Origin of the sequence: Bacillus marinisedimentorum, from assembly GCF_001644195.2 — a bacterium.
Taxonomy (GTDB): Bacteria; Bacillota; Bacilli; order Bacillales; family Bacillaceae_O; genus Bacillus_BL; species Bacillus_BL marinisedimentorum.
The window spans coordinates 57,672-103,314 of record NZ_LWBL02000008.1 but is presented as its reverse complement, the minus strand read 5'-3'; the positions used below and the strand labels follow the sequence as shown (position 1 = coordinate 103,314).

Below are 45,643 nucleotides of genomic sequence, written 5' to 3'. Positions count from 1 at the left end.
GTTGTTATTGATTTGGTAGATGGTATTTACTCCTTGGGTCATTTAGCAGTAATTCAAAGTCATAACTTACTGATGTCCTTCCAATAGCATATTTGTACCTGGCTGGATTCCATTCTGAGTATGCATGAATGGCTTGTTGAATAAAAGGGTCATATTCATGTCCATAATAATCATATTGGCCATCTATTTGACTCATTTCTCGATTCTGAATATAAAATAAAACATTATTAATGAAACCATGATTATATAGGTTTAAAAGGGATAAGCCAGAGTTTTGATGATCCCTGTGATCGTCATGATAACTGAATGAGTTATGCCTTGCATTTGGATAAAGAGCGCTGTATCTTCTCATAATTTTATTAATTTGATCAGTTGTTGTTTTTCCATCACGAAGGTTTTCAAAATGAATATTTTTCCTTTTCACACCAAGTGCTGAGGCTGATCGAAGAAACTCTCTATTTCGCGCTTTTGAAAACTGTTCCACTGTAATGGAGTTATATGACTCTTCATTCAGTTTATCATTAACTGTTTTTATAGAGGTAGAAGCTGCTCCGTCGGTTAGTAATACTACGTGAACATCGAAACCGTTATGAAGGTGGTCTACTATAGCATTCCCCATTGTAAGAAGCTCATCATCTTGATGGGAAACATAAAAGAAGGCAATGTTATTGGAAGAAGAAACAGCATGCAAGTCTTCCTCAATAATTAGATATAAAGAAAATACAAAAATGACAGCCAGCGTTACTTTTTTAAACAAATGCACGTATTATTCCCCCGCTTGTAACTATGATTTTAATTATTTATGGACAGCAATGTATTTATGACTGAATCCTCAACAACTGCTTTTCCTCCCAGCACAGTGTGATGGTAAATTTGATAATCATTAAAAATCTTCACAGTTTCTTTGGGAACTTTATCTGACTCTACGAGTAATAAAGAACTTTGTCTCCTGGCTGCTAATACAGATCCAGCCAGTGCGTCTGCAAATCCCTTACCGTTCGCGATGAAAACACTGTCAGGAAATAACTTGAGTTTTGTTATAACTTTTGCAGCTGTTTCGTAACGATTCGTTCCATTAATTCTTAAAGGATTTTCAAGTTGCTCAAAGACACTGCTGTTGATTACAGTTTCTCCTCCTACCGCTATAGTACTTTCTACACCTTTTAGTGCTTCCTTTGTATGGTAGGGGAGTTTATCTTTATCTGTTAACAATATTGGATACCCATTTTGGGCAGCATAAGATGCTATGGCGAGAGCATCCGGGAAATTGTAGCCATAAACAATAACAGCTTTCTCAGGGTTTTGGTTGACACGTCCAGCTATTTTTCTTGCTGTTTCGAATCTGCCATTTCCTGCTATTCTTTCTATATTTTTTACGTTAATATTTTGAAGATCAATTTCAACTTGTTGAGTAATAGCATTCTTTCCTCCCAATATGATGGCCTTTGTGGCGCCGAGACGTACTATTTCGTTTTTAGTGGCGGTACTTAGTTTGGACTGTTCTGTCAATAATATTGGAGCGTGAAGCGAATGAGCCAGTGGAGTACCTGCAAGTGCATCAGGGAATGAGTCTCCTCTTGCAATTACAACTGTTTGGGAATTATCCCAGCCTTGCTGAGATATTTCTGCCGCTGTCTGATATCTTCCTGAGCCGAAGATTCTTTCAGAACTTGCTTCCGGGGCTGCTATCGGATCATGCAATATATTTACTCCCCAGCTTTTCAGCATCTCAATTATTTCTGTAGATTGCGACAATAGAGGGTTTCCGTTAAGTAATACGGTACCTTTTCGAAAATTTTTTAGGGAAGATATAGTTGTTATTTTATTGTTTCTTAAATCTATATATCCACTAGTGACATTTACTAGGTTACTAATATCGTTAATATTGTTATTGCTCAAATCCAGATAATAGTTTCGGCCTTTGTAAAAGTTCAAGCCTGTTATAGTTGTTAAGATATTATTACTTAAATTAATGTCTCTTAAATTGTTAAGTATACTTAAACTCGATAGATTATCAATCTGGTTATGGCTGAGGTTTAAATACTGTAAATCAGCAAGGTTCTCAAGTCCGTTTATATTGCTGATTTTATTGTTGGATGCCTCTAACACTTTAGTATTTGAAAGGTTTTGGAGACTACTGACTTCACTTATATTGTTAAAAGAAATATCCAAAAGGAATTCTGAGTTAATTTCACTGAATTTAATTGAAAGGAGAGGTGACAAGTCATTTATGTTATTATGATCAATTAGAAGTTCTGTATGTTCACCATAGAACTCTAAATCACTCAGCGGGCTGATATCTGCTATAGCATTTGAATCAAGCCTAAGAAAGGATATGTTTTGCAAAGCATCTAGTGGACTTAGATCGGAAATATTGTTATTTGACAAATCTAACGTTTCTAGATGTTCCAAACCAGTAAGAAGAGCAATATCATTAATCTGATTTCCCGTTAAGTATAAGTGATTTATCTGACTGGCATTTTCTATTCCTGATAGATCTGTGATATCATACCAGCTTCCATCAAACTGAGATATTGTATTTAGGGTCTCTTTTGTAAGGTTTTCAGAATTTGTTTCTCCAAAACTATCTTGAACAGCCAATTCAAGTCGAGGATCTTTTATAAAAAAACCATTAGCAAATGACTGATTTAACAACAGCAATGTCGATAAAAAAATGCTGCTCACTAGTGAAATAATTAATTTCATAACACTTTCCCTTTCCGTAACTAAGTCTCTTGATGTGTAATAAGCTATCACGAAAGCAATTATACTACTTTAGAGGTGATTTTTAAAACATTATTTTACTAAATTACAGAAAATAGGAAACTAAGGTTAAGGAGTTAGGGTATTTACTATATAAAAAACAAAAAAGTTTGCACTAAAAAGTGCAAACTTTAAAGGTTATTTGCTTTTTGAACGTGGAGAATTTGCGTAATATATTCTCTTCATTGTATTTATTAATGGTTTTCTTCTGTTTCCTATTAATCCCACTATTTCTGCTGTAACTTGTATAACAATTAAGAGCAGAAACACAATAAGAAATGATCCCCACATGGTTGCGGCTGAAAATAATATAGCTGACAGCCCGAAAAATAAACTTAGTGAATAGATTAGCAAAACTGTATTCCTGTGACTAAATCCGAGTCCTAAAAGACAGTGATGCAAGTGTGATTTATCTGGTGCCGATATTTTTTGCCTATTTAGGAAACGACGAATAATCGCGAAGAATGTATCTACAATGGGCACACCTAACACAATAATCGGAACTATCAAGCTGAACGCAGTAACACTTTTGAATAGGCCAAGCATAGATATTATAGATATTGTATAACCCAGGAATAATGCTCCCGTATCACCCATGAATATTTTTGCTGGGTGGAAATTGAAATACAGGAAGCCAAGTGTACTCCCGAGAAGTATGACAGACAAGGCTACTACCGCAAACTGATTGTCGATAAGTGCCATTACGAGTATACTTCCCGTAGCTATAGCAGCTACTCCGCCAGCCAATCCATCTAGTCCATCAATTAAATTTATCGAATTGGTGATACCTACAATCCATAAGACTGCCACTATATAGCCGAAAACCCCAAGTTCAATTTTTCCGTTAAAAGGTAATGTTACAAAATCAACCTTCAGGCCGGATGCAACTACAATTATTGCTGCAGCCAGCTGTGCCAAAAATTTTATACTGGCTGGCAATGTATATTTATCATCAAGTATACCAATGATGATTATTATGGTAGCCCCAATTGCGATAGGAGTAAAGTACGGCAAGACTGGTCTAAGGTAAAGATATCCAACCAGGACACCAAGAACAATACTTAAACCGCCTAATCGAGGCATGATTTTTGTGTGCACTTTTCTTCCGTTAGGAGTATCTGTAGCACCAATCTTGATTGCGATCCACTTTATCATTGGTGTAGAAAAAAATGCGACCAACATTGATACAATAAATGCGATGGTATAGTGCATAGTCATTATTATGACACCTCTTTATATACCGAAAATAAAATTACAAGTACCAATAGAAGCTTACATGCGTTTTTCTGAATGGTCAAGAAAAACTTTCAACCAAAAAGAGCTTTACTTATTAGACGATATATCTTGATAAATTGTTTCTAATTCATTGGTCTGTTTTATAATGTTGAAGCGTTTATTAACATGGACTACGGCATTGGTTGAAAATTGGTTATATAGATGTTCGTTTTCTAATAAGGCTGTTATACCTTCTGCAAGTTTGCTCCAATTTCTTTGCTCGTACAAGAAACCTGTCTGTTTATCCAGTACCGCCTCTGGAATACCGCCAGTTTTAAAACTGGCTACCGGAACTCCCATGGCCTGGGCCTCTAAAAAAACCATCCCAAGTCCCTCGGAGGCTCCGGATTCTACTTCTGTACTAGGTACACAGAACACTTTAGCTTTGTTAAGCCAGTTTATGACTTCCTCTTGTGGCTGGTGGCCGAGGAACTTGCATGAAATATTTAGCTCTTTTGCTGTTTTCATTAACTTTTCCTTTTCTGGACCATCTCCAATAATAATTAATTCAGCATTACTTATGTTGTTTTGAACCTTTTTCATTGCCTGCAAAAGATAATTACACCCTTTATTGGGTACCAACCTTCCAACAAAAAGGACAGTATTCTCCTTTTTTGTAGTGCTTGATTTTGCAAATTTCTCCGTATCGATTCCAATGTAGTGAGTCATGATTTTGTCCTGGGGAAATCCCCGATCCACTAACTTGCTTTTTATAAAATTCGATACAGCAATAAAGTTTGTGGCATTTTTCATCAATTTTTCTTTATTTCGTACATAATACCTTGCATTAAATGATCCTTTTAGTAATGATTGATCATCCATAGTGGCATCATAACCATGAAAGGAAACCAACAATGGAAGGTTTAGCCTTTTGGCGATTGGCAACACCAGGGATCCATCTGGCCCGAATTGGGCATGTATTAATCTTGGTTGAACTTGTTGTATTTCTTTAATTAATTTCCAGTTTAACCCGGATGTCTTGATTAATGCCTCTTTGATAGTGGTTCGTGCAGTATCAGTTTTCTGGTTGCAAATAACATTATTGCTGTCAAGTTGAATTCCGTAGTTGATATACTTATATCCGGCAAACACCGGTTTGAAACGTACCAGGTTATCTGCTTGTTCCTTAACAAAGGTTTCTGACTTTGGTAATAAAATATCCCTGTATACAATAACTTTTGCATCATTCGGCACGGAATCCCCCCCTTATTCTTCCAGTTCCAGATGTTGTTTTAACTCGGATTGAACTTTATCTATTGAGTCTTCATTCGCTACAAAGTAGTAAACATTATCTATATAATTGTCGTGGCCGTTTAGTTTAATTTCTTCAATTTGGCTTGTATCAAAATCAGGATAAGATTTTGCCAATGCAATACCTTCAGAAACTTTAAAATTTGTTTTTAGATTTTTGGCGATTACTTCCCTGATATTTTCAATTTTAAACAAAGAAGAAGGAACTGTTGCTTTTTGGATTACAGAGGTAATAATCTCCCTCTGCCTTTCACTGCGGCCAAAATCCCCTCTTGGATCCCGTTTTCTCATCCTCGCATAGGCAAGAGCCTCTTCTCCGTTTAGATGCATTGCACCTTCCGTAAAATAAATTTTCTCGGTTGTTCCATATCTTTTTTCCCAAAAGTCAAAAGGCACATTAACGTTTACACCCCCAAGGACATCAATTATACTGGTGAACCCTTTAAAATTAACAGAAGCATAATAATCAATTGGAATATCCAGAAAGTCCTCGATGGTACTAATGGTTAAATCTTGCCCTCCGAATGCATGAGCATGGTTTATCTTATCCTCTCCATAAGAAGAGATGTTAACAAGGGTATCACGCGGGATGCTCAATAACTTGATTGTCTTTTCAGAAGGATTAAAAGTTACTACGACAATGGTATCTGTCCTGCCGGGACCCATGTTTGATGAATAATTTTCAACACCAGTCAATAATACGGAAATGGGAGTGGTGCTTACTTTTACTTCATTTTGCCGAAGTTCTGACTTTTCGCCTCTATCCAGCTCGGCATAAGACGTATTAGCTGTTGTAAATGCTTGATAGGTGATATAGCTTAAATAAGTAACTACGCTTAAAAGAGGAATAGATATAATAATAAAAGCCCGTTTAAACTTTTTATTTCTTTGTAATTTTCTTCTTGTTCTTTTTGTTCCCATAAAATTCCCCTCACAAAAATTAAACGTCAAACTCAAGGTACTTCGTTTGGCGTTTCTTTACATCGGCTAGACCGTTTGTATGTTCATCTACCCAGAAGGTAAACAAATTTTCCTCACCCGATTGGATGTATACTTGAATTTTGACTTTTTCCAAATATTCCACTTTTTTTAAAATAAATTTTGAAGTCCTAAGATCGTTTTCTAATTTGCCAAGCAAGGTATAGTCAATAGTTAGTTCCATTACTTGCATTAGTTTCATTTCTATAATTCCTGCCTTGTTGATTACCTCAGAAGCAGATTTCCCGTACGCTCTGATTAGTCCGCCAGATCCTAATTTGATTCCCCCGAAATAACGTGTTACCACAACTGTGGTATCTTTGAGTTCTCTTTTTTTTAGGACCTCAAGCATTGGAACTCCAGCTGTTCCGCTTGGTTCCCCATCATCGTTTGCTTTTTGTAAAAGATCATGTTCACCAATCATGTATGCAGAACAGTTATGGTTCGCATTCCAGTTCTTTTTTTTGATCTCCTGGATGAACGCCTGTGCTTCTTCTTCAGTCTCGGTCCGTTTTACGTATCCGATAAACCGTGATTTTTGTATGTTTATTTCATGCTCACCGTACCCTTTTACGGTATAATAGGTTGATAACATAAGTATTATACCCCCTGCAATCGTAAGGTAAATAAGTATACCATAATTATTATAAGTCGGTATAAAACTCCCGGCAAATTATGTTTCTTTTTACCTTTAATGTACAGATATATCTTTTGCTTGGCGAACACTATACTGTGACCGGACCAGCCGTTACAAAGGCCTATGCCCGAAATAGGCCTTAAGGTTGTAGTCCGTTAGGTCCATGTTCGTTAAAGTTAAGTGGAGGAATCGAGATGTCATCCAATTCGCTTGATGCTAAATCCTTAGATTCGATTCTGGAAAGAATGATTAAGACCGTATCGGACAGCAAGAGTGAGATTTTCCAGATCGGGGAAGAATCGCGGAGAGAGTATGACAAACTGCTTCAAGAGCTGAAAGATATCCGTGCGAAAGTAACGGATACAATCGAAAAAACGGATCGGCTGGAAATTCACTATCGGTTTGCCAGGATCCGCCTTGCCGAGGTGAGCAAGCATTTCAAGGATTACAGCGAAGAGGAAATCCGAAATGCATACGAACGGGCCCATGAAGTGCAAATGGACCTGCAATTTATGCGCCAGGAGGAAAAGCAGCTCAGGGAACGGCGTGATGATCTGGAACGGCGGCTGCAGCAATTGCAGGAAACGGTTGAGCGGGCTGAAGGTCTTGTCAGCCAGATCACGGTGGTTCTCAACTATTTGAACAGTGATTTGCGGCAGGTCAGTGAGCTGTTGGAAAATGCCAAGCAAAAGCAGGCATTCGGCCTGCAGATCATTGAGGCGCAGGAAGAAGAACGCCGTAAGCTGTCCCGTGAAATCCATGACGGTCCCGCACAGATGCTTGCCAATGTCATGATGCGCTCCGAACTGATTGATCGGATGTCCCGGACAGGCGCTGTCGATGATGCGGTTGCCGAGATCCGCGATTTGCGGGAGATGGTGCGAAGCGCACTGTATGAGGTACGCCGGATCATTTACGATTTGAGACCGATGGCGCTTGATGATCTTGGACTTATCCCAACATTGAAGAAGTATTTAAGCAGCATGGAAGAATACAATAAAATCGCAATCCATTTTCGGAGTTTCGGTTTAGAAGCGCGCATTGCCTCCAAATATGAAGTTGCGCTTTTCCGCTTGATACAGGAAGCTGTCCAAAATGCCATAAAGCATGCCCGGCCAAAAGAAATCCAGGTGAAACTTGAAATCGGCAGAAAGAATGCTAATGTAGTCATCAGAGATGATGGTAAAGGATTCAACCTTGAAGAGGCAAAGGGCAAATCGTTTGGCTTGATGGGCATGGAAGAGCGGATTGATATGCTGGATGGACAGATGGCCATTGATTCAAAAGAAGGAGCAGGGACTGTCGTTACGATCCAGGTGCCGCTGAAGTCTGAAGTGGAAAGTGTCATTTAGATAAGCAGCGGCATTGCTGCTTGCTGAAAAAGGGAGAACGCTTCTTGCTTTTTCAGTTTTTACATATTATTGCGTCCATCTAAAAGGCGGTTTCTGTGCCGAAAGCATTATTTTTGGTACTTCCGGAAGGATTCTTGTTCGCAATCGCAAACTCTTTGATGACACCGTACACTTTGATTCACTTCAATTAATTGGTAATCGGGATTCGTGCCGTTGTTTGATGGCTCAATGGCCGTTTTCTATTTTTAGACTTTTTTGTAAAGACGGGGTTCCAGGGGAAACGATTTGGGGAATAAGACCTGTAATATGATTTGAAGGAAAGAACGCTCTGCTGGCTATTTCTCTGTGTTTTATAAGAGCCCATAGTATTTTCGACACACATTAAACGGACCAGGAGATGCAGTAAGTTAAGCCGGCCAAGATACAACAACTTATCGCAGAGGGGGAGTATTTAGGATGACAACACGAATTGTAATCATTGATGATCATCAATTATTCCGTGAAGGAGTAAAGCGGATTTTGGATTATGAAGAAACTTTTACTGTTGTTGCAGAGGGGGATGATGGTACTGAAGCAGTTGTTTTATTTGAAAACTATCAGCCTGATGTAGTCCTGATGGATATCAACATGCCGAATATAAACGGTGTTGAAGCTACGCGGCAATTGATGGATACGTACCCGGATACAAAGGTTATCATCCTTTCTATCCATGATGACGAAGCGTATGTGAACCACGCTCTCCAATCGGGGGCGCAAGGGTATTTATTGAAGGAAATGGATGCTGATGCACTTGTTGAAGCCGTCAAAGTGGTGGCTGCAGGCGGGTCTTACCTGCATCCGAAGATCACACATAATCTTGTCAAGGATTACCGCAGGCTGGCAGAGGAAAACCAGAAACGCGGCAGCAACCGTTTTGCGGAAGTCGAATACCGGAAGCCGCTGCATTTGCTGACCCGCAGGGAATGCGAAGTACTGCAGTTACTGGCTGATGGGAAAAGCAACCGTTCAATTGGCGAGATGCTTTATATCAGTGAAAAAACGGTTAAAAACCATGTGAGCAATATTTTACAGAAGCTGAATGTGAATGACCGGACCCAGGCAGTTGTTATGGCGATTAAGAATGGCTGGGTGCAAGTTTCATAGTTGAGCAAAAATGGTAATAAGAAGAGTCCGGAGACGGGCTCTTTTTTCGTTTTGCAAAGTGGTTTGCTGATGTTGGTGTAGTGCGGCAGAAGTAGAAATGTGATTGAGTCAAATGCAAATCGAAGGAAATTGCCTGGACACTGCAAAAAGGAAACCGTTTCTCAGCTAGCTTTTTATACTCCTGCTTACCATTATTATGTAGGACCATATGATTTGCGCGGTGGGAGAGTGGTTTTGGTACACCGTGCTGCAGTAAAGCCTACAGGAAAATCAAAAAACGATACAGAAGTTTGATACAAGTGCATCGACATTAACCGATATAAAAAATAGAATTACTATAAAGTGACAACAAGGGACTAAAGACTCTAATTTTCACAAAAATAAGAAAAAAGGTATAGACAGATTTTACCGGCTTGGATAAAGTTAGAAGTAAGAATGCCAGATTGGGAGGGGCGGAAATGAAGAAGAAGTTGTTGACGGCGAGCGGCGGAGCGCTGCTCGGTTTGGCGCTGTTCCATGGTTCGGCAGGACAAGCAGAAGCGGCATCACATGAGGTGAAATCCGGTGAAACGCTGTGGGAGATGTCGCAGCGGTACCGGGTAAGTGTTTATGAGATCAGGCTGGTCAACGGGTTGGTGTCTGATACGATTTACGCGGGACAAAAGCTGGAAATCCCCGATAAAACAGGGCAGTTGAAAACGACAGAAAATGATTCTTCTGTTCAGGCGGCTGTCATGCAGAATATGTCAAGTTATACAGTTGCAAGAGGGGACACCCTTTCGAAAATCGGGGTAAAATTCGGTGTTGCATATCAAGATATTATGAAATGGAATGGCTTGACGTCCACTGTGATTTATCCGGGCCAGACACTGAAAATTGAGGGAACTGCACCAGGCAAAGCTCCTGTTGATGGGTCACAACCTTCAGGTTCGAATGCATCTGAAAATGCCAAGCCTGCCGAGGAGCCAGCCGCAAGCAGTACATACATCGTAAAAAGCGGTGATAGCCTTTCGAAAATTGGAGCGAAATTCGGTGTTTCCTATCGGGATATCATGAAATGGAACAACTTGTCGTCGACAACGATTTATCCGGGCCAGAAGCTTACTATAAAGGGCGGTGCTGAAAGCGGGGGAACAGAGAAACCGGCTGTGAAACCTGATCCTGAGCCTGCTGCAAAACCAACTCCGTCACCGGTAAAACATGAACCGGCAGCACCTGTAAAGACGGGTACATATATCGTAGTAAGCGGAGACAGCTTATATCGAATCGGCGCCAGGTTTGGCATGTCCTATTATGAACTTATATCGCTGAATCATCTTACATCTGCTACCATTTATCCAGGGCAAAAACTGCTTGTTCATGGCGGACAGACAGAACCAGCACCTCAGCCCCAACCCTCAAAAGAAGAATCAAGTAGCGTTGAAGAAGGAGTTTATGTTGTGAAGCCAGGCGATACGATCTGGGAGATTGCGTCAGCGGCTGGCATTTCAGTGACAAAGCTGAAGGAGCTTAACGATTTGAAGAGCAATCACATATATGCCGGCCAGAAACTGAAATTAGGCACATCATTAAAGGATACAGAGAATAGGACTCCTGCTGCTGGCAGCACGGCAGCTATATTGAATCCTGTTTCGCTTGTCTCAGACGCCAAGAAACATATCGGCGTACCTTACCTGTGGGCCGGCAACACGCCAGAAGGCTTTGACTGCAGCGGTTTCATCGCATACGTCATCAACAAGCAATACAGCATGCCAAGGCTGAGCACTGCTTCTTATTGGGACCGGATGACACCTGTCCCGAAACCGCAAGTCGGTGACTTTGTCTATTTCGAAACATACAAAAAAGGCCCGTCACATATGGGCATCTACCTTGGCAACGGTAACTTCATCCACGCCGGCACATCAACCGGCGTCACGATATCAAACCTGTCGAATAGCTACTGGCAGCCCCGGTACCTTGGGGCGAAGCGGCTGGTGAAGTAATCGAATAATAAGGGAAGGCGCAGATGGATTCCGCTGCGTCTTTTTTGTGCGGCCGGGAAATAATGCGGGAAATAGTTGCCTGGCAATTGCCTCGCAATTGCCAGGCAACAGAATAACCTACTAGTACAATCATTGGAACTTCGGTACAATATTGGTATATAAATCTTTCTTTGCAATCATCTATATCATGAAGTGATAAATAACAGGACGAAGGCAGGTTATGGAATGAAAACAGCGGTTGTAACGGACAGTACGGCTTATTTGCCGGAAGAGGTCCGGAAAGAGCTTAATATTCATATGATTCCGCTGAATGTCATTTTCGGCAATGAATCGTACCAGGAAGAAGTGGAAATGAAGACCGGGGATTTTTACGATAAAATCAAGCATTCTGAAGAACTTCCGAAAACATCGCAGCCGGCGATCGGCCAGTTTGTCGATCTGTTTGAGAAGCTTGCAAAGGACTATGACGCCATCATTTCCATTCACTTATCGAGCGGCATCAGCGGCACATATCAGACGGCGCTGTCTGCCGGCACGATGGTTGAAGGAGCTGAAGTGTACGCTTATGATTCGGAAATCAGCTGCGAAGTGCAGGGGTTTTATGTCCGTGAGGCTGCCCGACTTACACTCAAAGGGGTGGACCCGCAGGAAATTATTGTGCGGTTGGACGAAATGAAAAAATCGGTCCGCGCTTATTTTATGGTGGATAATCTTCAGCATCTTCAGCGCGGCGGCCGGCTTTCCGGGACCCAGGCATTCGTCGGCAGCCTGCTGCAGGTGAAACCGGTCCTTGTGTTTGAAGATACGAAAATTGTGCCATATGAAAAAATCCGCACCGAGAAGAAGGCGGTTAAAAGGATTAAAGAGCTTTTCCACGAAGATGCTAAGGACGGCGCTGCGATAACAGCGACCGCAATCCACGCCAACCGCCCCGAGAAAGCAGAAGCTTTGAAAAAGGACCTTGAAAAGCAGTATCCGAATGTGGAAGTGAACGTCAGTTACTTCGGCCCCGTCATCGGGACGCATCTCGGCGAAGGCTCGCTCGGGCTGGGCTGGTATAAGAAATAGGAGTGGCGTTTTGAGAGAAAAGTGGCAGGGAGAGGCAGCTTCATGAAGTTTGCCTCTCTTTCTTTATCAGGAAAACAGCAGCTTGTCCCTGAAGTTTTGGCTCCGGAAAACGCGGATCTTAAACAGCTTTCAGCAATTGACGAACTTCCGCTGATCCCCCAGAATCATCATTTCATTTTCAGTAAAATACTACAGCTGGCTCTTGCCGGCAAAAAACTCCTTCTAGATGAACTTCCCTTTGACTTAAATACACTTCATGAGCATTACGAAAATGGATACCTTGCATATGACTACGGCGTCAAAAAGAGAAAAGGAGGACCGTTTTGCAATCGCTGCGGCAACAAGCATCCGGATCTGTTTGCTTCATTCAAATGTGCCAGGTGTATGGAAGTGTGCACGTATTGCCGTCACTGCATCATGAGCGGGAGGGTGAGTGAATGTACACCGCTCCTTAGCTGGACAGGCCCGCCGCTTACATATCAAATGCAGAAAAATCCGCTCATCTGGGATGGTGAACTTTCATCAGGACAGCAAACAGCTTCCGATCATGTCGTTGAAGCGGTGCGGAACCATTCAAGCCTGCTTGTTTGGGCGGTATGCGGAGCCGGGAAAACGGAGGTCCTTTTTAAAGGGATCGGGCAAGCACTCAAAACAGGCTTGAAGGTGTGCCTCGCCGCTCCAAGGACGGATGTGGTGCTTGAGCTTGCCCCGAGGCTCAAGGAAGTATTCCCCGATACAGAAATCATCACCCTTTACGGAGGGAGCGAAGACCGCACCAGGCAGGGCCGGCTCGTCATCACGACAACCCACCAGCTGCTGCGGTATGACCGGTCGTTTGATGTGATCATCATTGATGAAGTGGATGCGTTTCCTTACAGCCTCGATTCCTCCCTTCAATATGCCGCTGATCAGGCTGCAAAAGAAGAAGCGGCCCGGATTTACCTTACCGCAACGCCTTCAAAGCAATTGAAACGAAAAGTAAAAAAGAACCAGCTTCCGGCGGTACGCATCCCTGCCCGCTATCATGGCCAGCCTTTGCCCCTGCCGGAATTTAAATGGTGCGGTCAATGGAAGAAGCATATTTCAAAGGGGAAGCTGCCTGTGCGTGTGGAGAAATGGGTCAATACCCGTCTGGAAGAAAACATTCCTGCCTTTTTGTTCGTCCCCGACCTTGAAACCCTCCAGCAAACCGTCAATATCCTCAAAAACTTTTCTCATGATATTGAAGGGGTCCATGCAGCAGATCTGAATCGAAAAGAGAAAGTGGAAAAGTTCAGGCGCAGCGAAATCTCGCTGCTCGTCACGACGACTATTTTGGAACGCGGCGTAACGGTTGCCGGGCTTGACGCTGCTGTTCTCGGTAGTGAAGCGGCGATTTTCACGGAGAGCGCGCTCGTCCAGATTGCCGGCAGGGTCGGACGGAGTGCCGCACAGCCCCGTGGGAATGTAACGTTTTTTCATTTCGGCGCAACGGAAGCGATGCAGCTTGCTTACAATCATATCAACAAGATGAATAAAGAAGCGCGCGACAGTGGGCTGCTGAAATGAGTCATTGCCTGTGGTGCCATCAGCCGATCGATTCAGCGTTCACATGGGTGAGTTTTATAAAGAAAGGGGATGACCCGCTTTGTGAAATTTGCGCTGCATTGCTCAAACCGATCAGCCGGGATAACCCCTGCATGATATGCGGCCGTGATTTGAATCTTCTGGATGCCGCCTATTTTGAAAAGGACCGGTGCATTGACTGCATCCGCTGGGAAGAACAGCCGGAGTGGGCCGGCATCCTTACCCGTAATGTATCTCTTTTTCATTATAACGACGGATTGAAGGAAATCATGGCCCGCTTCAAGTACAGAGGTGATTATCAATTGAGGGGAATCTTCTCCTCTCCACTTAAAAGAAACGTTAAACAAACGTTTGATCAACACGTGTTGGTGCCAATTCCGCTTAGCGCCGAACGTCTCTATGAACGCGGATTCAACCAGGCTGAGGCCATTGCTGCACATATCGGCCACCCTGTTTTTCATCTGCTTGAACGGAAACATGGTGAGAAGCAGAGTAAAAAGGACCGGAAAGCAAGAATGGCTCAGCCCAATCCGTTTTACATGAAAGAAAGGGGAATGCCAGTTGAAAAGGCACTTCTCATCGATGATATTTATACGACCGGCTCGACTCTCCGTTTTGCCGCCAGGACCCTGAAAGAGCATGGGGTAAAAGAAGTTTCCTCAATTACGATCGCACGCGGATGAAGAAAATTAAACCTTGCCGAAAAGATGCCGATATAAAGAATAGAATAACGAACGTTGGAGGAGTAAAGATGGGAGAATTAGCAAACTGTGTCCAATGCGGCACCCTTTTTGTAAAAAGTTACCGCGACATTTGCCCTGCTTGTAAGAAGGAAGAGGATAAGAAGTTTGAAACGGTGTACCAGTTCATCCGCAAGCGGGAAAATCGCATGGCGACACTTGCAGAGGTAACAGAAAGCACCGGCGTGGAAGAAAAGCTTATTCTCAGGTTTATCAAAGAAGGAAGGCTGCAGCTGTCAAAGTTTCCGAATCTGGGGTATCCATGTGCGAAGTGCGGCAACACCATTCGCGAAGGAAAGTTGTGCGATGATTGTAAGACGTCGCTTCGAAACGATATAATGAACCACAGTGAGGAACAAAAACGGGAAGAGGCCCGCAAGCTGAAAGAAAAAACCGCTACTTATTACTCAGTCGATAAATAATCCTGCAGTCACTGAAAAAGTGAAAGGGATAGACCGATAATAAAAAGAGACCTTAACGAAATTCCGAAAGAGGTGAAGGGTCATGAAGGTGAACGGCAATCAATATGGCAATATGAATGTAAACCCATATAAAAAGCAGCTCGACAAAGTGGAGCAAGCCAAACAAATGAACAGCAAGCAGACCGATAAAATCGAAATTTCCAAAGAAGCGCAGCAGATGCAGCAAAAGTCACCAATTGAAGCGGAACGCCAGGAAAAAGTTGAGGCGATCAAGAAGCAGGTGGAATCAGGTACGTATAAAGTCGATCCGCAGTTAGTCGCTAAGAAAATGGTGGACTTCTGGTTTAAAAAATAGTTGTGAAAAGGAGGGTTTCCATTGGCGCATAGCATCATTGCACTCATCCAGTCACTTGCAAAGCTGCTGAAGCTGCACCGCAGCCTGGTTGAGCTTGCTGATCGGAAAACGGATATCATCAAGAAAGGCGATATGGAAGCCCTGAATCAGCTTGTAAAAGAAGAAGCGAAGGTGGTTCAGGCCATCAAGTCGGCGGATGCTGAACGCGAGCAGGCTGCTGCCGCTTTTTCAGCCGGGGAGAGCGTATCGCTGAATGAAATCATCAGCAGGACATCCGGCAGAGAGCGGGAACAGCTTGAAGGGCTGCAAACGGCACTTACGGAGACATTGCAAACGTTGAAGCTGAAAAATGACCTGAATCAGGAACTTGTCCAGAGCTCGCTTGATTATGTCCATTTATCGCTCGATTTAATGAGACCGGAGCCTGAACAGGTGGTATACGGCCGGCCGAACAGCAAACCGCAGCAGAAAAGCCAGTCAGGACGCTCGATTTTTGATTCCAAAGCATAACCGAGATCGGAGGCACCATTTATGAGTTCGACTTTTTCAGGATTGGAAACAGCCCGCCGCGGCATGTTCACCCAGCAATCCGCTTTACATACAACCGGACAGAATATTTCAAATGCCAATACGCCGGGCTATTCGCGTCACCGCATCAACTTTGAAGAGACGGAACCGTATCCGCCGGCAGGCCGGAACCGCCCGCAAATTCCGGGACAGGTTGGGACAGGTGTAAAAGCCGGTTCGGTGCAGCGTGTGCGGGAGAGTTTTATTGATGTCCAGTACCGCTCGGAGAATACGAAGCTTGGCTACTGGGAATCACGGAGTTCCGCACTGGCCAATATGGAAGAGATCATGAATGAGCCGTCCGAAAATGGTCTCGCCAAGACGATGGACCGCTTCTGGCAGTCCTTGCAGGACCTCGCTGTGAATCCGAATGATTCCGGTGCCAGGTCGGTCGTCCGCCAGCGCGGTGTTGCGGTTGCGGAGACGTTCCACTATATGAGTAATTCTCTTACGGCGATTCAAAACGACCTTGGTTCGCAGATTGATATCACAGTGAAAGAGGTTAATTCGATTGCAACGCAAATCAGCAATATCAATAAGCAGATTTCGGAGATTGAGCCGCATGGTTACCTGGCGAATGACTTATATGATAATCGTGATGTATTGCTGGACAGGCTCTCTGAACTGGTGCCTGTTGAGACTGAACGAGTGAAAACAGGCGGCAATGCGCTTGATATTGCTGATGGCATGCTTGATGTTTATGTGATGGACAAGGATGGAAAACGGGTTCAGCTTGTTGATGGGACAAGCAGTTCTGCACTTTCAGTCACGCCAGCGGATATTGGGGTGACATCAAACAGCCCGCAGCCGGTCACAGGGATTTCGCTTGGAGGAACGCCGCTTGCGCTTGCAAAACAGGGCAAGCTTCAGGGACTCGTTGATTCCTACGGTTACGATGACAACGGCACAACAAAGGGAAGCTATCCGGAAATGATGGACAACCTTGATAAGATGGCATTTGATTTCATGAAGCGATTTAACGAGGTTCATGAAAATGGCCATACGATTGAAAATCCGTCAGCAACCGGGGTGAAATTTTTCGATCAATTAACTGATGGGAAGGATGCTGCGAAGCTGATCTCCGTCAGTGAAGATATTATGAAAGACTTGAATAAAATTGCCGCTTCAACTGTCAGCGGCCAGGCTGGCAATGGTGAAAACGCCCTGGCGCTAGCCGGTGTACAGAATGAAAACTTCTCAACGATCGCCAGCTCCAATGTGAAAGGGACGCTGCGTTCGTTTTACCAGGGAGTGATCGGAAAGATGGCCGTAGATGCCCAGGAAGCAACCCGCCTGGAAAACAACTCGGATATCCTGCGGCAATCCGTTGAGGAACGGCGCCAATCAGTCAGCGGCGTTTCCCTTGATGAAGAAATGACGAACATGATCAAGTTCCAGCACGCCTATAATGCTTCATCACGGAACATAACAACGATTGACGAAATGCTTGATAAAATCATCAACGGCATGGGCCGTGTCGGAAGGTAGGTGTAACCAATGCGCGTAACGCAATCGATGCTGACGAATAATATGCTGAAAAACCTGAGCAACAGCTACAGCCGGATGGGCAAGTACCAGGACCAGCTGGCGACAGGCAAGAAAATCACGAAGCCGTCAGATGACCCGGTTGTTGCCATGAAAGGGATGAGCTACCGGACGAACCTTACGGAAGTGGAGCAGTATAAGCGGAATCTTTCCGAGGTGTATAACTGGATGGAAAATTCCGATGCGGCGATGGATAAGGCGACTCAGGTGATCCAGCGGGTAAGGGAGCTGACTGTCCAGGCGAGTAACGGTACGTATGAAGAAGGGCAGAAGGCTGCGATTGCGAAAGAGGTCGGGCAGCTGAAGGAGCACCTTACCGCCATCGCCAACACTCAGGTTGCGGGCAAGTATATTTTTAACGGAACCAATACAGCAGAGAAGCCGTTTAATGAGGACGGCACCCGGAATTCAGTGAAAGGCCCAGATGTGAATATTGAAGTTTCCAAAGGTGTGAGAATTCCAGTTAATATTGATGGTGACCAGGTTTTTCCGGCTGGACTTTTTACTGATTTGCAGAAGCTGGAGGGTACACTGAACGGAACCGCTGCTGGGGATGTGGGCAGCTTTTTAAGCACTCTTGACGGCCACATGGATAATATTGTAGCAAGCAGGGCTGAAATGGGAGCCCGCTACAACAGGGTGGAGTTGATCGAAGCCCGGGTAGATGAACAGGAAGTCATCGCCAACCGGATTCTTTCGGATAATGAAGATGCTGATATTGAGCGGGTCATTACTGAGTTGAAGACACAGGAGAGCATTCATCGTGCTGCGCTTGGTGTCGGTTCCCGAATCATGCAGCCTACCTTATTGGACTTTTTGCGATAGCTATCAATTCGTTGATAGCTTTTTTTCTTAATTGTGAGATTAGCAGAAATGGGTGAGAAAGATGCAAGTTCCGCAGATCAGATTGCAGTCTACTCCAGCTAAGCTGGGCATACGGACAGAACAGGCTGTTCAGCAGCTTGAACAGCCAAAGGCCGAAATGTCCATCCAGCAACAGCCTGCCGAACTTCATATTGATACTTCACCCGGCCGGCTTTCCATTGACCAGACGCAAGCATGGGCTGATATGGATTTGAAGTCGGTGTTCCGGCGTACTGAGGATTTCGCAAGGCAGGGGTATGAAGACTGGCTGGCCGGTTTGGCACGGATGGCAAGGCAGGGTGACGAGCTGATGAAGATTGAAAACGGCGGCAATCCGATTGTCAGCCAGGCGAAGGAGAACAGTGAAGATCCGATGTATGACTTCAATATTGGGTGGATTCCTTCGGCCGGCAGTGTGAAAATTAATTACGAGCCAGGTGATGTGGAAATTGATTGGACACCGAATCGGCCGGAGATTGATGTGAAGATCAATAAGCCGGTTCATCGCTATAGCCCCGGCTCTGTGAACTTTCATATGGAACAATGGAATTCGTTGAAGATTGACTTTGAAAAACTTTAAGAGAAGGTAAGTGATGCATGTGAAAGTAGAAACTAGATATCATGGAACGGTAGAGGCGGCAGAGCAGGACAACATTACATTTCCTAACGGGCTGCCGGGTTTTTCGGATGAACATGAGTTTTTGATATTGCCGTTCGGTGATGACAGCCCGTTTTTTATTTTGCAGTCTGTGAAAACTGCAGGACTGGCATTTGTGATGGCTGTTCCGTTTCAGTTTTTTCCGGAATATGAATTCAACCTGTCTGAAGAAGTGACTGAAAAATTGGAAATCGATTCTGAGAATGATGTCGCTGTGTTTGTCATTTTGACGGTGCAGGAGCCATTTGAAAAGACGACTGCGAATCTGCAGGGGCCGGTCGTCATCAATCAAAAGAAACAGGTTGGCAGGCAGCTGGTGTTGAATGAAAAAGGGTATGAGACCCGTCACTTGCTGTTTGGTAAAAATCCAGCCGCAGGACAGGAGGGGTAAACAATGCTGATTCTGTCCAGGAAAGTGAATGAAGCGATTAAAATCGGGGATGACATAGAACTGATTGTGGTGGCAGTTGAGGGCGATCAAGTGAAGCTTGGCATCAATGCCCCAAGGAATGTGGATATTCATCGCAAAGAAATCTATCTGGAGATCCAGAAAGAAAACAGCAATGCGGCGAAACTTCCAGAAAATGTTCTTTCACAAATAAAAAATATAAAAAACAGTTAAACTCTCTGAAAGAAAGGCCGATATAAGGAGTGAGAAACAGAAACACTGTTGGCGGCCGACAATAGTGCGACTGTTTAATCACAACTTTATGCTGCCACAAGGATGTGGGAAGCACAAATTCAGGGAGGAAATTCAATAATGAGAATTAATCACAACATTGCTGCCCTTAACACTTATCGTCAGTTAAGCACAGCAAACACAGGACAAAGCAAGTCTATGGAAAAACTTTCTTCTGGTCTTCGAATCAACCGTGCGGGTGATGACGCGGCAGGTCTGGCAATTTCTGAGAAGATGCGCGGCCAGATTCGTGGCTTGGATCAAGCAAGTAAGAATGCTCAAGACGGTAGACTGGAAATGCCGCTCTAGGCAGCAATGCTTAGATGAAAACTCCGTGAATTCGGTGGAACCCCAAACCAACAATTTAGTGGATGGTGGGCAATACCGAGCCAAGCCTAATGAATCGGTAGTAATCGTAGTTAGGAAGGTGTGACGGTCAGGTGGTGAGGAGCCGTACCAATAACCCACCCACGAGCGCGGGGCACCCTATTTAAGGGTGAAGATATGACCTGAACTTTATGGAGACATAAAGAAGCAGAGGATAAAAAACCACTGCGATAACAAAATGATTTCTCTCATTCAAACTGCTGAAGGCGCACTGAACGAAACACACAGCATTCTTCAGCGTATGCGTGAACTTTCAGTACAATCTTCCAACGACACAAATACTGATGCAGATCGTGCTGAACTTCAAAAAGAAGTAGACCAGCTTTCTGAGGAATTGACTCGTATAGCTGATAACACTGAGTTTAATACTAAAAATTTGTTGGATGGTTCCTTTACTGGTAAGTTCCATATTGGAGCTAATTCAGATCAAAATTTGGAATTGTCCATTAATAAAATGGACGCTACTGCTCTGGGTGTTAAAGGTGGAGATGCAGGGGTAGCTACTGGAGAAATCACAGTTACTGGAACAGCACTAGCTGCTAGCGGTACAACAGCAGTTGGAACAACAGCTGTTGAGTATTCTGTTGAGCAATTAGATGGTAGTTTAACTGTTTTGACTGCTGACATGGAAGCTTCTACTTCAGATGTTACAGCGAATTATGCACTAAAGGATTCAAGTGGTAATTATTCAGCGATTAGTTCAGATGGTACAAATTGGTATTTTGCAGAATCAGCTCAAAGTAATTTAGGTGATTTAGAATTTGCTGACACTGATGCTGATGGTGCATTAACAAATGCTAAGGTTACTTTAAGTAATGCCACTCTGACCAGTGGGACAGTATCTGTAGTAGAAAATGCTTCAACTCAAATAGAAATGACAACAAATGATTCAGTTTACAATTTTAACTCTGCATCAGAAGGTTTAGCTTCTGGAGATTATACTATCAGTACAACATATACAATGAAGCCTGCTGGCGCAACATCAGTTTTATTAAATAGTAAAAATGAAGTAGTAGCAAGCAGTGTTGATCAAACTAACTTTACTGACTTAGATGGTAATACATTATTTGCTGCCAATACAGCATATTCTGATGGCGATAGCATAACTATTACTGGTAGTAACGGAATAGACATCTCTTCTCAATCAGCAGCCGATAATGCAATAACATCTATTAATAATGCTATAGAATCTGTCTCTGCTGAGCGCTCAAAACTAGGTGCATACCAAAACCGTCTGGAACACACAATCAACAACCTTGGAACATCTTCCGAAAACCTAACTGCAGCAGAATCTCGTATCCGTGACGTAGATTATGCTTTAGCTGCCTAAGCAGCAACAAGCACAGTCGTCCTAGCTGGTAACGGCTAGAGATCATAATCGGGTGAATTGCTGGAAACCCCTTAGAGCTTTTCTTACCACAACGTAGTGGGAAACGACAAGCGTGATGGTTATATAAAAGAAAAGATTGGGCAATCAGCAGCCAAGCTCCTGTTTCGAAAGAGTGGAGAAGGTTCAACGACTAGGATAAACCATCTAAGGCAAACGCTATGATGATGAAATCCATAGGTGAAGCAATGTATCATCAGCATTGTGAATCCGAAGTGCCCGACCCCTACTGGAATGTTAGAGGGTGAAGATATAGTCTGGTCATTTGTGAAAGCAAATGTTCGCACGATGGCGAAGGAAATGATGAACCAAACAAAGAATTCAATTCTTGCTCAAGCTGCACAAGCAATGCTAGCGCAAGCAAATCAACAACCGCAGGGTGTTCTTCAATTACTACGTTAATTAGTTTTTTAGAAAGGGAGTCCTTAACATTAGGGTTCCCTTTTTCTTTAGAAGTTTTTAGGGGGAGGGTTATTATGCTTTTCTATTGTGAATCGAAGAATGAAAAGAGTGTTATTCTAGATATTCATTTGCTTGAAAATTTTAAACTGTGGTGGGAGAGACTAGAAGTCGGTGAATGGGTTGAAAATGACCTTCGTAGCTTAATAGAAATAAACGAGTTAAGAACTGTGAAATATCGTGGATTTCGAGAAGGTCTATGGTACGAAATTCCAGATTTCTTTTGGAAGAGTTTTAAATTTGATACAACGATTTATTCTTTTTATCAAGAGGACCGGCTCGCTACTATTTAGTTAAGGGTCCTGAGGAGATAAACTAATGCTAGATGAATTGATCAAAAAAATAGATGCGTGGACAGGAAAAATAGAATTAATTATCCGGGATGTTGGGCATGGTAATTGGAATGAAATTAGGTTTAGCAATACAAGAATCTGTTATGATATTGGAGCTCAAGTAAGATGTACAGAAAGTCAGTTAGATAATTTAATCAGAAACTCAAAAATCAAGGGAAAAGATGAGATTTTTATCTTTTTGAGTCACTGAGATATAGATCACTATCATGTGATTTTAAGACTCTCGAAATATGAACTAAAACAAATAAAATGTGTTTTTGCTCCAAAAAGAATACCAACTCACACAGCCAAGCAAGTGGAAAGTCACTTGAAGGAATCAGGTGTACCACTAATTACTATTTCTTTCACATCAAAAAGGTATAATGATAGGAAAATAGAAATGAATAGAGTTTGTAAAGGACAAAGACTTAAAGTTTATAGATCCTTAAAAACAAAGAATAGGAACTTAGACAGTATTGTTATTTATGTGAAAACAGAAGACAAATGTGTTTTGTTATCAGGAGATCAAAGATATGACAAATTACATGATTATATAATTCTAGATGATTTCCCAAAAGTTCCTTTAATTTTTGTAATGCCGCATCATGGAGGTTATGCAGGACACTTTAAGAAAAGTGATTGGGACAAGATACTTCCCATTGAATCAATAGTTATATCCTATCATGACAGTAATAATTACGGTCATCCATTTGAAACTAACGTTAGAACAGCTGAAAGATTAGTTAGCCCAAACAATGTTTTTAGGACAAATGGATCCGGGGACAAATATTATTTAATATAAGGGATTATGTCACTGTGACGGTTTTGATATCTTTACTGAATATTTTATAGTTTTTCCCGTGGTCTCAACTACACAAAGGCATGGTATATATTTATGAAATTAATTATTGTATTAAATATTAATAAGAACGTGTGTTCTTATCTTGTGGTATAATGGAAGGGAGGTGATTATATGTCCAAAACGGCAGTAAATATCTCATCCATAGATTTGGCTAAACATCCAATGATAACAGTCTATCGACAAGTGATAAAAGGTGAGAGAAAAGTATTTCCTCGTGGCACATGGCAGAATGACGAGAACATAGTGGTAATCATTCGCTATGTTATGGAAGTGAAGTTGTCCTTGAGTAAACAAGAGATACCAAACATCAGTCGTGAACTTATTCATGAACATAAACTTTGGGGTGCGTTGAACAGGTTCAAATCAGTTCGCAAGTTGCTCCAGTTCGTCTATCCTGATGAATATAATGTGTTCGACTTTCCCAGGATGCCAAGGAATTATTGGGAAAACCTTGGTAATACAAAAAAACGCTTTGAAGAATGTTTGGAACGAAGTGGTCTTGTTGAGGAAGACATTCCTAATGTCGTGATGTGTGATCGTCTGGTTCAATGGGGGCTGATTCAACCGTTGAAGCTTCTCGGATATTCTCCTTTTCGTTTTATAGATACGCTCTATTCAGGAAGGTTTCGGGAGATCGATTTTAAGACAGTACCACAGGGATACGGGAAGAACACTCGCTTTTTAAGAGAATTGTTTTTGGCTATGTTGGAAAAAGAGCAAATTGCCTTCCATGAGGTGCCAGAAAAGGTAACTCAACAAATGCTAATAAAACATCGATTCAGTTCCGCACTAAAATATCACAAGGGCTCTCCTTCTGAACTCATCCTCAATCTTTTCCCTGATAAATTTGATATAAACGATTTCCATACAAAGAATGGACATTGGAAAAATGTAGACAATGTTAAAGCTGAAATTAATAAACTAATTGAAGAACATCGTATAGAAAGACATGAAATACCGAAGCGCTTTATAAAAGCATTTTTCATGGAAAACAATTTATACGGATTGATTCAGGAATACAATGCATCTCCCATTCAGCTAGTCAACACGATTTTCCCTGGTGAGTTTGATATTACCGAGTTTCAACGAGTACCCAATCAATACTGGTTCACGAAAGAACATCGCACCGAAGCCCTTCGCACCTACTGTAAAAAACGATCGATTTTGCGTGAGGATATTCCAGCCTTGAACCGTGCTTACTTTCGAAAGCATTTCCCACGGTTCATCAGTATGGTGGACCGTCATTATGAAAGTAAATTTTACTTGTGGATCATGGATTCTTTTCCTGAATTTGATTTTAAACCGGAGGATTTCAACTTGTTGATCGGACAAGACGGACAGGTATGTGATTCAAAGGAAGAGCTTGCCATTCATAATTATTTACTTCATGTCATCGATAGAAGGTCCGTTCAGCGTGAAAGTGAAAGAATATATAATCATAATGAAAATGAAGTATACATACCGGATTGGATAATCAGACAGAATGATCGAATATTTCTCATAGAATACTTTGGACTATATGGGAGCACAAAATATCCGGGTTATGATGAAAAAACAGAAAGGAAGGTCACCTTTTTTAGAGATTTAGATAACTATGTGTTTATTGCAATCTATCCAGATGATTTTCATGAGGAAGGGTTTGGCCGGATTAATAGTTTGTTGGAAAAATCTGGAGTCGAGTTAAAGAATTCGGGTTAAGAATTGTGTCTAGAGGCTCTCTTATAAAGGGAAGGACCTAAGAGAGAAAAGGGGACAGGTACCTCGCTATGTGCCTGGTCCCACCGCTAAGGTATTCAAAAACTGTTTAATTTTTACTTGCGTAGCAGCTAATTTTGCCCGCTATTACTTGGCATTACAATCTTAACTGACAAAAGAATTGCCAGAAACAAAAAACCGCCCCCAGCCCAAACCAGGAACGGCTCCCCAAATCAATATATCCTAACACTTTCCTCACCCAACAAAACCCTTACAGCCCCGGCAGCCAGAGCCTCCAACTCCGCCTCACCAGGCACCACATAAACCTCACCCAAAAATCCAACCTTCTCCTTAATCCGTCCAACTAGATAATCTGAATAACTAATCCCGCCGGTCAAAATGACGCCGTCAATCCGGCCTTCCAGCACCGTAGCCATCGCACCGATCTCTTTCCCGATCTGATGCACCATCGCTTTCAGCACCAGCCCGGCCTTCTCGTCCCCGGCCAGAGCCTTTTCCTCAACCTCCAGCGCACTCTTCGTCCCCACATACGAATACATGCCCCCTTGCTTTGTCAGCTTCTGCAGCATCTCTTTCTCTGTATACTTCCCTGAATAACAAAGCTGCACAAGCTGTTTGGCCGGAAGTCCGCCGGCCCGCTCAGGTGAAAAAGGCCCTTCATTATCCGCATTATTCACATCAATGATCCGGCCGCCACGATGAGCGACAACAGAAATTCCGCCGCCAATATGCGCAACAACGAAATTCAGCTCTTCAAGCGGTTTTCCGAGATCACCGGCGACCTGCCGGGAAACGGCTTTGATATTCAATGCATGTACATGGCTCTTCCGCTCAATATCAGCCAATCCGGAAAGCCGCGCTTCTTCCACCAGCTCATCAACGCCAACCGGATCGACAATATAAGCAGGAACCCCGACCTGCTGCGCCAGTTCGTAAGCGATGATGCTGCCGAGATTGGAGGCGTGGTCTCCGTATTTGCCCGACCGCGCATCTGCCAGCATCTCTTCATTCACCTCATACGTCCCGCTCTCAAGCGGCTTCAACAGTCCGCCCCGTCCGACAACGCCGTCGAGCCAGCCGAGGTCGAAATTCTTTTCATGCAGGCTCCTAACGATTGTCTCCAGCCGATATGGCAGCTGGTCAGCGGTGGAAGGGTACTTCATAATGTCTTCATCGCGGTGCCTGATTGTCTCCGAAAACACCATTTCCTTGCCCTCAAAAACGGCAAACTTCGTGGAAGTGGAACCAGGATTAATTGCAAGAATTGTCTTAGGCATGGTGCATCATCAAATCCTTCCAGTCGTAGCCGAGTCTAATCGCTTTTTTATTGTTTTCAATCAGCTCAGGACGTTTGGAGCTGAGCATTTCGTCCAGTCCTTTATCGATATCTTCCAGGGTGATCGTCTCGTTTTCTTTAATAAAAGCGCCCAGCATGATCATATTCATGGAGCCCGGTATCCCGAGCTTATCAATCAGTTCCTTTGTCGGAATCGGAGTCCAATCCGACTCCTGCCCGGCAGGCTTTTCCTTTTTGATCTGCGAGCCGTCAAATAAAATCCGGCCGCCCTCCGCAACCTGCTCTGCAAACTTATCAATTGAAGGCTCATTAAATGCCAGAAGTGTCATGCACCGGTCAATAATCGGTGATGTAATCTCCTTTTCCGAAATGATGACCGAGCAGTTGGCAGTTCCGCCCCGCATTTCCGGCCCGTATGACGGGATCCAGGACACATGCTTCCCGGTGACCATTCCGGTATATGCGAGGAGCTTGCCGACGAACAAGACGCCCTGTCCTCCGAAACCGGAGATGATGATTTTTTCCATTTGGCTCACTCCTTTTATGCTTTTGCCGTTTCCGGCGCTTTCAGTTCACCGAGTGTGTAGTGGGTTGCCAGGTTGTCCTGCAGCCATGTCAGTGCTTCGGTCGGCGACATGCCCCAGTTCGTCGGGCAGGTGGACAGGACGCTGACAAACGAATAACCGAGACCTTCAAGCTGGATTTTGAATGCTTTTTTGATGGCCTTTTTCGCTTTGATGACGTTTTGCGGTGTGTCGACCGATACGGATGCGACATACGCGGCACCCGGGATGTTGCTCATCAATAGCGGCAGGTCGAGCGGGTAGCCGGCGGTTGCGGCATCCCGTCCGAACGGTGATGTTGATGTTTTCTGGCCGACAAGAGATGTCGGTGCCATCTGTCCGCCGGTCATGCCATAAATGCCGTTATTCACGAAAATGGATGTGAATTTCTCACCGCGGGCGGCCGCATGGATTGCTTCGGCTGTTCCGATTGATGCCATGTCGCCGTCACCCTGATAGGTGAAAACCACTTTGTCAGGCAGGGACCGCTTGATGCCGGTTGCAATAGCCGGTGCCCGGCCGTGCGCGCCGCCCTGGAAGTCGATGTTGAAATATTGTTCCATAAAACCGGAGCAGCCGACAGGCGCAACGCCGATCGATTTTTCCAGCAAATCAAGTTCCTCAAGCACTTCACCTAGAATCCGGTGGATGATGCCGTGGGTGCACCCCGGGCAATAGTGGAACGGCTTATCGTTTAATGCTTTTGTTTTTGTGAAAGTTTGCTTCATACGGTTACACCCCCGGTTGCAAAGGCGTTGGTGAATTTCTCGACGATTTCATTGTGCTGCGGCGTGATTCCGCCCTGGCGCGAGTAAAATTCAACCGGTGCCTGTCCGTTTACGTTCAATTTCACGTCTTCGACCATCTGGCCGGTGCTCATTTCGACGACCATGTAGCCTTTGATTTTATCGATAACTTCTTCAAATGCTTTTTCCGGGAACGGCCAAAGTGTAATCGGCCGGATCAACCCGACTTTGTGGCCCTGTTCCCGCAGTTCATCGACTGCGCCTTTTACAATCCGTGCGCTCGTTCCGTACGCGACAAACGCATACTCGGCATCGTCCATCAGGTAATTCTCCCAGCGCTGTTCTTTTGCTGCGATGCCTTTATATTTTTCCTCAAGGTACAAAGCCTTTTTCTCGCCCGCTTCATTTTGCAGATTGTAAGAGGTGATCAAATTGCGCTCGCGGCCTTCCGCACCAGTCGTCGCCCAGTCTTTATTGACTTCTACTGGTTCGCGGCCGGTGAACGTGACCGGTTCCATCATCTGGCCGAGCACGCCGTCGGCCAGGATCATGACCGGGTTGCGGTGGATATCGGCAAGGTCGAAGCCGTCGATGATCAGGTCGGCCATTTCCTGGACGGAGCTTGGCGCGAGGACGATCAACCGGTAGTCTCCGTGGCCGCCGCCTTTTGTCGCCTGGAAATAGTCGGCCTGGGATGGTCCGAGTCCGCCGAGGCCAGGGCCTGTCCGCATGATGTTGACAATGACGGCTGGGAGTTCATTGGCGGCGATGAAGGAGATTCCCTCCTGCTTCAGGCTGATGCCGGTGCTTGATGATGCGGTCAAGACGCGTTTGCCGCTGCCGGCCGCGCCGAATACCATGTAGATGGCGGCGACTTCGCTTTCGGCCTGGACGAAGGTGCCGCCGGCTTTGTTCATTTTTGCTGCCATATATTCGATGATTTCGGTGGAAGGTGTGATCGGGTAGCCGAAGAAGTGGCGGCAGTTCGCCCGGATGGCGGCTTCCGCGATCGCCTCATTCCCTTTCATTAAATATTGTTTCATGTTCATCCCCCTCTTGGCTGTTAGTCGACAAAAACTTCGATGGCTATTTCCGGGCACATCGTTGCGCATTTGTTGCAGGCGATGCAGGCGTCAGCATTGTGCTGCATAGCTGGATAGTAGCCTTTGGCGTTTGCGTCGTTTGAAATTGACAGTGTTTCGGTCGGGCATACGGATACGCAAATTCCGCAGCCTTTGCAAAGTCCGTCATCTATGCCAACGAAGGCGTTTCTTGTTTTTTTCATCATAAGCCTCCAGTCTTTTACCAATTCAGATGTTCGAGACGGTGAACCGGAATTACCGGTGATGCGGTTTTTCCTTCAAGCGCGCTGCTGAATGAAGCATCTGCGCTGTTTACAAAATTACGAAGGTGCAGGTTTTCGGCTGCCGTCCGGACGATTTTTTCACTTTCGATGACTTGTTCCGGCGTGGAAAACTGCGCCAGATTTGAATTGTTGATGATACCGGTGATTTCCAGCCGTGATATGGCTTGCAGGCGCTGGAACATTTCCTCTATTTCCGCCGCTGTTTCCGTGCCTGGCCTGAATGTGTTTACAACAAACCACACCTTGTGATCAAGCGGTTTGATGTGGCCGGCAAGACTGCCCAATACGGTTGTGCCTGTATCATAGCCGCCGACATCGAGCAGAAGTTTCCCGTCTGACTTCAGGGCGGCGTAAATGTGCTTCGGTAAAAATGGCATCTCGGCTTGGGCGATTTCTTTGTCAGGTATGATCAAATCGATACCGCGCTGTTCAAACTTTTCCGCCCAGTCGCGGGAGCGGAAGTATGGGTTGTTGACATCGATATCGGCAAGGGCGATCCGCTCGTCTGGGTGCTGTTCGCGCCGCTGTTTGGCGAGGTTGACCGCCAGCGTTGTCTTGCCGACGCCGTAGTGGCCGATAAAAATGTTGATGTTATGCTTAAGCAAATCCATGGCTTTTCACCTGAGCCGGCGTTTTGGCGGCAGCGATGACGGCAAGTGCGATCGAAGCGAGCTTTGCCATAGGTGAATCGGAACGAGAATTCAGAACGAGCGGCACAGCCGCGCCAAGGACGATTCCAGCCATCGTGCCGTTTGCATAATAGGTGATCGCCTTGCTGGAGATGTTTCCGGCTTCGATGTTCGGCATAACGAGAAGATCCGCTTTCCCGCCCAGCTTGCTTTCGAGTTTTTTGTGCGCAAGTGATGCGCTGCTGATGGCCAGATCGAGCGGGAGCGGGCCTTCGATCAAGAGGCCGTCATCAGTTTCTGCTGCGATTTGGTTAGCGAGCTCGCGTGCTTCCACAGTGATCGGCATTTTTTCGTTGACGAGCTCATTCGCTGCCAGGATGGCGACTCTCGGGTCGCTGATGCCGATGATCCGCATAAAATCGACCGCATTCCAGATGATGCTTTTCTTCTGATTAAAGTCGGGTGCAATGTTCAAGCCGCCGTCTGTCATAAAGACGAGCGAGTCTGTGTTTGGTATGTCAAAGATTGATAAATGGCTGATGATGCGGCCGGTTTTTAAATTCAATCGTTTATCGAGTGCGCCTTTTAAAAAAGGTGTGCTGTTCACCAGGCCTTTCATGAGGATGTCCGCTTTGCCGTCACTCGCCAGTTTTGCCGCTGTAAAGGCCGCTTCCTCCTCTGAATGGGCGGGATAGACTTTATAGGCATCTGGCGGGAAGTCCATTTGTTCTGCCAGGCGGGTAATAAGAATCGGATCGCCGACGAGAAGCGCATCGACAAGTCCGAGTTCAACAGCATTTTTCACCGCCCGCAGTACATCTTCGTCATGGGCGGCAGCGACACTGATTTTCACAGGCGGAAGTTTTTGCGCCTGTTCGATGACTTCGTTAAAGTTGTGGAATCTCATGGTGCACCTCCTCTTATTGGAAATGCTCCCCCCGTAATAGAAAACGGGGGAAGCGGTATCATTTTCAGCAGCCGGTATATTTCTTGCGGAGGCCGCCGATCTTTTCGATTTTTTCTTCGACAAGGACGTTTGCCGCTTTATAGGTTGGAATGTTCTGCTCTTTGGAAATCGCATAGATCTGGCCGAGAATGTCGTAAATCATGCTGGCATTTTTGAATGCCCGGTCTTTGTTGTATGTTTGCAGTTCGTCGGCAACCTGGATGAGGCCGCCTGCGTTTGCAACATAGTCCGGTGCATACAGGATGCCTTTGTCATGCAGGATCTGGCCGTGGCGCTCGTCTTCAAGGACGTTGTTCGCTGCGCCGGCAATGGCTGTGCATTTGAACTGGCTGATCGTCTGGTCGTTGATGACGGCACCGAGCGCGTTTGGCGAGAAGATGTCGCAGTCAACGCCGTAGATTTCATCCGGTTCGACAGCAGTGATGTCTTCGTATTTATCGAGAACGTTGTAGACGTTTTCTTTTGAGATATCCGTGACGACAAGCCGTGCGCCTTCGCCATGGAGATGGTCGACAAGGAACTGGCCGACTTTGCCAAGGCCCTGGACGGCGATGGTGATGTCTTTCAGCGAATCATTGCCGAACGCTTCTTTTGCCGTCGCTTTGATCGCTTTCCAGACGCCGAATGCGGTGATGACAGCCGAGTTGCCGCTGCCGCCGTATTCTTCAGGCAGGCCGACGAGATAGTCCGTCTGTTTGTGGGCGGAAACGAAGTCCATTCCGACGGTGCCGACGTCAGTGCCGGTGTAGAAGCGGCCTTTCATCGTTTCAACGAATGTGCCGAACGCCTGGAACAGTTCGTCTGATTTCTCGGATTTCGGGTCGCCGATGATGACAGCTTTGCCGCCGCCGTGAGTGACACCGGATACGCCGCATTTATAGGTCATGCCTTTTGATAGTCTCAATACATCATGAAGTGCTTCATCGGTTGATTCATAGTCCCACATCCTGCAGCCGCCGAGTGCAGGCCCGAGTGTCGTATCGTGAATGGCGATGATCGACTTCAAGCCCGTTGTTTTATCATAGTTGAAAATGATCTGTTCATGGCCGTGCTTTTTCATTTCTTCAAACACATCAAGGACTTGCTTTTGTTCTTCCGTGAGTAACATATTTACCCCTCCACCTTGTGAATTGATTGTCTCAGCCTTTCATGTTTGCAAAAACCATGCCACTTTTTGGAGGGAAGGGAAATGGAATTGAATCTCCGTCGGCTGAATAATTGCGGCCGGTTTTTATCGGGCTCTGGTAATACCGCCGGGCAAGAGCAAAAACCGGGAGACCCCTTGAACAGTTCTGCATTACCTTTATGCGATAAGCTTTAAACGACACTGCGGTAGAACGAGGACTCCGCAGTTGAGCAATGAGGCCCAATTGCTTGTCCGCGGAACGTTTTGACGATGCTTTTCTCGAAAAAACAAAAAATTTTGTAGTGTGAATTAATTTTGTGCCAAATAAGGGGAAAGTGGGGCAAGGTGTTGCGAAAAGTTGACAGAATTTTTTATCACCGTCAATAAATCTTGATGCGTTGCCACGGTGTTTATAGGGGCATGCGGCTGCGAAAAAACCGGAATCGGCAATATGGTTTGATTCCGGTTTTAGACGATCGTTCTTATACTGCTTTTCGGTCTGGAATGGCATCAGCCGGCTGTTCTTTGCGCTTCAGCTTGTAGCCGATGTAGAGAATCCCGAACCAGACAGGTGCGACGAATAGGGCCACCCGCATGCCGTCGATGAAGGCCATCAGGACAATAATGAAGGCAAGGAAGGTGAGTGCCACATAAGATGAAAATGGATGCAGCGGCAGTTTGAACTTGAGCTTGTCCACTTCCTCAGCGGTTTTTGCTTGCCTGAATTTCAGCTGGGTGATGAGAATGATCGTCCAGCTTGTGACCACGGCCACCGTTGCGACGGCAGAGATGTAAAGGAACACTTTTTCAGGAACAATATAGTTCAGGAATACAGCGACGAGCAGGAATGACGATGAAAAAAGAATGCCGCGGCTCGGTGTGCTGTATTTGTTCAGTTTGCCGAAAAATTTCGGACCGTTGTTTTGCAGGGACAGGTTATAGAGCATGCGGCCGGTGCTGAACAGTCCGCTGTTGAAGGCGGAAAGGGCTGCGGTCAGTACGACAAAGTTGATGATATGGGCAGCGCCGGCAATGCCGATTTTGTCGAAGATCAAGACAAACGGGCTGCCGTTCGTGCCGACTTCATTCCATGGATACAGAATCATCATGATGCCGAGCGCGCCGATATAGAAAATCAAAATGCGCCAGATGACATTGTTGATCGCTTTTGGAATCGTGCGTTGCGGGTTGTTCGCCTCACCTGCTGTTATCCCGACGAGTTCCACGCCGCCGAACGAGAACATGACCATGACGAGTGACAGGACGATGCCGGTGACGCCGTTCGGCATGAAGCCGTCATTGACCCAGAGGTTTTCAAAGCCAATCGGCTGCCCGCCGTTTCCGATACCGAAGAAGATGATGCCAAGGCCGGCAATGATCATACCGACAATAGCTACGACTTTGATGAGGGCAAACCAAAACTCGAATTCACCGAACGCTTTTACGTTGATCAAGTTGACAGATGTGATAAGTACTAGTGCGGCAAGGGCTGACACCCACTGCGGAATATCCGGGAACCAGTAATTCACGTAAACGCCGACGACCGTGATTTCGGCCATTCCGACGACAACCCACATGAACCAGTACGTCCAGCCCGATAAATAACCGGCAAATGGTCCGACATAACGGTTTGCATAGGAACTGAACGATCCCGAAACCGGTTCGGCCACCGCCATTTCACCGAGCGCACGCATAATCGTGAAAATGATGATGCCCCCAATCAAATAGGAAAGAACGATTGCCGGCCCGGCCATTTGGATGGTTGCGCTCGAGCCATAGAACAGCCCGACCCCGATGGCGCCGCCAAGCGCGATGAGCTGGATGTGGCGGTTGCTCAACCCCCTTTGCAACCCCTCGTTTTCTTGTTGAACATTACCCATGTAAAAAAACACCCCTTTGCGTAATTTATGTGTGCACAAGAGGTAATTGCAAAAATTGTGCCAAAATATAGACAGGGGCATTATGCTGAGTAATTTTGTTTGGGTCATTTAAAGAAAACTGATGCCTATTGTTGGAAAGATTCGACAAACTGATTTTACCTGTAACTGAGATTCCTTTTGATTAGAATAACAATGCTGCTGATTTGTTTTTGAATCTAAGCATTTTTGTTAAGTTAGGACACTATTTAGTGGAATAGAACTGACTAATAGCCTGTTCGAATCCATTGCATTTTAAAATGGGATGTTGATTTCCGCTGCAGGGGCTCGCTTTCACCCGAGGGCACAAGCGCGACATCTGTTCCTGCTTCCCTCCGGTCGCACTCACAGTGTCTTCTTTGCCGCGGGGCGGGCGGTGAGCTTCCTCGTCACTTCGCTCCTGCGGGATCTCACCTGTTCCGCTGCTCCCGCAGGAGTCGAGCCCCTTCCGCTCCAATCAACTTGTGCGTGAATGGATTTCCAGCTTTAATTTGATTTTGCCAGATGATTTAGATGAAAATCCATGTGTTTTTGTTAGCTATTTGAACAGTTCTTTATGGTGACAGGCATACTGCGTTTTAGTATATTATTTCACCTATTTATACATCTTTTCCACCATCTCGGAAGCTTTTTTATTCTCCTGTCATATGAGCGTTTTTTTAATGATACATGATGCCCAGCTTTTTCATTTTATTAATGACGGTTGTATTCGAAATGCCGAGCACACGGCCGGCTTTACGTGACGAATCATGTGTTTTTAACACTTCAAGAATGACTTTGCGCTCGACTTCGCTCACGATATCCTTCAATTGAGGAATGTCGCCATTTAAATCAACTGTAATCGAGAGCGATTCCCCATCTTGCTGTTTGGGCGCTGCTGCCGGGCGTTCACTGGAAAGGGCCGTCCAGGCATGAAAATCATCGATGGTGATGGTTGTGCCGGATGCAAGATTGATCATCCGTTCCAGCGTGTTTTCAAGCTGGCGGACGTTTCCCGGCCACGTTTGTTCCATCAAATAATTCATGCTCTCATTGTCAATGGATGTATCCGGGCGCTCGAGCTTGCGGCTCAGTTTCCGCAGTAAATAATTCACGAGCAGCGGTATATCTTCTTTCCGTTTGCAAAGCGGCGGAATATTGAGCGGCACGACGTTCAGCCGGTAATAGAGATCCTCGCGGAAATCATTTTTTTCGACCATTTCTTCAAGATTGCGGTGTGTGGCGGCGATGATCCGGACATCGACAGGGATTTCTTTCGTCCCGCCGACCCTGCGGATTGTGCCTTCTTGCAGGACGCGGAGCAGCCGCACTTGCATATGCAGGGACAGCTCGCCGATTTCGTCAAGAAAAAGCGTGCCGGTATGGGCCTGCTCGAACAATCCTTTCTTGCCGCCTCTGGAAGCGCCTGTGAACGCACCTTCCTCATAACCGAACAGTTCGCTTTCAAGCAGCGATTCTGGCAGTGCTGCGCAGTTGATGACGACAAACGGCTGGTCCGCCCTGTTGCTTTCCCTGTAAATCGCCCGAGCGAACAGTTCCTTGCCGGTTCCGCTTTCCCCTCTGATCAAAATGGAGGATGTGCTTTTCGAAATCATTTTCGCCGTCTCGATGACATTGTGCATTTGCGGACTTTGATAAATGATTTCATTGAATGAAAATCGTTTTTGCCTGTCGACTTTCGAGATGATTTCCTCGACTTGCTTGAAGTCCTTGATCGTTGCCACCGCGCCGATGACTTCCCCGGATTTATTGAAAATCGGCACGCCGCTCGTCAAGTAATGAAGAACTTTGTTGTTTTTCTTCAATTTCACTTCCTGAAGCTTGTATGCCTGCCCGGTCTTCAACATCTCGATGATCGGGATTTGTTTTTGCAATAACGTCTGGGCACTGACGCCGATCACGTTTTCAGAACCGATATAAAAAATTTCCCGTGCTTTCTCATTTATATGTGTGACAATTCCGTCCTGGTCCACGGCGATGACCCCTTCATCAACCGAATTCAAGATGGTCGTCAGCTGGCGTTCCCTCTCTTCATAAGGCATCAAACCTGTAACCTTGATCGAGTGTATGCCGTTGATTTCCTGAAGATCATTTATCAGCCACTGGATGCTGGCTGAAGAAGCACACTCGAACTTGATGCTCATTTTTTCATGAGCCTTCGCTTCCATTCCCACCAAATTGATGTTCCGTCCTTTTAAAAGGCTGAACACTTCATACCCGAGCCCGATCCGGTCATTGAACCGGATATCAAGGACGTATTCTTGTTTTGGCAAACTAAACACCCTCCCCATACGAAAACCGTTATGTAACCCCTTTCATTCATTATACGGCACCTTTTTCTAGAAGTTTGTGAGGGATATTACGATTTCTTGAAGGGTTGGGGGTATTTTTCTCGACAGGTGACAGGCACCTGTCGGAATTTGTCGGCATATATTTTGCTCTTTGTCTAATTCTTTTTTCACCAATTTGCTTTACGTGCTGTAATTGCCGAAGTTTCTACCGATATAAAACATAGAGAAAATAAAATAGCGGGAGGAAGACGGTATGATCGAGCATATTTCTTCGCAAGGCGTCTCCCAGTCAACAAGACTAACTTCTTTGGAAACTTCGGAAACGCTGAGAATGAAAGGGGAAGGAGAAGCCGGCCCTGATATACAGAAATCTGTTGATGAAAAAGCTGCACCGGTAAAGGAAGCATCAAAAGAGCAGCTTGAAGAAGTTGTGAAAGGCCTAAATGAGTTTTTGCAGCCTTCCCATACATACATTCAGTTTGAATTGCATGAGAAACTGAATGAGTATTATGTGACGGTGGTTGATGAGGTGTCAAAAGAGGTAGTCAGGGAGATCCCTGCGAAGAAGATGCTGGATTTTTATGCGGCGATGACCGAGTTTGTCGGTCTTGTTGTTGATAAGAAGATATAGGGGAAGGTGAGTACGCGTTATGGCAGATATGCGAATTGGCGGCCTTGCAAGCGGCATGGATATTGATACGATTGTAAGTGACTTGATGAAGGCGGAACGGATACCGCTCGATAAATTGACTCAGAAGAAGCAAATCCTGGAATGGCAGCGCGACGATTACCGTGAGATGAATAAATTGCTGAAAGAACTCGATACATCGATCTTTGACGGAATCGGCAGGCAGTCCACTTTTATTAAAAAGGCTGTCACCAGTTCAAATGAAGCTGCAGTGTCCGTCCGCAGTGTGAATGCCACAACGAACGTTTCCTCATCCATTGTCGTAAGCCAGCTGGCCAGGTCCGCTTACATGAACAGTGCAGGGAGCGCTATCAATGCAGGGGAGACGATCGATCCAAACGCAACACTCGATAGCCAGCGCACAAAGTTTGTTAATGATTGGGGCACAGCCAACACATTTACAATCCAGGGAATCCAAAAGGACGGAACAATGGGAGATCCGAAAACGGTGACCTTTGATCCGGCCAGCGACTCCTTGAACGATGTGATTAATAAAATTAACCAGCAAACAGATGTGATGGCCTTTTTTGATGAAACAACCGGAAGGATTTCGTTAAACGCAAAAAATACCGGTGATGTTTCGGGGAATGCCGAAATCATCGTTTCGGGCGCATTCGCAAATGATACTTTGAGGCTTCATAGTACAAATGAACAGGCTGCGTCTACAGGTATAGGGAGGCTCGGCCAGAATGCCGAATTCAGCTTGAACGGGCTTGCGACCACCCGGGCTTCCAATACGTTTACAATCAACGGCTACGAATATACCTTGAAAGAAGCAACAAATACTGAAATTTCGATTACCGCGGCAACGGATGTCGACTCCATTTTCGAATCGGTCGTGAAATTTGCCGATAAGTATAATGAGACAATTGAAAAAATCAATAAAGAATTGTCCGAGGAACGTTACCGGGATTACAAGCCTCTATCTGACAAGCAAAAAGAGGATATGTCCGATAAGCAAGTTGAAATGTGGGAAGAGCGGGCCAGAAGCGGATTGCTGAGGAGCGATACGATTTTGTCAGGCGGACTGAATCAGATGCGCCTGGATATGTATTCACCAGTCACAGGAGTAAATTCAGATTTCAATCAGCTTTCCGAAATCGGGATTAAGACATCCAGTAATTATCTGGACCGGGGGAAGTTGATTGTTGATGAAGGGAAGCTGAAAGAGGCGATTCGCAAAAATCCGAATGCAATTTTCGAATTGTTTAATGTGAATGGGGCTAGTCATTCACAAATGGGCATAGCTGACAGGCTTCGGGCTTCCATAGACAAAACAATGGATAAAATCGAAACAAGAGCAGGAAATCAGCTAAAAACCAATCAGCAATTCACCCTTGGCCGCCAGTTATCCAGCGTTGATAAACAAATCGACCGTTTTGAAGATCGCATGATTAAAATCGAAGACCGCTACTGGCGCCAGTTCACAGCCATGGAAAAAGCGATCCAGCGGTCAAACGAACAGGCGATGATGCTGATGAATTCGTTCGGCGGCGGAATGTAACAAAGATGCATTAAAAACCGGATCCATAACTCCGAGACTACTCTAAAATGCTGCGCATGTCCTTATGCCGGAAGAGTGAGGAGTGAGGATTAGGGGAAATGTATTCAACGCCCTGCGGAAAGGCCAGGCCGTTCGAATCGTTCGAACGTGCGTCCGACGATAGAAAAGGAATGATTTTGGGACAGGCTTAACAAATGCTTTTGCTAAGCCTAAAAGATAAAGGAGTGTTTCAATAAATGTCAATGGCAAACCCTTATCAAACGTATCAGAATAACAGTGTGAACACGGCTTCGCCTGGAGAACTCACATTAATGCTCTATAATGGCATATTGAAGTTTATTAAACAGGCGAAACAGGGAATTATAAATAAGAACATCGAAGCAAAGAATACAAACATCCAGAAGGCGCAGAAGATTATCAGTGAGCTGATGGTTACGACCAATCCTGATTACGAAGTGTCAGAGGGCATTTTGGCGATGTATGATTACATGAACCGCCGGCTGATGGAAGCGAATGTGAAAAATGACGTTGAGATTTTGGATGAAGTGGAAGGCTATGCGGTTGAGTTCCGGAATACGTGGAAAGAGGTCATCCGGCTGAACCGACAACAACAGCATGGACAAGGTGGTCGAGCGTAATGAGTACAGTTGACGAGCTTCTCGCGATAACGAAGAAGCTTCATGCTCATTTACAGCAGAAAGTTGTACCTGAGCAGCGTGACGAGTACATTAAAACGATCGAAAGCCTGCTTGGCGAGCGGGATGCATACATCGGAAAGCTGGACCCTCCTTATTCAGAGGAAGAGGAGCAGGCCGGTGCAGAAATTGTTCGCTATAACCAGGAGATAGACACGATGCTCGAAGTGCTGATGGCTGATATTCAGACAGATATCCGCTTGCTGAAGCACCAGAAGCAATCTAACGAGAGGTATTCGAATCCTTACTCTTCTTCATCCTCAGCTGACGGTATGTTTTATGACAAACGGAAATAAGGTGAGAGCGATGAACGATTTGAATCAAAGTCAATTGGAGTTTGTGCAGCGGTATTATCACCTGCTTAATACGATTGAGGAAGGATTCGACTTTGTGGACGACTGCTTTGCCAGAGAAATCCCTGAAAAAGCAGATCCGATGCTCGGGGATATCTTAACAGCACTGAAAAAGGTGAGCGGCGCCAATACCCAGCTTCGGCAGCTGCTTGATGACGATGACTCGGTGGCGAATGCAGTCACCCAATTTGACGGTATCGTTGCTGTCCTTAAAGATATTGAAACTGAAACTGACTACACAAACGGCAAGCAAAGCTCAATCTGCAATAGGCTTATTCCTGCCTTTGAAACATGGAAATCGGATATCCAGCAGGCATTGAGCAGGTATGTGGTCCACTGATTCTTTACATATTGATTGCCTGGCAATTGCCAGGCAATATTTCCCGTTATTTCCCTGCTGAAGAATTTAGGAAGGTGTTTGTCGAATTTTATCATACGAAAACACAGGGTACAATTTGACTTTGGAGAGCGCTTTCGCTATATTCAAAGTGTGGATACCATTGCTGGATATCCGCTCAGTACTTATTCGAAGGGAATGTGAAAGAATGCAAGGAAAAGTAAAATGGTTCAACGCAGAAAAAGGTTTCGGTTTCATCGAGCGCGAAGATGGAGATGACGTTTTCGTACACTTCTCAGCGATCGAAGAAGAAGGTTTCAAGTCACTTGAAGAAGGTCAAGACGTTGAGTTTGAAATCGTTGAAGGCGCTCGCGGACCTCAAGCTGCAAATGTAACAAAGCTGTAATTTATGAATAAAAAGATCTCCGGACCTCTGATGGGTTGCGGAATGATTGCTTTTTAATCATAGAAATTACGCAAAAAACAAAACCCATCTCAGGTTGTTGAGGTGGGTTTTTGTCTACCTGCAGCTTTGTAAATCAGGTGTTAACAATGTTAACATATTGTTCATCTTTTTTTGTCAAATGGTAAAGGGTTTTAGGTTTCTGCGTCGAAATTGTTTTACATACCGAAAGGAGGAGTCCATTATGAATTTCAACATTAGAGGCGAAAACATCGAAGTAACTCCCGCACTACGTGAGTATGTGGAGAAAAAGGTGCTCAAGCTTGAGCGTTATTTCGATACTCCGCTAACCTCCGATGTCAACGTGAACTTAAAAGTTTTCAATAATGAGCACCAAATCGAGGTGACCATTCCGATGCCGCGCCTGCTCCTGCGGGCGGAAGAGCATCATACTGATATGTATGCCGCAATCGACCTGGTCGTCGACAAACTGGAACGCCAGATCCGTAAACATAAAACGAAAGTGAACCGCAAATTCCGGCAGGAGCGCCAGGAAGGCGCGCCGAAATATGTGTTTGCGAACATTGAGGGCAATGGCATAGAGGCCGAACCAGAAGACGATGAAGGCCTCGAAGTAGTCCGGACGAAGAGGTTTGATTTGAAACCGATGGATTCCGAAGAAGCGATTCTGCAAATGGATATGCTTGGCCACAGCTTCTTCGTTTTTGAAAATGCCGTAACCGGCAGCACCAATGTCGTGTACAGGAGAAAAGATGGAAGATACGGTTTGATTGAGCCGAGCTAACAAATCCAAAAAGAAACGCGCAGCCTGTTTCTTGCAAAGGCTGCGCGTTTTATTTTTTGGCATCTATAGTTTGAAATGAATTTCTTCGTGCTTCAGCTTCCTTCTTGTCGATCGCGATCCTTTTATGAAGACCGATTTTTGCGCTGGGATCGTTTGCGTTCATCCATAATGCTTTCAGTTCTCTATCTGCCTGTTTTTCGGCGCTGAATAAATAGTGGTGTGCAGTCGTTATAGTGTAATCAAGCGCAATCAGCGATTCGATCGAGAATCGATACCAATCTATATAGCGCTCAATGGATAGTTCACCTATTAGGTACTTTCTCCGATACCGGTAAACGGTATTCTTGTATATATCGACCAATTGTTTCTTTTGCTGTCTGATATCCCCCATTTACTCTGCAAACTCCTTTTTCAGCTTTTCTTCAATTATTTAAAATCTATTATAACGCAGATTCCGCAGGACGGTTACGCAAATTCGGTATTTATGTAATTTTAAGGGTGGAAAAGGGTGATTTTCACACATCTGGATATAGAGAAGACACGTTATTTTCCGGGAAATATCGACAGTATAACGCTTTTACACTCCCTATATAGTGGAAATCAACATCATTTTCAAAAAAACGCCTTTATTTGTTCACCTTTTTTACACAAACGGCCAAATAAAACGGCAGGTAAATCCATTATCTTCCTTTCGATAAGGCCCGCAGGCCCGTGAAACACTTGGCACTCTTTTCAAGAAAGTGTTAATATAAAGGTTGAATTGAAAAAAACAATACAGGAATAACTGCGGAAAAAATGAAGTTTTACCAGCCTTTCAATTAACTGAAATGAATACAGAGGAGCGTAATGCAATGCTTGGTATCCTGAAGAAAGTGATTGGTGATGGGAATCAGCGTCAACTGAATAAAATGCAAAAAACCGTTGATCAAATAGAGGCGATGGCCGATGAAATGAAGAAGCTTTCCGATGACGGACTGCGCGGGAAGACAGAAGATTTCAAGAAACGCTATGCGGATGGCGAGGATCTTGACAAAATGCTTCCGGAAGCTTTTGCGGTCGTGCGTGAGGCATCGACCCGCGTGCTGGGCATGACGCCGTATCCTGTACAGATAATCGGCGGTATTGCTCTCCACGAAGGAAATATTTCCGAGATGAAAACAGGTGAAGGTAAAACGCTGGCGGCGACGATGCCGGCATATTTGAATGCCTTGACAGGCAAAGGCGTCCACATTGTAACGGTCAACGAGTACCTGGCCAGCCGTGATGCCGCAGAGATGGGGCAGCTGTTTGAATTTCTCGGCCTTACAGTCGGCTTGAATGTAAGCGGCCTTTCCAAAGAAGAGAAAAAAGCGGCATATGAAGCCGATATCACATATGGGACAAATAATGAATACGGATTCGATTATTTGCGTGACAACATGGTGCTGTATAAAGAACATATGGTCCAGCGTCCGCTTCATTATGCAATCATTGACGAGGTCGACTCCATTTTGATTGATGAAGCACGGACACCTTTGATCATATCCGGGAGTGCCCAAAAATCCACCCAGCTTTATCATATGGCTGATTCGTTTGTCCGAACATTAAAAGGCGACGATGAAGATTACACATATGATGTGAAAACAAAAGGGGTCCAGCTGACAGAAGAAGGTATCAACAAGGCTGAGAAGTTTTTCAACATTGAAAACCTCTTTGATGTGAAGCATGTCCAGCTGAATCACCATATTAATCAGGCGTTGAAAGCGCATGTAAGCATGCAGCGCGATACCGACTATGTCGTGCAGGAGGGTGAAGTGGTCATCGTCGACCAGTTCACCGGCCGTTTGATGAAAGGACGCCGGTACAGTGACGGTTTGCACCAGGCGATCGAAGCGAAAGAAGCACTTGAAATACAGAATGAGAGTATGACACTTGCGACCATCACCTTCCAGAACTATTTCCGCCGCTACGAAAAGCTCGCCGGCATGACCGGTACGGCAAAGACAGAGGAAGAGGAATTCCGCAACATCTATAATATGAACGTTCTCGTCATTCCGACGAACCGCCCGATTGTCCGTGATGACCGGCCAGACCTGGTTTACAAGACGATCGATGGTAAGTTCCGGGCCGTTGTTGATGACATAGCGGAACGCTACAAAAAGGGCCAGCCGGTGCTTGTCGGCACGGTTGCTGTAGAAACTTCCGAGCTTTTATCAGCTTATTTGAAGAAAAAAGGCGTGAAGCATAACGTTCTGAACGCGAAAAATCACGGCAAAGAAGCGCAGATCATTGAGGATGCCGGTCAGCGCGGAGCTGTAACGATTGCGACCAACATGGCGGGCCGCGGTACCGATATCAAGCTCGGCGAAGGCGTCAAGGAACTTGGCGGACTCGCCGTCATCGGTACGGAGCGCCATGAATCACGCCGGATTGATAACCAGCTGCGCGGGCGTTCCGGGCGTCAGGGTGACCCTGGTATGTCCCAATTCTATCTTTCCATGGAAGATGAATTGATGCGCCGGTTCGGTTCCGATAATATGAAGTCGATGATGGAGCGCCTTGGCATGGATGATGAGCAGCCGATCGAGTCAAAGCTGGTCAGCCGTGCGGTTGAATCTGCCCAGAAACGTGTCGAAGGCAATAACTATGATGCCCGTAAACAGCTCCTTGCTTATGATGATGTCCTGCGCCAGCAGCGCGAGGTCATTTATGAACAGCGTAATGATGTGTTGAGTTCTGACAATCTCCGCGAAATCATTGAGAAGATGATCCTGTCTTCCGTAGAAAGGATTGTGGCGGTTCACACCGGATCAGATATCGAAGAAGAGTGGGAGCTTGGACAGATCGTCAACTTTGTCAATGGAAACCTTCTTTCGGAAGGAACCGTTACCGAAAAGGACTTGAAGGGCATTGAGCCGGAAGAAATGATCGAGCTTATTATCGGAAAAGTGAAAGAGCGTTATGATGAGAAAGAGCAGCAGCTCACTTCTGAACAGATGCGGGAATTTGAAAAAGTCATCCTGCTCCGTTCCGTTGACTCAAAGTGGATGGATCATATCGATGCGATGGAACAGCTGCGCCAGGGCATCCACTTGCGCGCATATGGACAGACGGACCCGCTGCGTGAATATCAGATGGAAGGCTTCCAAATGTTCGAGAATATGATCGCTTCCATTGAAGACGAAGTGTCCCGCTATATTATGAAAGCGGAAATCCGCAACAACCTGGAACGACAGGAAGTGGCGAAAGAGTCTTCAGCTGTCCATCCTTCCGCAAATGAAGGCGAGGAAAAGAAGCGCAAGCCTTTTGTTAAGAAGGAAAATATCGGACGTAACGATCCTTGCCCATGCGGGAGCGGCAAAAAGTATAAGAATTGCCACGGAAGTTAACGATAGAATATGAATTTTTGCGGGCTCCCTCCGTGCGCGGAGGGGGTTCCTTACGGTATAATCCTTTCGGAAGTGCAGGCGGGGTGATAAAATGCCGGACTGCAGGGTATAAATGCTATAAATATGAAAAATAGATGAGGTGTCTTAATGGAACTTGCAGAAATCAAACAAGAGTTAGAAAAGATGTCCCGCCGTATCAATGATTTTAGGGGGTCTCTTTGACCTCTCCAGCAAAGAAAAACGGATAGCTGAACTCGAAGAAAGAATGGCGATGCCGACATTTTGGGATAACCAGAATGAGGCGCAAACAGTCATCAATGAAGTGAATGTCTTAAAAGACTCCGTCAATAAGCTTAAGGATCTGGATGAGCGCTACGAAAATTTGACGGTGTCCTATGAACTTGTAAAAGAAGAACATGATGACGATCTCCGTGAAGAGCTTGAAAGTGAGATCACCGGATTGACGGAGGATATGAACGAGTTTGAACTCGAATTGCTGTTAAGCGAACCGTATGATAAAAACAACGCCATTCTGGAAATCCATCCGGGTGCAGGCGGAACCGAATCGCAGGACTGGGCCTCGATGCTGCTCCGCATGTATACGCGCTGGGCTGAAGGCAAAGGCTACAAGGTCGAAACGCTTGACTACCTGCCAGGTGAAGAAGCAGGCGTCAAAAGTGTGACACTTAACATTAAAGGGCATAATGCCTACGGCTACTTGAAGGCGGAAAAAGGAGTCCACCGCCTCGTCAGGATATCCCCTTTTGATGCATCAGGGCGCCGCCATACGTCGTTCGTTTCCGTTGATGTGATGCCGGAATTCAATGATGATATTGAAATTGACGTCCGGACGGAAGATTTGAAGATCGACACGTACCGGTCAAGCGGAGCCGGCGGTCAGCACGTCAATACGACCGACTCGGCAGTCCGTATCACCCATACGCCGACGAACACGGTTGTCACGTGCCAGTCTGAGCGGTCCCAGATTAAGAACCGTGAAAGAGCGATGAAAATGCTGAAAGCGAAACTGTACCAGCTCAAGATTGAAGAGCAGGAACAGGAACTTGCCGAAATCCGCGGCGAGCAAAAAGATATCGGCTGGGGCAGCCAGATCCGCTCGTACGTCTTCCATCCGTATTCAATGGTAAAAGACCATCGCACAAATGTGGAAAACGGCAACGTGCAGGCCGTAATGGACGGCAAACTCGAACCGTTCATCGATGCATACCTGCGCTCTAAGCTTTAATGCGGCAGACATAAAGAAGAAATCAAACACCCGCTGACCGGGCTTTCCGGCAGCGGGTGTTTTTTGGCTGTTAAGGAATTATAAATTTTTTGGGTGTGGATGAAAAGCCAGAAGGGTGCCATCCAGCTCCAGGCGCCAGCGGCTATCGTCATAAGCGGTGATCCCCTCCGGAAGGAAAGATCACCTTCCTGCGGGTACCCCCGCTTATGCGTACACCGCTAAGCGGGCGCCTTGCGCTTTTGTTCCTAGTTGCAAATAATGCCTGGCAATTGCCTGGCACTTCCCAGGCAATTGCCAGGGACTGCACTTCATTAACGCGTTATTATGGCTGCGTTTACACGTTTTCGGGTGCATG

44 protein-coding genes and 3 pseudogenes are annotated in these 45,643 nt (G+C 45.3%); 30 read left to right on the top strand and 17 right to left on the bottom strand.

The genetic code is table 11. From position 1 onward, the window contains the following. Positions 1 to 4: 4 nt before the first annotated feature. From A4U59_RS02220 to A4U59_RS02195, 6 genes are all read right to left on the bottom strand, one after another. On the bottom strand, positions 5 to 763 hold the full coding sequence (locus A4U59_RS02220; protein WP_066175644.1) for a PIG-L deacetylase family protein: 759 nt from the start codon (positions 761 to 763) through the stop codon (positions 5 to 7). A gap of 29 nt (positions 764 to 792) precedes the next feature. Next, positions 793 to 2,706: a cell wall-binding repeat-containing protein gene (locus A4U59_RS02215; protein ID WP_066175642.1), complete on the bottom strand. Its 1,914-nt coding sequence runs from the start codon at positions 2,704 to 2,706 to the stop codon at positions 793 to 795. A 195-nt stretch (positions 2,707 to 2,901) separates the two neighbouring features. After that, positions 2,902 to 3,981, bottom strand: a complete 1,080-nt coding sequence (locus A4U59_RS02210) for a glycosyltransferase family 4 protein (protein WP_066175639.1) — start codon at positions 3,979 to 3,981, stop codon at positions 2,902 to 2,904. A gap of 105 nt (positions 3,982 to 4,086) precedes the next feature. Then, positions 4,087 to 5,232: a glycosyltransferase gene (locus A4U59_RS02205; RefSeq protein WP_066175636.1), complete on the bottom strand. Its 1,146-nt coding sequence runs from the start codon at positions 5,230 to 5,232 to the stop codon at positions 4,087 to 4,089. Between the two features lie 12 nt (positions 5,233 to 5,244). Continuing rightward, positions 5,245 to 6,210, bottom strand: a complete 966-nt coding sequence (locus tag A4U59_RS02200) for an LCP family protein (protein ID WP_066175634.1) — start codon at positions 6,208 to 6,210, stop codon at positions 5,245 to 5,247. A 19-nt stretch (positions 6,211 to 6,229) separates the two neighbouring features. Beyond that, positions 6,230 to 6,862 (bottom strand): YigZ family protein, encoded by a 633-nt coding sequence (locus A4U59_RS02195; RefSeq protein ID WP_066175630.1) that lies wholly within the window; start codon positions 6,860 to 6,862, stop codon positions 6,230 to 6,232. Between the two features lie 236 nt (positions 6,863 to 7,098). Between A4U59_RS02195 and A4U59_RS02190 the strand changes: the two genes are divergently transcribed. The 21 genes and pseudogenes from A4U59_RS02190 to A4U59_RS02090 all read left to right on the top strand — a co-directional run bounded on the left by A4U59_RS02190 (position 7,099) and on the right by A4U59_RS02090 (position 24,970). Next, positions 7,099 to 8,256, top strand: a complete 1,158-nt coding sequence (locus tag A4U59_RS02190; protein WP_066175627.1) for a sensor histidine kinase — start codon at positions 7,099 to 7,101, stop codon at positions 8,254 to 8,256. Positions 8,257 to 8,712: 456 nt separating this feature from the next. Next, the gene (locus tag A4U59_RS02185) at positions 8,713 to 9,399 is read left to right on the top strand and encodes a response regulator (protein WP_066175623.1); all 687 of its coding nucleotides are present in this window, start codon (positions 8,713 to 8,715) and stop codon (positions 9,397 to 9,399) included. 458 nt (positions 9,400 to 9,857) lie between these two features. Then, a complete protein-coding gene (locus A4U59_RS02180; protein WP_066175621.1) occupies positions 9,858 to 11,381 on the top strand; it encodes a LysM peptidoglycan-binding domain-containing protein in 1,524 nt (507 codons plus the stop codon). 225 nt (positions 11,382 to 11,606) lie between these two features. Then, positions 11,607 to 12,449, top strand: coding sequence for a DegV family protein (locus tag A4U59_RS02175; RefSeq protein ID WP_066175619.1), 843 nt, complete (start codon positions 11,607 to 11,609; stop codon positions 12,447 to 12,449). Positions 12,450 to 12,491: 42 nt separating this feature from the next. Next, positions 12,492 to 13,997 (top strand): ATP-dependent helicase ComFA, encoded by a 1,506-nt coding sequence (locus A4U59_RS02170; RefSeq protein WP_066175616.1) that lies wholly within the window; start codon positions 12,492 to 12,494, stop codon positions 13,995 to 13,997. Next, positions 13,994 to 14,698, top strand: coding sequence for a ComF family protein (locus A4U59_RS02165; protein ID WP_066175613.1), 705 nt, complete (start codon positions 13,994 to 13,996; stop codon positions 14,696 to 14,698). Before A4U59_RS02170 ends, A4U59_RS02165 begins: the two co-directional genes overlap by 4 nt. Before the next feature lie 68 nt (positions 14,699 to 14,766). Next, complete coding sequence (locus tag A4U59_RS02160) at positions 14,767 to 15,177, top strand: TIGR03826 family flagellar region protein (protein ID WP_066175611.1); 411 nt, start codon at positions 14,767 to 14,769, stop codon at positions 15,175 to 15,177. Positions 15,178 to 15,259: 82 nt separating this feature from the next. Further along, entirely contained in the window at positions 15,260 to 15,532 is a 273-nt protein-coding gene (flgM, locus tag A4U59_RS02155) for a flagellar biosynthesis anti-sigma factor FlgM (protein ID WP_066175608.1), read from the top strand. 21 nt (positions 15,533 to 15,553) lie between these two features. Further along, on the top strand, positions 15,554 to 16,042 hold the full coding sequence (locus A4U59_RS02150) for a flagellar protein FlgN (RefSeq protein WP_083270603.1): 489 nt from the start codon (positions 15,554 to 15,556) through the stop codon (positions 16,040 to 16,042). Positions 16,043 to 16,063: 21 nt separating this feature from the next. After that, on the top strand, positions 16,064 to 17,587 hold the full coding sequence (gene flgK, locus A4U59_RS02145; protein ID WP_066175603.1) for a flagellar hook-associated protein FlgK: 1,524 nt from the start codon (positions 16,064 to 16,066) through the stop codon (positions 17,585 to 17,587). Between the two features lie 9 nt (positions 17,588 to 17,596). Then, complete coding sequence (flgL, locus tag A4U59_RS02140) at positions 17,597 to 18,469, top strand: flagellar hook-associated protein FlgL (RefSeq protein ID WP_066175600.1); 873 nt, start codon at positions 17,597 to 17,599, stop codon at positions 18,467 to 18,469. An 82-nt stretch (positions 18,470 to 18,551) separates the two neighbouring features. Beyond that, positions 18,552 to 19,088 carry a DUF6470 family protein gene (locus tag A4U59_RS02135; RefSeq protein WP_342670175.1) on the top strand — a complete coding sequence of 179 codons (537 nt, stop codon included), beginning with the start codon at positions 18,552 to 18,554 and terminating at the stop codon, positions 19,086 to 19,088. Between the two features lie 13 nt (positions 19,089 to 19,101). Beyond that, positions 19,102 to 19,557, top strand: a complete 456-nt coding sequence (fliW, locus tag A4U59_RS02130) for a flagellar assembly protein FliW (protein WP_342670174.1) — start codon at positions 19,102 to 19,104, stop codon at positions 19,555 to 19,557. 3 nt (positions 19,558 to 19,560) lie between these two features. Then, positions 19,561 to 19,788, top strand: coding sequence for a carbon storage regulator CsrA (gene csrA, locus A4U59_RS02125; protein WP_066175595.1), 228 nt, complete (start codon positions 19,561 to 19,563; stop codon positions 19,786 to 19,788). A gap of 138 nt (positions 19,789 to 19,926) precedes the next feature. Then, positions 19,927 to 20,133, top strand: a pseudogene (locus tag A4U59_RS02120) (flagellin N-terminal helical domain-containing protein); the annotation flags it as partial. A gap of 277 nt (positions 20,134 to 20,410) precedes the next feature. Further along, positions 20,411 to 20,569 (top strand): annotated as a pseudogene (locus A4U59_RS22545) (flagellin N-terminal helical domain-containing protein); the annotation flags it as partial. Positions 20,570 to 21,382: 813 nt separating this feature from the next. Further along, positions 21,383 to 21,550: pseudogene (locus A4U59_RS22540) on the top strand (flagellin); the annotation flags it as partial. A 303-nt stretch (positions 21,551 to 21,853) separates the two neighbouring features. Then, positions 21,854 to 22,021: a flagellin gene (locus tag A4U59_RS02110; RefSeq protein WP_066175661.1), complete on the top strand. Its 168-nt coding sequence runs from the start codon at positions 21,854 to 21,856 to the stop codon at positions 22,019 to 22,021. A gap of 375 nt (positions 22,022 to 22,396) precedes the next feature. Further along, a complete protein-coding gene (locus tag A4U59_RS02100; RefSeq protein ID WP_066175588.1) occupies positions 22,397 to 22,621 on the top strand; it encodes a hypothetical protein in 225 nt (74 codons plus the stop codon). A gap of 117 nt (positions 22,622 to 22,738) precedes the next feature. Next, entirely contained in the window at positions 22,739 to 23,212 is a 474-nt protein-coding gene (locus A4U59_RS02095; RefSeq protein WP_066175586.1) for a ComEC/Rec2 family competence protein, read from the top strand. Between the two features lie 171 nt (positions 23,213 to 23,383). Then, positions 23,384 to 24,970, top strand: coding sequence for a DUF4046 domain-containing protein (locus tag A4U59_RS02090; protein ID WP_066175583.1), 1,587 nt, complete (start codon positions 23,384 to 23,386; stop codon positions 24,968 to 24,970). A gap of 230 nt (positions 24,971 to 25,200) precedes the next feature. Here the strand turns inward: A4U59_RS02090 and buk are convergent, their stop codons facing one another. The 10 genes from buk to A4U59_RS02035 form a co-directional block, all read right to left on the bottom strand. Continuing rightward, positions 25,201 to 26,265, bottom strand: coding sequence for a butyrate kinase (buk, locus tag A4U59_RS02085; RefSeq protein WP_066175581.1), 1,065 nt, complete (start codon positions 26,263 to 26,265; stop codon positions 25,201 to 25,203). Beyond that, positions 26,258 to 26,812, bottom strand: a complete 555-nt coding sequence (locus A4U59_RS02080) for a 2-oxoacid:ferredoxin oxidoreductase subunit gamma family protein (RefSeq protein ID WP_066175579.1) — start codon at positions 26,810 to 26,812, stop codon at positions 26,258 to 26,260. The genes buk and A4U59_RS02080 overlap by 8 nt, the downstream gene beginning before the upstream one ends. 14 nt (positions 26,813 to 26,826) lie before the next feature. Next, the gene (locus A4U59_RS02075; RefSeq protein ID WP_066175576.1) at positions 26,827 to 27,576 is read right to left on the bottom strand and encodes a thiamine pyrophosphate-dependent enzyme; all 750 of its coding nucleotides are present in this window, start codon (positions 27,574 to 27,576) and stop codon (positions 26,827 to 26,829) included. Next, the gene (gene vorB / locus A4U59_RS02070; protein ID WP_066175571.1) at positions 27,573 to 28,637 is read right to left on the bottom strand and encodes a 3-methyl-2-oxobutanoate dehydrogenase subunit VorB; all 1,065 of its coding nucleotides are present in this window, start codon (positions 28,635 to 28,637) and stop codon (positions 27,573 to 27,575) included. The genes A4U59_RS02075 and vorB overlap by 4 nt, the downstream gene beginning before the upstream one ends. A 20-nt stretch (positions 28,638 to 28,657) precedes the next feature. Further along, positions 28,658 to 28,879, bottom strand: a complete 222-nt coding sequence (locus A4U59_RS02065) for a 4Fe-4S dicluster domain-containing protein (RefSeq protein WP_066175570.1) — start codon at positions 28,877 to 28,879, stop codon at positions 28,658 to 28,660. A 17-nt stretch (positions 28,880 to 28,896) separates the two neighbouring features. Next, positions 28,897 to 29,571, bottom strand: coding sequence for a nucleotide-binding protein (locus A4U59_RS02060; protein ID WP_066175567.1), 675 nt, complete (start codon positions 29,569 to 29,571; stop codon positions 28,897 to 28,899). Further along, a complete protein-coding gene (locus tag A4U59_RS02055) occupies positions 29,558 to 30,496 on the bottom strand; it encodes a phosphate acyltransferase (protein ID WP_066175564.1) in 939 nt (312 codons plus the stop codon). Before A4U59_RS02055 ends, A4U59_RS02060 begins: the two co-directional genes overlap by 14 nt. Positions 30,497 to 30,560: 64 nt before the next feature. Further along, on the bottom strand, positions 30,561 to 31,664 hold the full coding sequence (locus A4U59_RS02050; RefSeq protein ID WP_066175562.1) for a Glu/Leu/Phe/Val family dehydrogenase: 1,104 nt from the start codon (positions 31,662 to 31,664) through the stop codon (positions 30,561 to 30,563). Positions 31,665 to 32,164: 500 nt separating this feature from the next. Beyond that, positions 32,165 to 33,562 (bottom strand): amino acid permease, encoded by a 1,398-nt coding sequence (locus A4U59_RS02040; RefSeq protein WP_066175557.1) that lies wholly within the window; start codon positions 33,560 to 33,562, stop codon positions 32,165 to 32,167. A gap of 695 nt (positions 33,563 to 34,257) precedes the next feature. Then, a complete protein-coding gene (locus A4U59_RS02035; protein WP_106406281.1) occupies positions 34,258 to 35,871 on the bottom strand; it encodes a sigma 54-interacting transcriptional regulator in 1,614 nt (537 codons plus the stop codon). 271 nt (positions 35,872 to 36,142) lie between these two features. Between A4U59_RS02035 and flaG the strand changes: the two genes are divergently transcribed. From flaG to hpf, 7 genes are all read left to right on the top strand, one after another. Continuing rightward, a complete protein-coding gene (gene flaG, locus A4U59_RS02030) occupies positions 36,143 to 36,520 on the top strand; it encodes a flagellar protein FlaG (protein ID WP_066175554.1) in 378 nt (125 codons plus the stop codon). Between the two features lie 19 nt (positions 36,521 to 36,539). Beyond that, the gene (locus A4U59_RS02025; protein ID WP_066175551.1) at positions 36,540 to 38,081 is read left to right on the top strand and encodes a flagellar hook-associated protein 2; all 1,542 of its coding nucleotides are present in this window, start codon (positions 36,540 to 36,542) and stop codon (positions 38,079 to 38,081) included. 236 nt (positions 38,082 to 38,317) lie between these two features. Next, entirely contained in the window at positions 38,318 to 38,719 is a 402-nt protein-coding gene (gene fliS / locus A4U59_RS02020; RefSeq protein ID WP_066175548.1) for a flagellar export chaperone FliS, read from the top strand. Beyond that, on the top strand, positions 38,719 to 39,072 hold the full coding sequence (gene fliT, locus A4U59_RS02015; RefSeq protein ID WP_066175546.1) for a flagellar protein FliT: 354 nt from the start codon (positions 38,719 to 38,721) through the stop codon (positions 39,070 to 39,072). The genes fliS and fliT overlap by 1 nt, the downstream gene beginning before the upstream one ends. 10 nt (positions 39,073 to 39,082) lie before the next feature. Continuing rightward, positions 39,083 to 39,469 (top strand): DUF8042 domain-containing protein, encoded by a 387-nt coding sequence (locus A4U59_RS02010; RefSeq protein ID WP_066175543.1) that lies wholly within the window; start codon positions 39,083 to 39,085, stop codon positions 39,467 to 39,469. A 205-nt stretch (positions 39,470 to 39,674) separates the two neighbouring features. Continuing rightward, positions 39,675 to 39,872 carry a cold-shock protein CspD gene (gene cspD, locus A4U59_RS02005; protein WP_066175538.1) on the top strand — a complete coding sequence of 66 codons (198 nt, stop codon included), beginning with the start codon at positions 39,675 to 39,677 and terminating at the stop codon, positions 39,870 to 39,872. Positions 39,873 to 40,113: 241 nt separating this feature from the next. Further along, positions 40,114 to 40,674 (top strand): ribosome hibernation-promoting factor, HPF/YfiA family, encoded by a 561-nt coding sequence (gene hpf, locus A4U59_RS02000; RefSeq protein ID WP_066175534.1) that lies wholly within the window; start codon positions 40,114 to 40,116, stop codon positions 40,672 to 40,674. A 49-nt stretch (positions 40,675 to 40,723) separates the two neighbouring features. Here hpf and A4U59_RS01995 read toward each other — a convergent pair whose 3' ends face one another. Beyond that, entirely contained in the window at positions 40,724 to 41,065 is a 342-nt protein-coding gene (locus tag A4U59_RS01995) for a hypothetical protein (protein ID WP_066175531.1), read from the bottom strand. 460 nt (positions 41,066 to 41,525) lie between these two features. Here A4U59_RS01995 and secA point away from each other — a divergent pair, with 460 nt between their 5' ends. Both secA and prfB read left to right on the top strand, forming a co-directional pair. Further along, entirely contained in the window at positions 41,526 to 44,042 is a 2,517-nt protein-coding gene (secA, locus tag A4U59_RS01990) for a preprotein translocase subunit SecA (protein WP_066175525.1), read from the top strand. Between the two features lie 147 nt (positions 44,043 to 44,189). Further along, positions 44,190 to 45,288 (top strand): peptide chain release factor 2 gene (gene prfB, locus A4U59_RS01985; RefSeq protein ID WP_245680473.1). Its coding sequence is split into 2 segments (ribosomal slippage): positions 44,190 to 44,252 and positions 44,254 to 45,288, totalling 1,098 coding nucleotides; the frame shifts between segments, so codons are not numbered across the junction. The last annotated feature ends 355 nt before the right edge of the window (positions 45,289 to 45,643 follow it).

Bases quoted from the DNA above. Each gene is read 5' to 3' on its own strand.
- A4U59_RS02215 (WP_066175642.1), bottom strand. From the start codon at position 2,706: ATGAAATTAATTATTTCACTAGTGAGCAGCATTTTTTTATCGACATTG.
- A4U59_RS02210 (WP_066175639.1), bottom strand. From the start codon at position 3,981: ATGACTATGCACTATACCATCGCATTTATTGTATCAATGTTGGTCGCA.
- A4U59_RS02200 (WP_066175634.1), bottom strand. From the start codon at position 6,210: ATGGGAACAAAAAGAACAAGAAGAAAATTACAAAGAAATAAAAAGTTT.
- A4U59_RS02195 (WP_066175630.1), bottom strand. From the start codon at position 6,862: ATGTTATCAACCTATTATACCGTAAAAGGGTACGGTGAGCATGAAATA.
- A4U59_RS02190 (WP_066175627.1), top strand. From the start codon at position 7,099: ATGTCATCCAATTCGCTTGATGCTAAATCCTTAGATTCGATTCTGGAA.
- A4U59_RS02185 (WP_066175623.1), top strand. From the start codon at position 8,713: ATGACAACACGAATTGTAATCATTGATGATCATCAATTATTCCGTGAA.
- A4U59_RS02180 (WP_066175621.1), top strand. From the start codon at position 9,858: ATGAAGAAGAAGTTGTTGACGGCGAGCGGCGGAGCGCTGCTCGGTTTG.
- A4U59_RS02175 (WP_066175619.1), top strand. From the start codon at position 11,607: ATGAAAACAGCGGTTGTAACGGACAGTACGGCTTATTTGCCGGAAGAG.
- A4U59_RS02170 (WP_066175616.1), top strand. From the start codon at position 12,492: ATGAAGTTTGCCTCTCTTTCTTTATCAGGAAAACAGCAGCTTGTCCCT.
- A4U59_RS02165 (WP_066175613.1), top strand. From the start codon at position 13,994: ATGAGTCATTGCCTGTGGTGCCATCAGCCGATCGATTCAGCGTTCACA.
- A4U59_RS02160 (WP_066175611.1), top strand. From the start codon at position 14,767: ATGGGAGAATTAGCAAACTGTGTCCAATGCGGCACCCTTTTTGTAAAA.
- flgM (WP_066175608.1), top strand. From the start codon at position 15,260: ATGAAGGTGAACGGCAATCAATATGGCAATATGAATGTAAACCCATAT.
- flgK (WP_066175603.1), top strand. From the start codon at position 16,064: ATGAGTTCGACTTTTTCAGGATTGGAAACAGCCCGCCGCGGCATGTTC.
- flgL (WP_066175600.1), top strand. From the start codon at position 17,597: ATGCGCGTAACGCAATCGATGCTGACGAATAATATGCTGAAAAACCTG.
- fliW (WP_342670174.1), top strand. From the start codon at position 19,102: ATGCATGTGAAAGTAGAAACTAGATATCATGGAACGGTAGAGGCGGCA.
- csrA (WP_066175595.1), top strand. From the start codon at position 19,561: ATGCTGATTCTGTCCAGGAAAGTGAATGAAGCGATTAAAATCGGGGAT.
- A4U59_RS02110 (WP_066175661.1), top strand. From the start codon at position 21,854: ATGTTAGAGGGTGAAGATATAGTCTGGTCATTTGTGAAAGCAAATGTT.
- A4U59_RS02100 (WP_066175588.1), top strand. From the start codon at position 22,397: ATGCTAGATGAATTGATCAAAAAAATAGATGCGTGGACAGGAAAAATA.
- A4U59_RS02090 (WP_066175583.1), top strand. From the start codon at position 23,384: ATGTCCAAAACGGCAGTAAATATCTCATCCATAGATTTGGCTAAACAT.
- buk (WP_066175581.1), bottom strand. From the start codon at position 26,265: ATGCCTAAGACAATTCTTGCAATTAATCCTGGTTCCACTTCCACGAAG.
- A4U59_RS02080 (WP_066175579.1), bottom strand. From the start codon at position 26,812: ATGGAAAAAATCATCATCTCCGGTTTCGGAGGACAGGGCGTCTTGTTC.
- A4U59_RS02075 (WP_066175576.1), bottom strand. From the start codon at position 27,576: ATGAAGCAAACTTTCACAAAAACAAAAGCATTAAACGATAAGCCGTTC.
- vorB (WP_066175571.1), bottom strand. From the start codon at position 28,637: ATGAAACAATATTTAATGAAAGGGAATGAGGCGATCGCGGAAGCCGCC.
- A4U59_RS02065 (WP_066175570.1), bottom strand. From the start codon at position 28,879: ATGAAAAAAACAAGAAACGCCTTCGTTGGCATAGATGACGGACTTTGC.
- A4U59_RS02060 (WP_066175567.1), bottom strand. From the start codon at position 29,571: ATGGATTTGCTTAAGCATAACATCAACATTTTTATCGGCCACTACGGC.
- A4U59_RS02055 (WP_066175564.1), bottom strand. From the start codon at position 30,496: ATGAGATTCCACAACTTTAACGAAGTCATCGAACAGGCGCAAAAACTT.
- A4U59_RS02050 (WP_066175562.1), bottom strand. From the start codon at position 31,664: ATGTTACTCACGGAAGAACAAAAGCAAGTCCTTGATGTGTTTGAAGAA.
- A4U59_RS02040 (WP_066175557.1), bottom strand. From the start codon at position 33,562: ATGGGTAATGTTCAACAAGAAAACGAGGGGTTGCAAAGGGGGTTGAGC.
- flaG (WP_066175554.1), top strand. From the start codon at position 36,143: ATGATCGAGCATATTTCTTCGCAAGGCGTCTCCCAGTCAACAAGACTA.
- A4U59_RS02025 (WP_066175551.1), top strand. From the start codon at position 36,540: ATGGCAGATATGCGAATTGGCGGCCTTGCAAGCGGCATGGATATTGAT.
- fliS (WP_066175548.1), top strand. From the start codon at position 38,318: ATGTCAATGGCAAACCCTTATCAAACGTATCAGAATAACAGTGTGAAC.
- fliT (WP_066175546.1), top strand. From the start codon at position 38,719: ATGAGTACAGTTGACGAGCTTCTCGCGATAACGAAGAAGCTTCATGCT.
- A4U59_RS02010 (WP_066175543.1), top strand. From the start codon at position 39,083: ATGAACGATTTGAATCAAAGTCAATTGGAGTTTGTGCAGCGGTATTAT.
- cspD (WP_066175538.1), top strand. From the start codon at position 39,675: ATGCAAGGAAAAGTAAAATGGTTCAACGCAGAAAAAGGTTTCGGTTTC.
- hpf (WP_066175534.1), top strand. From the start codon at position 40,114: ATGAATTTCAACATTAGAGGCGAAAACATCGAAGTAACTCCCGCACTA.
- A4U59_RS01995 (WP_066175531.1), bottom strand. From the start codon at position 41,065: ATGGGGGATATCAGACAGCAAAAGAAACAATTGGTCGATATATACAAG.
- secA (WP_066175525.1), top strand. From the start codon at position 41,526: ATGCTTGGTATCCTGAAGAAAGTGATTGGTGATGGGAATCAGCGTCAA.